The sequence below is a fragment of the Hyunsoonleella rubra genome (assembly GCF_042684665.1).
Taxonomy (GTDB): domain Bacteria; phylum Bacteroidota; class Bacteroidia; order Flavobacteriales; family Flavobacteriaceae; genus Jejuia; species Jejuia rubra.
In genome coordinates, this window is sequence record NZ_JBHULY010000006.1 from 113,735 (window position 1) to 171,405 (window position 57,671).

Annotated in this window: 43 protein-coding genes, 1 other RNA gene and 1 pseudogene (1 of these 45 cut by a window edge); 27 read left to right on the top strand and 18 right to left on the bottom strand. The window is 39.3% G+C overall.

The genetic code is table 11. From position 1 onward, the window contains the following. The 8 genes and pseudogenes from trpA to ACFSR8_RS04875 all read right to left on the bottom strand — a co-directional run. On the bottom strand, window positions 1-386 hold the 5' portion of the coding sequence (gene trpA / locus ACFSR8_RS04840; RefSeq protein ID WP_380289607.1) for a tryptophan synthase subunit alpha. Its footprint begins 379 nt before the window's first position; the window shows 386 of its 765 coding nt (coding positions 1-386); its start codon is at window positions 384-386; its stop codon lies off the left edge, out of view. Between the two features lie 219 nt (window positions 387-605). After that, window positions 606-1,787, bottom strand: coding sequence for a tryptophan synthase subunit beta (trpB, locus tag ACFSR8_RS04845; protein ID WP_380289719.1), 1,182 nt, complete (start codon window positions 1,785-1,787; stop codon window positions 606-608). Between the two features lie 33 nt (window positions 1,788-1,820). Next, window positions 1,821-2,495: pseudogene (locus ACFSR8_RS04850) on the bottom strand (phosphoribosylanthranilate isomerase); the annotation flags it as partial. Window positions 2,496-2,542: 47 nt separating this feature from the next. Beyond that, entirely contained in the window at window positions 2,543-3,322 is a 780-nt protein-coding gene (trpC, locus tag ACFSR8_RS04855; RefSeq protein WP_380289609.1) for an indole-3-glycerol phosphate synthase TrpC, read from the bottom strand. Window positions 3,323-3,639: 317 nt separating this feature from the next. Further along, complete coding sequence (gene trpD, locus ACFSR8_RS04860; protein ID WP_380289611.1) at window positions 3,640-4,632, bottom strand: anthranilate phosphoribosyltransferase; 993 nt, start codon at window positions 4,630-4,632, stop codon at window positions 3,640-3,642. Between the two features lie 122 nt (window positions 4,633-4,754). Continuing rightward, window positions 4,755-5,321 (bottom strand): anthranilate synthase component II, encoded by a 567-nt coding sequence (locus tag ACFSR8_RS04865; protein WP_380289613.1) that lies wholly within the window; start codon window positions 5,319-5,321, stop codon window positions 4,755-4,757. Window positions 5,322-5,323: 2 nt separating this feature from the next. Then, window positions 5,324-6,730: an anthranilate synthase component I family protein gene (locus ACFSR8_RS04870; protein ID WP_380289615.1), complete on the bottom strand. Its 1,407-nt coding sequence runs from the start codon at window positions 6,728-6,730 to the stop codon at window positions 5,324-5,326. Window positions 6,731-7,051: 321 nt separating this feature from the next. Further along, the gene (locus ACFSR8_RS04875; protein ID WP_380289617.1) at window positions 7,052-7,513 is read right to left on the bottom strand and encodes a MarR family winged helix-turn-helix transcriptional regulator; all 462 of its coding nucleotides are present in this window, start codon (window positions 7,511-7,513) and stop codon (window positions 7,052-7,054) included. Between the two features lie 123 nt (window positions 7,514-7,636). Here ACFSR8_RS04875 and ACFSR8_RS04880 point away from each other — a divergent pair, with 123 nt between their 5' ends. The 5 genes from ACFSR8_RS04880 to ACFSR8_RS04900 all read left to right on the top strand — a co-directional run bounded on the left by ACFSR8_RS04880 (window position 7,637) and on the right by ACFSR8_RS04900 (window position 10,119). Continuing rightward, window positions 7,637-8,161 (top strand): TlpA family protein disulfide reductase, encoded by a 525-nt coding sequence (locus ACFSR8_RS04880; protein WP_380289619.1) that lies wholly within the window; start codon window positions 7,637-7,639, stop codon window positions 8,159-8,161. Window positions 8,162-8,172: 11 nt separating this feature from the next. After that, complete coding sequence (locus ACFSR8_RS04885) at window positions 8,173-8,790, top strand: thioredoxin family protein (RefSeq protein ID WP_380289621.1); 618 nt, start codon at window positions 8,173-8,175, stop codon at window positions 8,788-8,790. Window positions 8,791-8,888: 98 nt separating this feature from the next. Continuing rightward, window positions 8,889-9,209, top strand: coding sequence for a rhodanese-like domain-containing protein (locus ACFSR8_RS04890; protein ID WP_380289623.1), 321 nt, complete (start codon window positions 8,889-8,891; stop codon window positions 9,207-9,209). 3 nt (window positions 9,210-9,212) lie between these two features. Continuing rightward, complete coding sequence (locus tag ACFSR8_RS04895) at window positions 9,213-9,608, top strand: rhodanese-like domain-containing protein (protein WP_380289625.1); 396 nt, start codon at window positions 9,213-9,215, stop codon at window positions 9,606-9,608. A 184-nt stretch (window positions 9,609-9,792) separates the two neighbouring features. After that, a complete protein-coding gene (locus ACFSR8_RS04900) occupies window positions 9,793-10,119 on the top strand; it encodes a hypothetical protein (RefSeq protein WP_380289627.1) in 327 nt (108 codons plus the stop codon). An 85-nt stretch (window positions 10,120-10,204) separates the two neighbouring features. Here ACFSR8_RS04900 and ACFSR8_RS04905 read toward each other — a convergent pair whose 3' ends face one another. Then, a complete protein-coding gene (locus tag ACFSR8_RS04905) occupies window positions 10,205-11,254 on the bottom strand; it encodes a LacI family DNA-binding transcriptional regulator (RefSeq protein WP_380289629.1) in 1,050 nt (349 codons plus the stop codon). A 289-nt stretch (window positions 11,255-11,543) separates the two neighbouring features. On the opposite strand from ACFSR8_RS04905, the gene ACFSR8_RS04910 reads away from it, so the two are divergent. The 20 genes from ACFSR8_RS04910 (at window position 11,544) to ACFSR8_RS05005 (ending at window position 46,306) form a co-directional block, all read left to right on the top strand. Then, window positions 11,544-12,590: a PfkB family carbohydrate kinase gene (locus ACFSR8_RS04910; protein WP_380289631.1), complete on the top strand. Its 1,047-nt coding sequence runs from the start codon at window positions 11,544-11,546 to the stop codon at window positions 12,588-12,590. Window positions 12,591-12,677: 87 nt separating this feature from the next. Beyond that, entirely contained in the window at window positions 12,678-13,346 is a 669-nt protein-coding gene (locus ACFSR8_RS04915; RefSeq protein ID WP_380289633.1) for a bifunctional 4-hydroxy-2-oxoglutarate aldolase/2-dehydro-3-deoxy-phosphogluconate aldolase, read from the top strand. A 300-nt stretch (window positions 13,347-13,646) separates the two neighbouring features. Next, a complete protein-coding gene (locus ACFSR8_RS04920; protein ID WP_380289635.1) occupies window positions 13,647-15,911 on the top strand; it encodes a hypothetical protein in 2,265 nt (754 codons plus the stop codon). A gap of 201 nt (window positions 15,912-16,112) precedes the next feature. Next, the gene (locus ACFSR8_RS04925; protein ID WP_380289637.1) at window positions 16,113-18,929 is read left to right on the top strand and encodes a triple tyrosine motif-containing protein; all 2,817 of its coding nucleotides are present in this window, start codon (window positions 16,113-16,115) and stop codon (window positions 18,927-18,929) included. 235 nt (window positions 18,930-19,164) lie between these two features. Further along, complete coding sequence (locus tag ACFSR8_RS04930) at window positions 19,165-22,323, top strand: SusC/RagA family TonB-linked outer membrane protein (protein WP_380289639.1); 3,159 nt, start codon at window positions 19,165-19,167, stop codon at window positions 22,321-22,323. A gap of 13 nt (window positions 22,324-22,336) precedes the next feature. Beyond that, window positions 22,337-23,890: a RagB/SusD family nutrient uptake outer membrane protein gene (locus ACFSR8_RS04935; protein WP_380289641.1), complete on the top strand. Its 1,554-nt coding sequence runs from the start codon at window positions 22,337-22,339 to the stop codon at window positions 23,888-23,890. A gap of 15 nt (window positions 23,891-23,905) precedes the next feature. Then, entirely contained in the window at window positions 23,906-25,828 is a 1,923-nt protein-coding gene (locus ACFSR8_RS04940) for a hypothetical protein (protein WP_380289643.1), read from the top strand. Between the two features lie 106 nt (window positions 25,829-25,934). Then, complete coding sequence (locus ACFSR8_RS04945) at window positions 25,935-29,129, top strand: glycoside hydrolase family 2 TIM barrel-domain containing protein (protein ID WP_380289645.1); 3,195 nt, start codon at window positions 25,935-25,937, stop codon at window positions 29,127-29,129. Window positions 29,130-29,142: 13 nt separating this feature from the next. Next, window positions 29,143-30,579 (top strand): carbohydrate-binding protein, encoded by a 1,437-nt coding sequence (locus tag ACFSR8_RS04950; RefSeq protein WP_380289647.1) that lies wholly within the window; start codon window positions 29,143-29,145, stop codon window positions 30,577-30,579. Between the two features lie 13 nt (window positions 30,580-30,592). Further along, a complete protein-coding gene (locus ACFSR8_RS04955; RefSeq protein WP_380289649.1) occupies window positions 30,593-31,456 on the top strand; it encodes a glycoside hydrolase family 16 protein in 864 nt (287 codons plus the stop codon). Window positions 31,457-31,523: 67 nt separating this feature from the next. After that, on the top strand, window positions 31,524-34,970 hold the full coding sequence (locus ACFSR8_RS04960) for a hypothetical protein (RefSeq protein ID WP_380289651.1): 3,447 nt from the start codon (window positions 31,524-31,526) through the stop codon (window positions 34,968-34,970). Between the two features lie 54 nt (window positions 34,971-35,024). Then, entirely contained in the window at window positions 35,025-36,239 is a 1,215-nt protein-coding gene (locus tag ACFSR8_RS04965; RefSeq protein ID WP_380289653.1) for a glycosyl hydrolase family 17, read from the top strand. Window positions 36,240-36,246: 7 nt separating this feature from the next. After that, window positions 36,247-37,527, top strand: a complete 1,281-nt coding sequence (locus tag ACFSR8_RS04970) for a glycosyl hydrolase family 17 protein (protein ID WP_380289721.1) — start codon at window positions 36,247-36,249, stop codon at window positions 37,525-37,527. Between the two features lie 11 nt (window positions 37,528-37,538). After that, window positions 37,539-39,047: a glycoside hydrolase family 30 protein gene (locus tag ACFSR8_RS04975; protein WP_380289723.1), complete on the top strand. Its 1,509-nt coding sequence runs from the start codon at window positions 37,539-37,541 to the stop codon at window positions 39,045-39,047. A 10-nt stretch (window positions 39,048-39,057) separates the two neighbouring features. After that, complete coding sequence (locus ACFSR8_RS04980; protein WP_380289655.1) at window positions 39,058-40,491, top strand: MFS transporter; 1,434 nt, start codon at window positions 39,058-39,060, stop codon at window positions 40,489-40,491. 34 nt (window positions 40,492-40,525) lie between these two features. Further along, window positions 40,526-41,158 (top strand): hypothetical protein, encoded by a 633-nt coding sequence (locus tag ACFSR8_RS04985; RefSeq protein ID WP_380289657.1) that lies wholly within the window; start codon window positions 40,526-40,528, stop codon window positions 41,156-41,158. A 22-nt stretch (window positions 41,159-41,180) separates the two neighbouring features. Then, entirely contained in the window at window positions 41,181-42,092 is a 912-nt protein-coding gene (locus ACFSR8_RS04990; protein ID WP_380289659.1) for a glycoside hydrolase family 17 protein, read from the top strand. A gap of 105 nt (window positions 42,093-42,197) precedes the next feature. Next, complete coding sequence (locus ACFSR8_RS04995; RefSeq protein WP_380289661.1) at window positions 42,198-43,643, top strand: MFS transporter; 1,446 nt, start codon at window positions 42,198-42,200, stop codon at window positions 43,641-43,643. 5 nt (window positions 43,644-43,648) lie between these two features. Further along, the gene (locus tag ACFSR8_RS05000) at window positions 43,649-44,578 is read left to right on the top strand and encodes a glycoside hydrolase family 17 protein (RefSeq protein WP_380289663.1); all 930 of its coding nucleotides are present in this window, start codon (window positions 43,649-43,651) and stop codon (window positions 44,576-44,578) included. Between the two features lie 300 nt (window positions 44,579-44,878). Further along, the gene (locus tag ACFSR8_RS05005) at window positions 44,879-46,306 is read left to right on the top strand and encodes a T9SS type A sorting domain-containing protein (protein ID WP_380289666.1); all 1,428 of its coding nucleotides are present in this window, start codon (window positions 44,879-44,881) and stop codon (window positions 46,304-46,306) included. A gap of 112 nt (window positions 46,307-46,418) precedes the next feature. On the opposite strand, the gene ACFSR8_RS05010 is transcribed toward ACFSR8_RS05005, so the two are convergent. From ACFSR8_RS05010 to ssrA, 3 genes are all read right to left on the bottom strand, one after another. Then, the gene (locus ACFSR8_RS05010; protein WP_380289668.1) at window positions 46,419-49,661 is read right to left on the bottom strand and encodes a WD40/YVTN/BNR-like repeat-containing protein; all 3,243 of its coding nucleotides are present in this window, start codon (window positions 49,659-49,661) and stop codon (window positions 46,419-46,421) included. Between the two features lie 77 nt (window positions 49,662-49,738). Further along, entirely contained in the window at window positions 49,739-49,984 is a 246-nt protein-coding gene (locus ACFSR8_RS05015) for a GIY-YIG nuclease family protein (protein WP_380289669.1), read from the bottom strand. Window positions 49,985-50,151: 167 nt separating this feature from the next. Beyond that, window positions 50,152-50,548: a transfer-messenger RNA gene (gene ssrA / locus ACFSR8_RS05020) on the bottom strand. Window positions 50,549-50,967: 419 nt separating this feature from the next. On the opposite strand from ssrA, the gene ACFSR8_RS05025 reads away from it, so the two are divergent. Both ACFSR8_RS05025 and ACFSR8_RS05030 read left to right on the top strand, forming a co-directional pair. Then, the gene (locus ACFSR8_RS05025; protein WP_380289671.1) at window positions 50,968-52,176 is read left to right on the top strand and encodes an NAD(P)-dependent oxidoreductase; all 1,209 of its coding nucleotides are present in this window, start codon (window positions 50,968-50,970) and stop codon (window positions 52,174-52,176) included. Between the two features lie 49 nt (window positions 52,177-52,225). Further along, on the top strand, window positions 52,226-53,005 hold the full coding sequence (locus tag ACFSR8_RS05030; RefSeq protein ID WP_380289673.1) for an SDR family NAD(P)-dependent oxidoreductase: 780 nt from the start codon (window positions 52,226-52,228) through the stop codon (window positions 53,003-53,005). On the opposite strand, the gene ACFSR8_RS05035 is transcribed toward ACFSR8_RS05030, so the two are convergent. From ACFSR8_RS05035 to ACFSR8_RS05060, 6 genes are all read right to left on the bottom strand, one after another. Continuing rightward, the gene (locus tag ACFSR8_RS05035) at window positions 53,002-53,676 is read right to left on the bottom strand and encodes a DUF1361 domain-containing protein (protein ID WP_380289675.1); all 675 of its coding nucleotides are present in this window, start codon (window positions 53,674-53,676) and stop codon (window positions 53,002-53,004) included. The two genes, ACFSR8_RS05030 and ACFSR8_RS05035, sit on opposite strands and share 4 nt — an antisense overlap. Next, window positions 53,669-54,040 (bottom strand): ribosomal maturation YjgA family protein, encoded by a 372-nt coding sequence (locus ACFSR8_RS05040; protein WP_380289677.1) that lies wholly within the window; start codon window positions 54,038-54,040, stop codon window positions 53,669-53,671. The genes ACFSR8_RS05035 and ACFSR8_RS05040 overlap by 8 nt, the downstream gene beginning before the upstream one ends. 11 nt (window positions 54,041-54,051) lie before the next feature. Continuing rightward, entirely contained in the window at window positions 54,052-54,738 is a 687-nt protein-coding gene (locus ACFSR8_RS05045; protein ID WP_380289679.1) for a hypothetical protein, read from the bottom strand. 155 nt (window positions 54,739-54,893) lie between these two features. Next, complete coding sequence (creD, locus tag ACFSR8_RS05050) at window positions 54,894-56,276, bottom strand: cell envelope integrity protein CreD (protein WP_380289681.1); 1,383 nt, start codon at window positions 56,274-56,276, stop codon at window positions 54,894-54,896. 51 nt (window positions 56,277-56,327) lie between these two features. Further along, a complete protein-coding gene (locus ACFSR8_RS05055) occupies window positions 56,328-56,624 on the bottom strand; it encodes a winged helix-turn-helix domain-containing protein (protein ID WP_380289683.1) in 297 nt (98 codons plus the stop codon). Window positions 56,625-56,993: 369 nt separating this feature from the next. Then, window positions 56,994-57,605 carry a hypothetical protein gene (locus tag ACFSR8_RS05060; RefSeq protein ID WP_380289685.1) on the bottom strand — a complete coding sequence of 204 codons (612 nt, stop codon included), beginning with the start codon at window positions 57,603-57,605 and terminating at the stop codon, window positions 56,994-56,996. Between the last annotated feature and the right edge of the window lie 66 nt (window positions 57,606-57,671).

Sequence of the window (57,671 nt, forward strand, 5' to 3'; positions counted from 1 at the left end):
TCTACTGGTAAATCGGGAATAATCAATCCATCAATACCTAATTCTTGACATTTTTTACAAAAGGCTTCAACGCCATATTGAAACATGGGGTTAAAATAGCCCATTATAATCAATGGGATAGCTACAGTTTTCCTAATGTCCTTTAACTGGTCAAACAGCACCTCTGAAGTCATTCCGTTTTTCAATGCTAAAGTAGAACTGTCCTGAATAGTAGGCCCGTCAGCCAATGGGTCACTAAAAGGTAGCCCGATTTCAATCATATCCACCCCGTTCTTTTCTAAATCCTGAATAATACCAACGGTGTCGTTGAGGTTGGGGTATCCTGCTGTAAAGTATATGGACAGTAACTTTTTGTCTTCTTTAAGTTTATTTGCAATTCTATTCATAATTCTTTTTTTTGGCGTTACCCCTCGCTCATACCTACAAGGTTAAAAAAAACCTTGCAGGATCGCTCACGGTCGGGCTATCCGCTATATCTTTTTTGCTTTTAGTGGCAAAAAAGGATGCCGCTTCTATCCCTAACGCGCCACTGTTATGTGCTTACTCTTGCGTTTTTTGCAGACCTCGCAGGTTGTCAAAACCTGTGAGGTCTCATTTTCAAACATCTATATTTTAAAATAATCAATATAATTCTGCAAATCTTTGTCGCCTCGACCCGATAAACTTACCACCACCACGTCGTCCGGTTTAAAACTACGTTGTTCAAAAATGGCCAACGCATGCGAACTTTCAATTGCAGGAATGATGCCTTCCAATTTACAAAGCTCTAAACCGGCCTTCATTGCTTCATCATCCGTGATAGACATAAACTCAGCACGACCAGTTTTACTTAAATGGGCATGCATTGGGCCTACGCCAGGATAATCCAGTCCCGCTGAAATGGAATAAGGCTCAGTAATTTGTCCGTCCTTGGTTTGCATTAGTAAGGTTTTGCAACCATGGATAATGCCTTCTTTACCAAGCACAGAAGTGGCGGCGCTTTCACCGGAATCTACGCCTAATCCAGCCGCCTCAACGGCAATGATGCCCACATCTGGCTCATGTAAATAATGGTAATACGTGCCAGCGGCGTTACTGCCTCCTCCGATACAAGCCACCAAATAATCTGGGTTTTCTCTTCCTTCCTGCTCCCGTAATTGCCATTTGATTTCTTCAGAAACCACTGCCTGAAATCGGGTTACCATATCTGGATATGGGTGTGGCCCAATGGCCGAACCGATGATATAATGAGTGTTTACAGGGTTGTTAATCCAGTCTCTAATCGCTTCATTTGTGGCATCTTTTAGCGTGCGACTGCCAGAAAGCGCAGGAACAACTTTAGCACCAAGCATTTTCATCCTGGCTACGTTTGGGGCTTGCCGTGCGATATCAATTTCACCCATATAAACGATACATTCCAATCCCATCAGTGCGCAAACCGTTGCGGTGGCAACGCCGTGTTGTCCAGCACCAGTCTCTGCAATTATCCGGGTTTTGCCTAAACGTTTCGCCATTAAAATCTGACCAATGGTATTGTTAATCTTGTGCGCGCCAGTATGGTTCAAGTCTTCCCTTTTTAAATAAATTTTTGTGTTATATTTTTCCGAAAGACGCTCAGCAAAATACAGGGGAGAAGGTCGCCCAACATAATCTTTTAAAAGTTTGTCAAACTCCTTTTGAAATTCTGGTTCGGCCATTACTTTAAGGTAGTTTTGGCGTAATTCTGCCACATTCGGATAAAGCATTTCTGGAATGAATGCTCCTCCAAATTCGCCGTAGTAGCCTTTTTCATCTACATTATAATTCATTGTTTGTCTGTTCTTCAATTTATTAACGAACTCTCTTAAATTTGAAACACTTTTAAGTCCAGGTTCGGTTTCAAATTTACTGTTTACGTCGATGGCGTAACAGTGTTTTGACGCCTCACTGGCTTTAAATTCTTTAATATCTTCCATTTGATCCAATCCAATACCGCCACTTAAAAAGAAGGGTTTTGTCGATGGATAATCGTTTAAAACGCTCCAATCGAACTGGTACCCGTTGCCTCCAGGAAGTTTGCCTTTGGTGTCGAATAGGAAATAATCGCAGACATTTTCATAATCCTCTAAAATATCAAAATTGAATGTATCTTTTATCGAAAATACTTTTATGATTTCTACAGGTTTTGAAAGCATTTTTGTAGACCGCAAAATACTGCAATAATAAGGTGATTCTTCCCCGTGCAATTGCACAGCGTCCAATTTGAATTCATTTACTTTTTCAACAACTTTAGTAAGTTCCTCATTCACAAAAACCCCAACTTTTTGTATGTCTTTTGAAATCTCAGGAATTTTTGTGTCAAAGTGACGAGGCGAATCTTCATAAAAAATAAAACCCATATAATCGGGTTGCAATCCTGCAACCTGTTGGATGTTATCTTCGTATTTCATTCCACAGACTTTCAGTGCAAGCCCCTCCCTAACCCTCCCCGTGGGGGAGGGAACTTGTTGTGCTGTATTTTGTTTTTCGTTATTCATAACTATTCTTTTTCAGTTTGAGTTAGCATTCTCCTCCTTTGGAGGAGTTAGAGGAGGCTTATAAAATTCTTTGCGCTTTCTCCCGGATTATCTGTTTTCATAAAGTTTTCGCCAATTAAAAATCCTTGGTAGCCGTATGGACGTAATTCTTTAATGGCTTCAATATTGCTTATGCCACTTTCAGAGACTTTTACAAATTCATCTGGTATTATGGAACTTAAACTTTTACTGGTTTCCAAACTCACAGCAAAGGTTTTCAAGTTACGATTGTTAACGCCTAACATGTCCAAACTTGGCATTACAGATTTGTGCAGTTCTTCTTCATTGTGAACTTCTAAAAGTACATCTAAATTCAAGCGCTTTGCAAATTCTGAAAACAGCTTGATTTCATCTCTTGAAAGTATGGCCGCAATAAGTAAAATGACATCTGCACCATGCGCTTTAGCTTCAAGAATTTGATATTCGTCAATGATGAATTCTTTTCTCAATAATGGTAAATTGCAACTGCCCCGAGCAGTAAGTAAGTCGTCTAACGAACCACCAAAATATTTGCCATCGGTTAACACGGACATACCACAAACACCTGCATTTTCATAGCCTTTAGCCACATCTTGAACGTTCAATCCGTTATTTATGACTGATTTTGACGGCGATCGTCTTTTGTACTCGGCAATGATTCCAGATTTGCTATTTTTTAGATTGTTTGCTAATGAAATGGTTGGTCTGTTAAATAAAACGGACTTTTCTAATTGAGATGTTGGAATTAGGCTTTTCCTAAGGGTAACCTCTTTTCTTTTATCTAGCGTTATTTTATCTAATATATTCATGTTTTTCTTTTATGTTCATTTTGCCTTGATGCAAAAACCCTTCGACTGCGCTCAGGATAAACCAAGCCAAAAAATCAAATCAATTTGAGGAAATTGCTAAAGCACCATTCGCTTTCGAAACTCCATGCCTGAAGCTACGCTTCGCACTTCCGTTAAACTGCGTTTGTATCTTCAATTAAAAATATATTTTCAATTTCGATAATACTCATTATTTCTGCAGATTGATGATTCCGATTGCATCGGAACTTGGGACTTGACTTTCTGCTATTTTATTTTTTACTTTCAAATTAATCTTAAATCTTCATAACTCATAACTTCTATCGACTAAGTTCTATCAACTTATCTAAACTTGCTTTTGCCTTTCCTGAGGCTAATGACTCTTTCGCCATTTCAAAACCTTCCTGATGCGAAATCTGTTTTGCAGTTGCAATCGCTAATCCGGCGTTGGCGCAAACCACATTATTTTGTGATTCGGTACCTTTACCTGAAATGATGTCAACGAAAATTTTTGATGCATCTTCAATGGTGTCGCCACCGTAAATAGCCTCTTGTTTTACCTTAGGAAGTCCTATATCTTCATGTGAAAACAGTTTTTCAGAATGATTGGAGACTATTTTTGCTTTACCAGTTAACGAGATTTCATCATAGCCATCCAATGCGTAAACAATGCTATAATTCATATCTGTATTCTGATAGATGAAACTATAGAGACGCAACAATTCCAAACTGAAAACGCCCAAGGATTGATGCATCGGGAATGATGGATTTACCATTGGCCCCAACATGTTGAAAAAGGTTTTTACACCAAGTTCTCTTCTGATTGGAGCGACATTTTTCATGGCGGGATGAAATAAAGGCGCGTGCAAAATACAAATGCCCGCTTTATCTAAACAACGTTTTAAAAAGGACTCATCGTTAGAAAATTTCACACCCAAGTTCTCCATGACATTTGATGAGCCAGAAGTTGATGATACGCCATAATTTCCATGCTTTGAAACATTAACCCCGGCTCCTGCAGTTACAAAAGAGGATAGGGTGGATATATTAAAGGTGTTTTTTCCGTCACCGCCCGTGCCCACAATATCTATGGCGTTATAGTCTTTTAAATCTATTGCAACGCAAAGTTCTAACAAGGCATTTCTGAAGCCAGTTAATTCTTCAATGGTAATGCTTCTCATCATATATACTGAAAGAAAGCATGCAATTTGGCTGGGGTTGTACATATCGTTGGATATGTTGACGATAACCTGTTTTGCCTCTTCGGTGGATATGGTTTCGTGGTTGATGAGTCTGTTTAAAATGTCTTTCATAAGCCTCTCCCTAACCCTCTCTACTTCGACTGCGCTCAGCACAGGCTCCGAGAGGGAATTGTTACTGTTATCTTTTTTATATGTTTGAGTAAGCACTGCTTACTGCCACTGCAAACTGCTTACTAATTATTTACCCAATTCTCTAAGATTTTCTTTCCATCTGGTGTTAAAACCGATTCTGGATGGTATTGTACACCTCTAACATCGTATTCCTTGTGCCTTAAAGACATCACTTGACCGTTGGCATCAAAGGATGTGGCCTCCAGACTATCTGGTAATTTGGAACTAACTACCCATGAATGATAGCGGCCAACTTCAATATCCTTCTTCAAACCCTTGAAAATATATTCGTCGTCAACACTAATGGTAACGTTTGTGGCAACGCCATGATAGACTTCATCCAAATTTACCAGCGATCCTCCAAAAACTTCACCAATAGCCTGTTGCCCCAAGCAAACTCCAAAAATACTTTTGGTAGAGGCATATTTCTCAATAATTGCTTTTAATAAGCCAGCCTCGTCAGGGATCCCTGGGCCTGGTGATAACACTATTTTATCAAAAGGTTCAACATCTTCTAAAGTCAGTTTATCGTTTCTAACAACAGTCACGTCACAATTTAAATCTTCTAAATAGTGTACCAAGTTGTACGTAAAACTGTCGTAATTGTCTATGACTAATACTTTATTCATAATTAAATGTCTTCTGCTAATTCAATCGCTTTGGTTAAAGCACCTAACTTATTATATACTTCCTGCAATTCGTCTTCCTTGTTCGATTTTGAAACCAAACCAGCGCCGGCTTGCCAATACAATTTGTAATCTTTACTTAAAAAGGTACGGATCATAATGGCATGATTAAAATTACCTTCAAAGTCCATAAATCCTATGGCACCACCGTAAAATGCACGACTTGTTTTTTCATAATCCTCAATCAGTTGCATAGCTCTGTGTTTTGGAGCACCACTTAAGGTTCCTGCAGGAAAGGTGTCGGCCACAACCTGCATGGTTGAGGTGTTGCCATGCTTCTGCCCAGTTACTTTGCTCACCAAATGAATCACATGTGAAAAGAACTGAACTTCTCGATAGGTTTCCACTTTCACTTGATTGCCATGACGGCTTAAATCGTTTCGGGCCAAATCAACGAGCATCACGTGTTCGGCATTTTCCTTATCGTCATTTTTAAGCTTTTCGGCTAAAATTTCGTCTTTTTCATAATCGCCTGTTCTTTTGTAAGTACCAGCGATAGGATGGATTTCTGCCAGTCCTTCAGTAACAATCAACTGTGCTTCCGGTGAACTTCCAAAGATTTTAAAATCACCATAATCAAAATAGAATAAGTAAGGGGATGGGTTAATGCTCCGCAATGCGCGGTAAATATTAAAATCGTCACCAGTAAATTCTTGTGAAAATCGTCTGGATAAAACCAATTGGAAAACATCCCCGCGCTGGCAGTGCTTTTTAGCAATTTCAACGTGTTCCTTAAACTCTTCATCAGTTAAGTTGGACTGTATATCCCCTTTTGAATTAAAACCAAAAGAGGCAAAATTCTGAACGTTAATCAGTTGATCTATTTCGTCGATATTATTTTCAACCCCCTCAAAACAATGCGCGAAAATATAAGCCTCACTTTTAAAATGATTAATGGCTATAATATTTTGATATACCGCGTAGTAAATATCGGGAATTACAACTGAATCGTCCTTTTTCCCTATTTCAATATCCTCAAAATAACGCACCGCATCGTATGCCGAATATCCAAAAATACCATTGTTGATGAATTTGAAGTTTTCTGCGGAAGATACATCAAAACGCTTGGTGAAATTGTAGATTTCCTCAACAACATCAACATTGTTATCGATATCTATAGATCGAGAACTTCCATCGGGAAAAATCTCTGAAATCACCTCGTTTTCAACCTTTATTGACGCAATAGGGTTGAAGCAGATATATGAAAAGTTTTTATGATTCCTGTGGTAATCCCCACTTTCCAATAGGATGCTGTTAGGGTATTTGTCGCGAATCTTATAATAGACCGTAACGGGAGTAATTGTATCGGTTAGGATACGCTTATGATGTGTATAAAGACTAAATTTTTCCATGTGTCGTTTTTAGATTCCGAATGGTGCCGGAATTCAAAGAAAAAGGCTTGTCGTGAATTGACAAGCCTTTTTTGATATTTTAAGTTTAAATATACTAGGGTGTTACTTCACGAATGTTAGTTTCGAGAGCACCACCACCAAGTGTTATTTAATGTTTTATTCATTATTAATTGAATTGAGCGTCAAATATAAAGATGAAAATATAATTACGCAATGGTTTGCTGAATTTTTTAGATAGGACTAAGGTCCAAAACTGTTTAAAACAAAAAACTACCATACAAGTATGGTAGTTTCAGTCGATTATTGGACGTTGAGAGAGAGTTAGTTTGCTATTAACCTAAGTTTGCCCAATAATCTGATCAATTCGGTAGCCTCTTCGTCAGACAAAGCGCTTACCATTTGTACTTCTTTGCTATCAATCAATGTGTCAATATCGTTCAAGAAGCTCAATCCCTCAGCTGTGATGCTGATATCAATCTTTCTTCTATTGGCTTTGTTGGTTTTTTTATCAACTAAGCCTTTTTTTATGAGTTTGTCTACCAATCTCGTGGTATTACTCATCTTATTAATCATTCTGTCCTGCACAACATTTAGCTCTGCGGGCTTCCCTTTTTGCCCTCTTAGAATCCGCAATACATTAAACTGTTGTATTGAAATATCAAAAGGTTTTAGGATTTTGTTCAACTCGCCATTAACTATCCCATAGGTATATAAAAGGTTGACAATTACACTTTTCGGTAGCGGAATGTCAGCTTTAAGTTTCAGGATGTCCTCTATCCGCATACTTAACTGTTGTATAGACAAATGTATATAAAATTTACTATTTATTATCATTTTGTTAAAAAAAATGTTAAACCGTAATAACTTTGGGTTGCAATGCTTAATTTTAGAAGATTAAATGCGTCTATGAGATTCAAATTTTTACTTTTAATTGTGTGTATTGCGTTGTCCTGTAAGGGCAAAAAGGACGCAGAGATTGTTGAAAATGTTAAAGTTTCTAAAGAAATTGAAGTGCAAGCGGATGTGGATTTGGAAGTTTATGATTTTGAAGGTTTCCAGAAGTTTTTAAACCGATCGGACGACAAAACTTATGTAATTAATTTCTGGGCCACATGGTGTGCTCCTTGTATTAAAGAATTGCCCTATTTTGAAAAGTTAAACGCCGATTACCAAAATGTTGAGGTGGTTTTGGTGAGCTTGGATTTTCCGCATGTGTATGAGAAAAAATTAAAGCCTTTCATCGTAAAGAAGGGGTTAAAAAGTAAAGTGATTGCTCTTAATGATCCAAACGAAAATGAATGGATTAATAAGATTGACGAATCATGGTCTGGTTCCATTCCCGCCACGATTATTTATAAAAAGGATAATCGGAAATTTTTTGAGAGGTCATTTACTTTTGAAGAACTTGAAAACGAAGTAAAACAATTTTAAAACATATGATTATGAAAAGATTAATTAAAGGAATTGCCGTTACGGCTTTAGTGTTTGCTATAAGTGCATTTGCAATATCGAAGGAGGAACACAGTGGTTACAAAATTGGCGACGTTGTGGATGAAATATCCTTAATGAGCACGGATAAAAAACTGGTCTCCTTTGCGGATTTTGAGGATGCAAAAGGGTTTATCGTGACCTTTACCTGCAACACCTGCCCATTTGCCATCGCTTATGAAGATCGTATTATTGCCTTGGATAAGAAGTATGCCCCAAAAGGCTACCCTGTTATTGCAATAAACCCGAATAACCCAAATACTAAACCAGGGGATAGCTTTGAGGCTATGCAACAAAGGGCAAAAGAAAAAGGCTTTACTTTTCCTTATTTGGTGGACGAAGGGCAAAAGGTGTACCCGAAATTTGGGGCCACAAAGACGCCACATAATTATGTACTCCAAAAAACAGAAGGAGGTTTAATTGTTGAATACATTGGAGCAATTGACGATAGTTCCAGAAACCCAGAGGCTGTTAAAGAAACCTATGTTGAGGATGCAGTTGACGCTTTGTTGGATGGCAAAGAAGTAAAGGTAAAGGAAACCAAAGCTATTGGGTGTTCCATCAAGGTATAATTGTTAATAAATTTTGAAATCCGGAGGTGCAATACTTCGGATTTTTTTACGTCTATATATAGAAGAAATATTAATTTTGCGGAAATTAAATTAAAGTCATGGAAGATTTAACACAAGATGAATGGGCTGAGCAATTATCCAACGATGATAATGCAGTGGTTTTGGATGTAAGAACGGATGAAGAGATTGCAGACGGTATCATTCCCAATGCCATCCACATTGATATTTATAAAGGACAGGAATTTATAAATGAATTGGAAGATTTAGATAAAGACAAAAACTATTATGTGTATTGCCGATCAGGTAATAGGAGTGGGCAAGCTTGCCGAATTATGGATGAGCTGGGTTTTGAGCACGCCTTTAATCTTGAAGGTGGTATATTGGAATGGGAAGGTGAGTTGGTTCAGATGGAGTCTTAATCCATGATGAAACAACTTTCCTTTTTAGGGATTTTGATGTTGGTTTCAATAATCTCTGGATGTCAGGTCAATTCTGGAAATTCAGAGGTTTTGAAACCTTCAGTTTTTAAGGACTCTATCTCCAAAGAAAATATTCAACTTATTGACGTCCGAAAGCCGAAAGAGTTTAAAGAGTTTCATATTCCAGGAGCTATAAACATTAATTATTTTTCTGATTACTTTTTAGATAGCTTAAAGGTTCTAAATCCTGAGGGCTCGGTTTTTATTTATTGCCGTTCAGGTAAGCGAAGTTCCAAAAGTGTAAAACAATTTGAAAAAGCCGGTTTTGATAAAATTTATCAATTAGAAGGTGGGCTTGTGGAGTGGAAAAGCAATGCCTTTCCGACGGTTTCCGAATAACCGCTTTTTTTGCAGTTGATACGGGGGCTAATCAAGTTTAAAAACGTTCATCACTATTTTTAGGTACTTCACCTTTTTTATTTTTTAGAAGTTGCAAGTTTTTCCTATTTTTATTGAGAATTTGACAAAATCAATAAGATTTAGAAAATCAAAATAGAATTCAACCTCAAATTTTAAGTTAATTATGGAGAATGGTTTGCTCATTTTAGGATTAATCCTGTTGCTTTTTGTTGCCATGTATGGATATGCATACGGCACAGTTGCCTGGGAAAAAATGCAATTTAAGAAGCAAGAAGAAGAGATAAAAAGATTGGAAGCTATTCGGCAGGAAGAGCGTGCTCAAAAACAAAAGGAGAGGGACGAAAAGCTTGAAAGGCTAAGAAAAAGGAGCGAAGAAATACGCATGGAACTCAATCGTCTGGAAAAAGTAAATCTTCAAAGAGCTACTGCGGATCAAAAGAAAGTTGAAAAAATGAAGAAGCGTATCGAGGAAAAGCAAAAGGCTAGTTAATCGATATAAACGTAATATGCAAAAGCACTTTCGGGAGTGCTTTTTTTTATGGCTTGTTTTGGAGCAAAGTCAGCTTTGGAGCAGACTAACGGGATGTATTTGCTAGTTTTAAGTTTCTGTTTGAAGACGCCCTTACGATAAGTTCGGGTTTCAGAATCATTTTATTCAAGCTAACTTCTTCCTGCGGAAGATTAACTCTTTTCAAAAATGTTTCTGCGGCCAATCTACCTATTTCTTCAGAATGTTGTTCAACTGAGGAGATGCTTGGTGTTACGATTTCGGAAAAAGGTTCGTTGGTAAACCCCACCAAAGCTATATCCTCAGGTATTTTAATGTTTTGCGACTGCATCACTCCAAGAGCTCCTAATGCGGCATAATCACCTGCAACATAAACCCCGTCGGGCCGTTTAGGAAGCTCTAGTAGCTTTTTCATAATTTCCCTGCCGTCGGACTTTCTCAAATTACATTCATAAATCAGATCAGATTCAAATGGCAGATTATATTTCTCAAGAGCGTCCATATACCCGCGTATTCGGTTTTTGTAAATTCTGGTATGGCTAAAACCTCCTATATGAGCAATACGCTTGCAACCTTGTTCTACTAAATGGTCAATCACCATATGACTACTCAAGTAGTCGTCAATTCCAACATAGTCCACGTTTAAATCATTTTCACCACGGTCAAAAAGTATCAAGGGTATCCCCTTTTGTTTTATCTTATTGTAATAATCCAGCTTTACCGTTTCATTGGCCATTGAGGCTATTATGCCATCAACCTGCGTAAATAAAAGTGCCTCTATGCTCTTGCACTCCTTTTCGTAGGATTCATTGGATTGGGCAATGATCACGTTGTAGCCTCGATCATTTAAGACCTCTTCTATTTTTTCGATAACCGAAGAAAAAAAGTTGCTACTAGCGCGTGGAATGATAACCCCAACCAAATTACTTTTGCCCTTGCGCAGTGCACTGGCCAGATGGTTGGGCTGGTAGTTCAGATTTTCGGCTACCTGAAGTACGGCGTCCTTGGTTTGTTGGCTTATCCGTGGATGATTGTTCAATGCTTTGGATACCGCAGAAGGGGTAATCCCCAAAACGTTTGCAATATCTTTTATCGTGGATTTTTTTTTATTTGCCAAATTTTATATACTTTTGTTCCAACGTTTGAACAAAGATATAATTTTTTATCAAGTTCAATAATAAACCAACTAAAAACATCTTCAATAAATACTTTTGATCTCTATCTATAAAAACGTTTGACGTTTTGGATTACGAAAGTAAATTGCGCATTGTTTTATTGGTTTTAAAAATTGTTCAAACGTTGTAACACATTGAAAAGGTATTTAAGCTGAACTGGTGTCGAATGATTTTCGAGCCACTTTAGAAGATGAATTAATAACAATAATTAAATTTTAATTGAATTAAGTAATGGCAAGAGTAGTAACATTTGGGGAAATCATGTTGAGATTAGCTCCACAAGGATTTTTAAGATTCTCACAAGCAAATAACTTCGACGCAATTTATGGCGGTGGCGAATCCAACGTAGCCGTTTCATTGGCCAACTATGGAGTTGACGTTGATTTTGTAACTCGTTTACCAAAAAATGACATTGGCGAGTGCGCGATGATGGAAATGCGAAAAAGAGGCGTTGGCGTTGATAAGATTGTTTGGGGAGGCGACCGATTAGGAATTTATTTCCTAGAGACCGGGGCGGTTTCAAGAGGCTCCAAAGTAGTTTATGACAGGGCTCACTCCGCAATGAGCGAGATTGAATCAGGGATGGTAGACTGGGACGAGGTATTTGATGGAGCAGAATGGTTCCATTGGACAGGAATTACACCAGCAATTTCTCAAGGATCGGCAGACGTTTGCTTGGAAGCAGTAAAAGCTGCAAGTGCAAAAGGACTAACCATTTCAACTGATTTGAACTATCGTCAAAAATTATGGAAATATTGCGATAACGCACATAGGGAGGTTGTTATGACAGAATTGACATCTTACTGTGATATTATTTTGGGAAATGAGGAGGATGCAGAGAAGCATTTCAACATTAAACCTGAAGGGTTGGACATTACAACTCAAGGAGAGCACGTCAAAGGCGATGCCTTTTTATCAGTATGTGACCAGATGATGAAGAAATTCCCAAGGGCTAAAAAGGTAATTACCACTTTAAGAGGATCCATCTCTGCTTCGCACAATACCTGGGCAGGTGTACTTTATGATGGAAAAACCTTGTTCCAAACCCGCCAGTACCAAATTACCGATATCGTAGATCGCGTTGGTGGTGGAGATTCCTTTATGGGTGGATTGATCTATGGATTGTTAAAATATCCTGAGGATGACCAAAATGCATTGGATTTTGCTGTAGCCGCATCTTGTTTAAAGCATACCATTAAAGGCGATGCCAACTTGGTTACCGTTTCTGAAGTAGAAAAATTAATGGGAGGGGATGCCTCTGGTAGAGTAGCAAGGTAAAAAAGTGTTTAATCGTTGAATTGTTGAATCGTTTCTACGGTTTGACAGTTCAACAACTACACAAATTAACAGTTAAACATTTACAAAATGGCACAATTTTCAAGAATAGAAGTAGCAACGGCAATGAAGGAAACGGGGATGATTCCCTTGTTTTTCCATAGTGACATTGAACTAAGCAAAAAGGTTTTAAAGGCCTGTTATGATGGAGGCGCACGTCTGATGGAGTTTACCGCTCGTGGCGATTTTGCCCATGAAGTTTTTGCCGAATTGACCAAATATGCAATAAAAGAATTGCCAGGTATGATTATGGGCGTTGGGTCTGTTACCGATGCGGGCCAGGCTTCCCTTTATATGTCTATTGGCGCAAACTTTATTGTGACGCCGGTACTGCGCGAGGATATCGCTATCGTTTGCAATAGAAGAAAAGTACTTTGGTCGCCCGGCTGTGGTACTTTAACCGAAATTACCAGAGCCGAGGAACTGGGTTGCGAAATCGTAAAATTATTCCCTGGTGATATTTATGGCCCTCAATTCGTTAAAGGTATTAAAGGCCCACAACAGTGGACGTCCATTATGCCAACGGGCGGTGTTTCGCCAACGGAAGAAAACCTAAAGGCGTGGTTTGATGCAGGGGTAACCTGTGTGGGTATGGGGTCTAAATTGATTTCAAAAGATATTATCGCCAATAGGGATTATGCCAAGTTGGAAAAGCATGTAAGGAATGCGCTTAATATTGTTAAAGCCGTAAGAAAGTAAAAAGCAAGTCCTTTTTTTAATATAGGGTATTAGTATTAAATCTCTTGAAATCAACATTTCAAGAGATTTTTTTATGGCGTTGGTAGATTCATCACGCCTTTGGTCTTAAATTTGTGAAGATTTTAATTTGAAAATGTATATTAGTGACTTTATTGTAAGAGTCTCTAAAGGAAACGGTTAAAAAATCAAGGCATTACAATAAAAATTTGGCGTATTTTACATAAAATATTTACCATAAGTAATGGAAATATAGATTAAAAGATAAACGCAAAACCCTAAATCACCTTAAATTACAGCCGTATGAAAAACGTGTTATTATTTATTCTTCTGCTGGTTTCACAAAGTAACTTTTCTCAGGAAATAGCCATCAAAACAAGGTTTATCGAGGGCGGAAGCCTGTATAAAGATGCCGAAGGAATGTCACAAGTTAGCGCCCAGTTCAAGACAAATGAAAAATGTTTAGTTACTGGTTACATCGGGAGAAATATTTATGAGGTTCTTTATAAAGAGGTGGCTGGTTTTGTTAGTGACGAGTTTCTTTTGATTAATGACGATATGATGGATTTGTTCTATGATTATGAGGAATGGCAAATGCAAAAATTGATTGAGGCAGAAGAGGCCCGCCAAAAGAAAATCCAAGATATTGTTGAGGAAAAGAAAAAAAGAATTCGGGATTCCATTGCTAAGGTTGAAGAGGAACGGCGACAGCGGGAGCTGGCTATACAGAGGGCTAAGGAACTTAAGGAAAAACAACGACGCGACTCAATAGCCAAAATAGAAGAGGCAAAACGGTTGAAAGAGTTGGAGCGTAAACGATTGGAAGTCTTGAAAGAGCAACGACGTTTGGACTCCATTGCCGAGGTGCAGGAAGAATTGCGACGTATTGAACGCGAAAAGGAATTGGCACGGCAACGTGCAGCAGAGCTGAAAGAAAAGCGAAGGTTGGATTCCATTGCAAAGGCCAAAGAGGAAGAAAAGCGTCAAATTGAGTTGCAAAAAGAACTAGAAAGAAAACGACAAGTTGCGTTGATGGAAAAGCGTCGATTAGATTCTATTGCCAAGGTTGAGGCTGAACGGAGACGACAAATCGAATTACAAAAGGAGTTGGAAAGAAAGCGTATGGAAGCTTTGAGAGAAAAACGTCGTTTGGATTCTATCGCCAAGGTTCAAGAAGATTTAAGACGAATCGAAAGAGAAAAGGAGCTGGCTAGGCAAAATGCGGAAGAGCTAAAAGAGAAACGAAGATTGGATTCCATTGCCAAGGCCAAGGAAGAAGAGAAGCGTCAAATTGAATTGCAAAAAGAATTGGCAAGGAAACGTGAAGCGGCCTTAAGGGAAAAGCAAAGATTGGATTCCATTGCCAAAGTTGAGGAGGAGTTGAGGCAGATTGAAATTCAAAAGGAGTTAGCGCGAAAAAAAGTTGAAGAAATACGTAAAAAGCGAGTTGCAGATTCTTTAGCCAAAGTTGAAGCCGAAAAACGCGGGCAGATCGAACTCCAAAAAGAGTTGGAACGCAAGCGTCAGGAAGCTCTAAAAGAGAAACTTAAATTGGATTCCATAGTGAAAGTTAAAGAAGAGTCCAAGAGAATTGAACGAGAAAAACAAGAGGCCAGAAAAAGGACAGCGGAGTTAAAAGAGCGAAAACGATTAGAAGCTATTGCAAGGGCTAAAGAAGAGGAAGAGAAGCAAATGGCCTTACAACGTGAGTTGGAACAAAAGCGCCAACTGGCCTTAAAAGAAAAATTACGTAACGATTCGATTTTAAAGGTTAGGGAAATTGAAAAGAAACAGCTGGAGAGGGAAAAAGAACTTCTTGCACAAAAAATGGCGGACTCCATCGCCAAAGTAAGGGAGGAAGAACGAAAAATACTGGAACGCGAAAAAGAATTGGCCAGACAAAAGGCCATCGCAGAGGTGAAACAAAGAATGACCGATTCAATAGCTGAGGTTAGGGTAGCTGAAAGAAAACGTTTGGAATTGGAAAAAGAACGTATCAGAAAACAGACTGAAGCTATGGTGCAGCAAAGAGTCCGAGATTCAATTGCAAAGGTTCAAGAGGAACAAAGAAAACTCTCGGTTGTCAATTCAGAAGAAGGCAGAAAGAAGGAAGAAGAACGAATTAAATCACTTGAGCGTTTGAAATTCAGAGATAGTTGTCATTACCAAATAAACGAGTATGATTCGTTTTATAACATGGAAACCAAAAGAACTGAACCATATAATTTAACAGATAGGTTAACTGTGGAATTGTATAAGCAGGGCAGAAAATTGAATGTGTTTTTTACCATGCCTGATGATTTAGGGTGCGTAAGCTACTTGTCAAATAATAGGTCTTTTGTAAAGGTAACTCTAGAGAATAACCAAACAGTTATGTTTTATCACTCCTGGGATTTGGAGTGTGGACAGTTTTTGTTTAAAGGTAATTTGACTTCATCCCAAATCACTGTGTTAAAAAAATCTCCCATAAAGTCACTTTATCTTAAGGCAACAAAAGCATCCAAAACTATTGAGACTATCGATTACAAGGAATTTTTTATTGATAAGTTGAAGTGCATCGAGAATTAAATTGTGAATTATAGTCGTTGGGCTTAATAGCGAATTTTTTAATTATAAGTTTTAAGAAATAACTCCTAAGAAGGTTTTATTACACCTTGTTTTGTTGATTTAAAACCATACAATTTAGAATTTATAGCCATACAAATACAATACATGTAGCTGTTTAAGCCTTATTTTTATTAACTTAGCAACACAACATTATGTTTTATTTTGAAAGTTGCCTGTTACTTTTTAGTAGTACTCTGTCTTCTTGGCTTTAGTTTAACTTCTATTTCCCAGGAAAGACCACCAATCAATGTTTTTACTCCAGAATCGTATGGCGCGGGCTCACAAAATTGGGGTATAGCCCAATCGAAAGACCGTTCTATATATGTAGCCAATAATATGGGACTTTTGGAATATAATGGTTCAAAATGGACATTATATGAATCTCCAAACCAAACTATTCTGAGGTCAGTAAAGGTTGTAGATAGTCTTATTTATACAGGAAGTTATCATGATTTTGGATTCTGGAAAAGGGATGATTACGGAGTGCTCAATTATACCTCTCTAGCGAATCAACTAGGAATTAAGTTTCAAGAGGATGAGGAATTTTGGAATATTGAATCCTTGGATAATTGGATATTGTTTCAGTCTTTTGAACACATTTACATCTATAACAAACAATCTAAATCCCACAGTGCGATAAGGTCCAAAACAGAGATTTCTAAACTTTTTAAAGTAGGTGATAACTTTTATTTTCAAAACCGCCTAAACGGTCTTTACAGAATAGAAAACGGTACCGATGTATTAGTTTCCAATGATACTATTGTTACACAAAACCTTCTTGTAGAAGTGTTCGCTTATAGTGGGGGTTTAATTCTGCTCACCCAGAATAATGGGTTCTATATTCTCGACGACGGGGGGCTTAGCCCTTGGCGCCCAAAAGTTAATGAAGGACTTCAAGATGTTAGTGTTTTCAGTTGTACCCAGCTTCGGGATGGGAGTTTTGTATTAGGGACAATTTCACACGGCATTATTCATATTGATGAAAATGGAGAGGAAAAATATAGAATTGCTCACTCCAATGGCTTAAGTAATAATACCGTTCTTTCACTTTTTGAAGATATGGACAACAATTTATGGTTGGGCCTTGATAATGGTGTTAACTGCATTAATATGAAGTCGCCTTATCGTATTTTTTTGGACAAAACTGGGATAATCGGTAGTGTTTACACTTCACTAGTATATCAAGACATGCTGTATCTAGGTACCAATCAGGGCTTGTTTTGTAGGCCCTTTAAGGGCGGTTCGGACTTTAAATTTATCGAAGGTACGCAGGGCCAAGTTTGGTATCTAGGAATTATAAATAATACCCTTTTTTGTGGCCACAATTCGGGAACATTCTCTATCGAGGGAAAAAAGGCCACAGAAGTAGCAAACGTGCAGGGAACTTGGCTCATAAAACCTGTTGAAGGTAGTCAAGATTTGTTGCTTCAGGGCAATTATAATGGGCTCTACGTACTTCAGAACGACAATGGCAGGTGGCAGTTTCGAAATAAAATAGCAGGTTTTAATATTTCCAGTAGATATTTTGAATTTTTAAGTGACAAAGATGTTTTTGTAAGCCATGAATACAAAGGTGTTTACAAACTAAGACTGGATAAGGACCTGACCAAAGTGCTTTCAGTTGATAAAAAAGAAATTGTTGAAAATAAGCTGTACTCGAGCTTAATTAAGTATGATGATAATATACTTTACTCAAGTATGGATGGTGTTTTCAAATATAATAGCAATACGAAACAATTTGAACAGGATAGCGTTTTAAGCGGACTGATTAGTAGGGGAGGTTTTACCTCGGCAAAATTGGTGCCGGATGAAAAGTCCAAAAAGCTTTGGGGATTTTCAGAGGACGGTATAAACTATATCACATCCTCAAAGTTAAGTGGCGAAAAGAAAATAAATAAGGTTCCGTTTCCCGTTAATATAAGAAAAGACGTTAAAGGCTACGAAAATATTACACTTGTCCATGATGAACAATATCTTTTAGGATCAAAGACGGGTTATACTATTTTGGATTTAAATGAGCTGGTGGAAAACCAGCATGAAATCAAAATCAATCAAGTTGCTCTAAATAGGGTCAAAGATATGGACTCTACGAGTCTGGTAAGCCTAAAGGGGCCACCTTTATTTGATAGCGCAGAAAATAATTTGCAGTTTTCATATAGTATTTCAGAGTTTTTGAAAAATGAACAGCCCATGTATAGATATAAACTTGAGGGTATGTATGATACTTGGAGCAATTGGACGAATATGGGTTCAGCCTCTTTTGAAAACCTTCCCTATGGCGACTATACATTTCTTGTTGAAGGAAAAGTCGGAAATAATCCTACTTCAAACTCGGCAGCCTATGCCTTTAGGATAGATAGACCTTGGTTTCTATCTTATACGGCTTTTGTTCTATACGGCATCGTATTCCTGTTGTTTTCGTTGTTTATGCATAATATTTATAAAGGCTACTACAGAAAGCAAAGGGAGCGTTTGATGCAAAAAACTACAAGGGAACTTGAGCTGAAAGAACTTGAAAATAAGCAACAATTGATGCGTTTTAGAAATGAAAGGCTAAGAGAGGATATTGAAAGCAAAAATAGGGAGCTTGGCATCGCTACGATGAATCTTATTAAAAAGAATGAGTTTTTAAGTAGTATCAAACAGGAATTGGAAGGTGCGGATAGTAGCAGAGGCGTTAAACAAGTTGTAAAAATTATTGATAGAAACCTTAATAACAATGATGATTGGAACGTGTTCCAAGAGGCATTTAACAATGCGGACAAGGATTTCCTGAAGAAGGTAAAAAGCCTGCACCCTGTGCTCACTTCAAATGATCTTAGGTTGTGCGCTTATTTACGATTGAATTTATCTTCAAAAGAAATTGCACCATTATTGAATATATCCCCAAGAAGTGTAGAGGTAAAACGTTACCGATTGCGCAAAAAGATGGAATTGCCCCACGAATCTAGCCTTACCGACTATATACTTGAAATTTAGGGACTACAACACGTACTGCTCTCACCTATACAACACCACAACATTTGGTAAAATTCAAGAAATCGAACTTTATCTGAGAACGTTAAATTCTCAATAAAAATAAGGGTTTATTAAGGTTTTGGTAAAAACTGTGCATTTTTTTTACGATGTATATTTTTTGTTGTGGGCGAAAATGCGAATTTCTTAATTCGATACTCTAATTTTATCAAAACTAAAACTCAAAAACTGACTAAATATGAGACAAAAGTTAATTAACGTGCTGACGATACTTTTTGTATTGCACATTGGTGCACAAAATGCAGACGTTAGTGGAACCGTACTGGATAATACAGGTTTTCCGATTCCTGGTGTTAACGTTATTGTAAAAAACACCACAAAAGGAACTGTAACCGATTTTGACGGTAACTTCACCATCTCAGATGTCGAGACGGGTGCTATTTTAAACTTTAGTTATGTTGGTTACATAACTAAAGAAGTAACTGTAGCAGGAAGTCAAAAATTAGAGATTCAACTCGAAGAGGATATCGCTACCCTCGACGAGGTTGTAGTTGTAGGTTACGGTACCCAGAAAAAGAAAGAGGTGACAGGAGCCGTTTCGGTGGTGGATTCCGAAGCCATTGAAAAACTGAATCCGCAGCGTGTGGAGCAAGCCTTGCAAGGGCAAATCGCTGGTGTGAATGTTACTTCGACATCAGGTTCGCCAGGTGCGGGAGCAAACATTAGAATTCGTGGTGTTACTACAAACGGGGATAACCGTCCGTTAATATTGGTGGATGGAAACGTCATTGAAGACTTATCCGTGATTAACCCTAGTGACATTAAAAGCGTAAACGTTCTAAAGGATGCTACAGCAGGTATATACGGTGTAAGAGGGGCCAATGGGGTTGTTTTGATTACCACGAAAACCGGTAGAAAAAACTCCGAGATGAAATTTCAATTTGATGCATATACTGGATTCCAAACAACGAGCTCCAGGATAGATCTATTGGATCCATTCAATTTTGCCATTTATGTTAACGATGCTTTAGATGAAACGGAATATTTTGTCTACCCGCAAAAAGGTACGGATTGGCAAGATGAAGTTTTCAAGACCGCAGCTATTTCAAACATAAACTTTAGCGGTAGTGGTGGTACCGAAAAAGCGGCATATACTTTTGGTGTGTCCTACCTCAACCAAGATGGTATTGTAGGTGCAAGTAAAAATAATTTTGAGAGGGTAACAGCCCGTTTAGGACTTCAGTATGATATTTTAGAAAACCTGAAATTATCTACTACGGCTCTATATACTAAATCTACTAAGAATAATCTTCCAGAGGGTAGCATCGGATCTGTGTTGTACAGTGCCGTTAATATCAATCCTGATTTGGCCGTTTATGATGATAATGGGGATTTTTCGCAGCCAACCCGAATATCTCAAATTGAAATCATCAATCCCTTAGCTCAGTTGGCTAACAACCATAACATAACAAGGGTAGATCGATACAGTGGTACTCTGGGGTTAGATTATACCTTTTTAGAGCATTTTACAGCAAGTTCAAAAATGCAGATCAATTACTCTAATGTATTGGACGATGTTTTTAGGCCCGTATTTGACTATGGCCCAGGAAGGTCTGCCAATATAAACGAGGTATCATCAAGTATAGACCCCGATACCGGAGAAACAATTTATGGAGGCGGTAATGAAATAGTAGACCATAGTGCAATTTTTACTGACTATACTTGGGACAACTATATTAATTACAACAACACATTTGGAGAAGATCATGATGTTACCGTGTTGTTGGGTATGTCCATTTTCAGAACTCGCGGCCATTTTTATGGGGAGCAAGGTTTTGTATTAAAAAATGGAAGTAACTCGGTATCCGATGCCTTTCAAGATGGATGGATCGGTGAACGGCTTGACCCTGTTCAAGGTAGAATAGTCAATCGATTTACCCCCGCCCAACTTGATTTAGGTCAAGAACAATTCGATTCCAGATTATCCTCCACATTTGCTCGGGTCCAATATAGCTTTAAGGGTAAATATTTATTGTCTGGTGTTATTCGTAGAGATGTGTCATCAAGGTTTTCTTCAATGAACGGTAATAATGTAGGTTATTTTCCATCTGGTTCTTTTGGTTGGAACATTTCGGATGAAGATTTTTTTAACAAAGATGGCTTGATTAATTCCTTAAAATTTAGGGCAAGTTATGGTATTATAGGAAATGACAGAATTGCTGACTTTGCTTTTTTAACGCGATTAAATGGTGAAGCTACTGTAGATTCCGGGAATACGATTACTGAAGCTGATTTACTTAATGGAGTAGGAGCGGGAACAATTGGTAATCCTGATCTTAAATGGGAAGAGCAAGAAACGGCCAATATTGGTTTAGATGCAAGGATGTTTAATAATACAATCAGTATCACTGCAGATGTGTTTAGGAAGCAGACCAAAGACCTATTGATTCAACCTCAAGCGTCAGGGGTATTAGGTGTTGGTGCTCCTGGAGCAGCTTCTCCCTTTATCAATGCCGGAACGGTAGAAAACAGAGGTATTGAGTTTATGATAGCGTACAGCAATGATTTCTCTGAAGACTTTTCTTTTAATACCAGTTTTAATATGACCTACTTAGAGAACGAAGTTGTATCATTAAATGGTAGAGAGGCGCCTGTAGGAGGGGAGTTTGGCGTTGGGATTAGCCAAAACGATATTTCCCGTATGGTGGTTGGTGAGCCGTTAGGGTATTTTCATGGATACAAAACCGACGGCCTCTATCAAACGCAAGCAGAAATTGATGCGCTGGATGCATCATCTCCAACTGGCACATACAGCACTGTTGGGGAAGTGGCTCCAGGAGATTTAAGATTTGTAGATACCAATGGAGACGGTCAAATTACTGATGCCGATAGGATGAATATTGGTGATGCAATCCCAGATTTTATATTTGGTTTCAATATTGGCTTCAAATATAAAAGCTTCGATTTTAGCGCCAATGCATTTGCATCCGTAGGAAACGATATGATCCGTGATTACGAGCGTAAAGATGTGTTTGCCAATAGAGGGGCATATATACTTAATCGATGGCAAGGTACCAACACAAGCAATGATGTACCCCGGGCTGTTGCAGGGGCAAATGTCAATACTGATTTATTCTCTGATTTTGTAGTAGAAGACGCATCTTTCTTGCGTATTCAGAATATTCAAATAGGATATACCCTTGACCATCCCGGTTTTAAAAAATCAGGTATAGACAAGATGAGAATTTATATTGCCGGTAATAACATATATACACTAACCGATTATCAAGGTTACGACCCATCTGCAACAAGTGGAGACCCTATTGGAGGAGGAATTGACAAGGGTTTCTATCCTGTGGCTGCCAACTATTTATTAGGTGTTAATTTAAATTTCTAAAGCAATGAAAAAGATGAAAAACATAAAAAATATTATACTTGTCGGACTCCTTTTTATGGTGGCCTGTGATGAATGGACAGAAGTAGACCCAATAGGACCTGTTGCAGAAAACTTTTTTAATTCTGAAGAGGAGTATGAAGATGCTTTACTAGGAGCTTACGATCTTTTACAAGGCGTGTTTTGGGGCAACCTAATTGCGGTTTCGGCCTCAGATGATTTTGGGTCAGGCGGAGATGCATTTAACTACGATCAACCGGTTGTTCAAAATGTAAATTATTTGATTCATACTCCTGCAGACCAAGAACAAATCCGTAGCCATTGGCAATTGATGTATGCAGGTATAAACCGGGCCAATTATTTTTTAGAAAACAAAAATGCTTTGGATTTTTCGGGTAAAGACGAAATGGTAGCACAAGCGTATTTTTTACGAGCATTTTATACGTTTGAATTGGTAAAGTTTTTTGGGAACATTCCTTTAAAGGTGGAGGAACGAAATGGCGTAAACAGAATTGCAGATTCTCAGGTCCTGGCTGGTGATGAACTTTCTATGGTAAGGGTGTCTAGCATTGGTTTTGCCTATGATTTAATTCAGGAAGACCTAAAGGAAGCCATACCTAATTTGCCTGCTACTCAGGATCAGTCGTTCAAAGCCACCAAAGGTGCGGCGCAAGCCTTGTTAGGTAAAGCCTATTTATACGATAATGATTTTGAAAATGCTGCTGCTATTTTAAATGACCTGATAGCTAGTAACCAGTACAGCTTAATTACTGGTGAGGATTACGTTAACATGTTTACGACTGAAGGAGAGAATGGATCAGAATCTGTATTCGAAATCCAATATACAAATGTAGAGGGTGCTGGATGGGATTGTATCCATTGTAGTGAGGGAAGCTATTTCGTGCAGTTCAATGGGCCAAGATCACCTTTTGATGATCCTGTTTACGCATCGGGATGGGGCTTCTTATTGCCAACACCGATGTTATACGATTTATATGATGAAAATGAGGCAAGACGAGACGTTACCATTTTCGATTTACGAGAATTAAGGGATTCTGGAGGCAATTATTCTGCACCTAGAGAAGATACAGGGTTCTATAACCATAAGTATATGCCTAGAAAAGCTGATAAGGCTGGCAACGCCAGTACACCCGAATTGGTGCACAAAAACAACTACCGGGCTATCCGCTATGCCGATGTACTGTTAATGGCTGCAGAGGCAGAAGCCCAAATTAGTGGCTCAAATGCTGAAACTTATCTCAATATGGTGAGAGCAAGGGCCTATGGAAATAATAGCATGGACTATACGTCTGCTGAGGGACCGCTTTTGGAGGCTATTTATTTAGAAAGAAGAAAAGAGCTAGCGGGAGAAGGCCACAGGTTTTTCGATTTGGTAAGAACTGGAAGAGCAAAGGCGGCTTTTGACGCCTACAACGATAATAAACCTGAAGATTTTGAAGCCATCAACTTTGTTTTAGGAAAACATGAGGTGTTTCCAATACCAGAAATTGAACTAAAGTTGGCTTTGGCCGAAGAGCAGTGGGGCCAAAATCCGGGATATTCTAACTAAAGACTAAACTAAATAATGAAAACAATAAAAATTAAAGAGATGAATGTTTTAAAAAAAGGATTTTACATCGCATCAGTACTTTTCCTTAGTATCGCGGCGATATCATGTGAAGAAGATGATCAATTGAATATCATCGCTGGACTGGATTTCAATATTGCTACATTGAACCCCGAGGGTAACAGAGTAGGTGTAATTGCTACCACCGTGCCACCGGATGGTCGCATTGTATATACTGTAAATTTTGGCGACCCAAGTGGAGTGGATGTAGCGGATGGTAGTGCAGACCGTACTAAGGATTTAATCCAAAAGACCAGTGGTCCAATGGTTATATATGAGTATCCAGAACTTGAAGAATCAGTACTCTATAATATTACCGTTACTGCTTCGCTTCCTGGGCGTGAAGATGTTTCAATTACAAAAGAGCATGCGGTTATTTATAAACCTGTTGACACAGGAGGAGGCTCAAGTGGAGGAGGTTCTCCAATTGCTGGTACATGGCGATTGGCTCCGGAGGCCGCAGCTTTGGGTGTTGGCCCGGCTCTTAATGATGTGTCATGGTGGTCAAATGCCGAGGAGGATGTTACGACTAGAGATTGCCTGTTTGATGATACCTATGTATTTAATCCTGATGGTACGTTTCAAAACATGCTGGGTGCAGAAACATGGATAGAACCATGGCAAGGTGCAGCTGCCGAAGAATGTGGGGCTCCAGTATTCCCACATGATGGTACTGCTAGCGCAACTTATGCTTATGATGCTGGGGCCGGTACTATCACATTAAACGGTAGGGGTGCTTTCCTAGGATTATCAAAAGTTACGAACGGAGGAGAATTGGCTAGCCCAGGTGATGCACCAGAATCCGTTACCTATATGGTCACACTTTCTGATGATGGTAATACTATGGAACTTGATATTAATTTTGGTCCTGGATTCTGGTCGTTTAGGCTTATCAAAGATGTACCACCAGCTATTACTGGTACTTGGAGATTGGCTCCAGAAGCCGCTGCTCTTGGTGTTGGTCCTGTGAAAGATGATGTGTCTTGGTGGTCAAATGCTTCTGAAGATGTTACTACAAGAGCATGTTTGTTTGACGATCAATATGTATTTAATTCTGATGGTACCTTCCAAAATATTTTAGGAGATCAAACTTGGTTGGAACCATGGCAAGGAGCTTCTGCTGAGGAATGCGGCACACCTGTGTTCCCTCATGACGGTACGGCTTCGGCAACTTATGACTATGATGAAGGAGCGGGTACTTTAACTATAGATGGACGAGGTGCTTTCATGGGCTTGGCAAAAGTTACTAACGCTGGAGAACTTGCATCTCCAGGAGATACTCCGGATTCCGTTACTTACGAAATTACGTTATCTGATGATGGAAATACAATGGAGCTTGATATTAATTTTGGTCCTGGGTATTGGTCTTTCAAATTGGTTAAGGATGTGCCTCCCGCAAATCCTTTGGTAGGAACTTGGAAGTTAGCACCAGAAGCCGCAGCATTAGGTGTTGGCCCGGCTCTTAATGACGTGTCTTGGTGGTCAAATGCTTCAGAAGATGTTACAACTAGAGCATGCTTGTTTGATGATGAGTATGTGTTTAATAATGACGGAACCTTCCAGAATATTTTGGGAGATCAAACTTGGTTGGAGCCATGGCAAGGTGCGTCAGCTGAAGAATGTGGTACTCCAGTATTCCCTCACGATGGGACGGCCTCGGCGACTTATGACTATGATGAAGGCGCAGGGACATTGACTATCGATGGCAGAGGAGCTTTCCTTGGTTTAGCTAAAGTAACCAACTCAGGTGAGCTTGCTTCATCAGGTGATGCGCCAGATTCAGTTACCTATGAAATCACGCTTTCTGATGGAGGCAATACGATGGAACTCGACATTAATTTCGGTCCGGGGTATTGGTCCTTCAAATTGGTAAAGCAGTAAGCTGAATATTGATAAATAAATTTAGATACAAGGCGGTATCTATAGTGATATCGCTTTGGTTTCTAGATTAGCATAATCAACTCACATCAACATAACTAAATCAAATATGAAAAACAATTTATTAAGATTAGTGTTTCTTCTGCTTACTTCTTCGCTGTTTGCGCAGGCCAACAAAGTCGAGATAGTAAAGAATGACCAAGGAACCAAATTAGTCGTAGATGGCAAAGACTTCATGATGAATGGGATTAATTGGGACTACGTACCGATTGGTACCGATGTTACCAATGCCAATTTCTGGGAGTTATCTGACGACGTTATTAAGGCAGGATTGGATACCGAAATGGGACTACTTAAAAACATGAATGTTAACGTTGTAAGACAATACGTTGGTGTTCCTGCAAAGTGGGTCACATATATTTACGAAAAGTACGGTATTTACACCCTTTTGAACCACTCTTTTGGCCGCTATGGACTGACCTTAGATGGTGTTTGGACACCAGTTACAATTTATACCGATGAGAAAACCCAAGAACAGTTGGTGTCTGATATGATGAAACTGGTTGAAGACTACAAGGATGTTCCGGGGATTTTGATGTATATGATGGGTAATGAGAATAACTATGGACTGTTTTGGGCAGGAAATGAAACTGAGGATTTTCCTGAAGGCGAAGAACAAAAAAGGGCTGTTGGAGAAAAAAGGGGAAGACCCATGTACAGGCTCATGAACGACGTGGCCAAAAAGATGAAGGAAATGGACCCTCATCACCCAGTTGCAATATGTAATGGAGATGTATTGTTCATTGATATTATTGCTGAAGAATGTAAGGATGTGGATGTGTACGGGGCTAACACCTATCGTGGAGAGTCTTTTGGAGATTTCTTCCAAGTGGTAAAGGACAAACTGGATAAACCAGTAATGTTTACCGAGTTTGGTGCGGATGCTTACAATGCACTTGCGGATAAGGAAGACCAATACTGGCAAGCCCATTATAACCTATTGAACTGGAAAGAAATTTATGAAAATGCTGCCGGAATGGGCAAAGTTGGAAACTCCATCGGTGGATTTACATTTCAATTCAGTGATGGATGGTGGAAGTTAGGCTTTGATGATAGAGAAGGTGCCGATACCCATGAAACAGGTGCTTCTTGGAGCAATGGGGGGTATTACCACGATACCAAAGATGGTTCAAATAATATGAACGAAGAGTGGTTTGGTATTTGTGCCAAGGGTCCTACAGATGCGCGCGGTTTATACGATTTGTATCCTAGAGCTTCATATTACACCTTAAAAGAGGCCCATGCCTTAGACCCATATGGCGAAGGTATGAATTTAGAATTCCTGCAAAACTATTTTAAGAATATCAATATCATGGATGCGGTTTTAAAGGCCCGTGGTGATAAGGCGGCCCTAAATACAAGCGACATGGATAGGCTCAGTATCAGTAGGTTATCTGCAAAATTTACAACCTTCAGCACTGGGGGTACTTTGATTACCACACCAGAAACTGCAGATCCTGATGATGCACTAACCTTTCCCAATGAATTAGGATTCGATCACATGCAGTCCTACTTTGTTGGTATTCAAGGAAAGCCCGCTTCAAATATGACCGTTAATGTTGATGTCAATGTTTTAGGTAATGTTGCTAGTAATCCGATAAACGAAATTTTTTATGAGAACGTTGGGCGGCCTGTTGCAGTAACCAATGTTCAGGGAGAACAAGTCACCTTAACCGATAATAACCGTGTTCGTGTGTATCAGGCCGAATTTGATTGGAAGGCAAAAGACTTTGATTTAAGGGGTTTTTACAGAACAGGGCACTATCATTGGGCCTATGAAGGCGATTTCTTCAACCTGTATCCCGAAGCGAATTATGGTCCTAATTTAGACATCTATAATGGTGAAATCTTGGGATTTGAAGTGGACGCCAAAGGTGAATTGGAAGGGCTAAAGGCAGCTTTCGGTCCACAATTATGGTGGGGTGCCAACCCAACCATGTTGTTAAAATACTCCACGCATATTGCTAAATGGGATGTAACCGGTATTTACCACAGGGATATTAATACGGATCTTGAGTTTGACGACAATGGAAGACGTGTGTTAAATCAAAACCAAGTGCGGTCAGGTATTATTCCTGCATGGCCAACGGAAAGAGCTACCATAGCTATGGAAAGGGAATTTGGAAAACTAGGGCTAACCCTTGGAGCCATTTGGGGTGGTAGACCACTAAACGGCAGTTCCTTCCAAGTGTATGAAGATGGCGCTGATGTAGTTTTGGTTGATAAAATTAACAGTAATGATAATTGGGGTACCAAAGGTAAAATTACTTATCAAAATGGGCCATTTAACTGGTATGCTCAGGGATCTTACATGGGCTTGGTTGCCAATGGGGGAGTAGATCAAACCAGAACATTTACGGGATGGAGGCTTAAAGATTCTGGTAGCGGCAATATGACCAATTTCCTAACTGGGTTGACATTTTCCGTAGGAGATTTACAGATAGCTCCAAACTTTATGTGGCAAAAACCATTGGTTGATCCTATGCCTAATGGAGGTCCTGCTCCAGGAAGATTAAGAAACGTGATTGATGATCCTTTTGCGGTAAGAAATGGAAACAGGGAAACTTCTGCAGGTGAAATTTTGCTGACTTACGACCCCACCCCTGGTACATGGATGTATGCTTGGGATAACGATAGAGCGGAAGACGCCAAACTAGCCTTAAGTGCAGGTTTTGTTTACAGACACTTGCCCACTACTATGGATGGTCATATTGGTTTTTTGGCTGATCGTACATTCTTCGCTTTTGGAGAGACAGCACCCGCTGTGGATTTGTGGGAGGCACATGCAAAGGTGATGTCAAAAATGGGTAATGATTTTGGACTTATTGGTAATTTCTATTATGGAAACGGACAGGGCAATGGTGATTCGGACAGGACCATCACACGCTTCGGAGCTGATCTAAGAGTGCTAATGGATAAAATAAAAATCATGTCACATTTTAAAGTGAACGACTGGGGACCATTTGACTACCATCGTGATTTTAACTTGACATATCCGTTGCAATTAATGTTGGATGTTTCGACAACTTTAGGAAAGCCGGATTGGTTCATTTTACCCAGTACTCAAATTGGAATTAGAGGCATGTGGCGTTCATTGGATGCGAATTCACCAAGGTATTCGCCTCTGGCTACCGACCCAAATTCGACAAATCCCAATTCACCACCAATTCTTAGTCCTGTTGGATTCCCTGATGGCTCAGAATGGGAGATTAGAACATATATACATATTAACATAGGAAGATAACAAAGCTTTAATTATGAAAAAATTAAATATAAAATACCACATTGTTTTTCCTGTTTTAGGATTAATATGTGTAGTCATAGCAAGCTGTGAAAGAGGCTTTTCAGATGATATCGATTTTGCTACTTTTCCCAGCACCGCGGAAATATATATCGATGACCCTGTTGGATTAACAGACGAGTTTTTTGAGTCTTTTGACCCGGCTACAGGTGCCAATCCAGAAGGTTTTGGAGTAGACGCTAATGAGGCGTATCAAGGTAATTCCTCAATAAGAATTGATGTTCCAGCACCCGATGATCCAGACGGGGCCTATATTGGAGGTATTTTTAGGGATCGAGGTGAAGGCAGGAATTTGACTGGTTTTGACGCTTTAACCTTCTGGGCCAAGGGTTCAACCACCAGTTCAATAGAGCAGGTAGGTTTTGGAAATGATTTTGGAGAGAATAAATATGCCGTTGTTTTAGAAGATGTAGCCTTATCCACAACATGGAAGAAATATTATATACCAATTCCAGACCCTTCTAAATTAGTTCAGGAAAGAGGAATGTTTATTTTCAGTGCCAATGCAAATGATAATAATGGCGTAGGCTTTACCATTTGGATCGATGAGTTGCAATTTGAGAATTTAGGGACGATAGCTCAGGCAAGACCTGCAATACTTGGTGGCCAAGACCAAACAGCGCAGGCTAATGTGGATAGTTCAGTTCCAATTATCGGGTTAACTCAAACTTTTAATGTAACCAATGGCCGAGACGTTACCGTAAAAGTAACTCCTGCTTATTTCGATTTTGAAACCTCAAACCCGTTTGTAGCTTCTGTAGATGATAGAGGTCTAGTTACAATTGTTGGTGAAGGTAATATCGATCCAAATACGGGACAACCTGATAATAAAGCTACAATTACAGCAAAGTTGGGTGAAGTTCAAGCGGCAGGATCTTTAACAGTAGAAGCCGTAAACCTTAATGTGCTTTCAATTTTTAGTGATGTATTTGCCAATGTTCCTGTCGATAATTACAACGGTTTTTACATCGACGGCTTTCAAACCACGCTTGGCGGAGCTGTTGAAGAAAATGGAACAAATATCATTGACTACACAATGATGAATTTCGTAGCGATTGAGTTCTATGGAAGAGGAGGAAGTGGTGTAGTACCTCTGGATGCAACAGAGATGACACATATGCATATTGATGTAAGGGTAAATGAAACGGTTGAGGCTTCTGATTTCTTTAGAATCGAACTTTTCAACAATTTCACTTTGGGTAATAGCGTATCAGGCGCATATACTATTCCTGGAACAGATTTATTAAGTAACGAGTGGGTGCAGTTTGATATTCCCTTATCCAATTTTGTTGGTCTGAGTGCCCAAGATGCCCTTGGAGCTATAATATTTGTGTCCGATGCTACCATTGCCAATGTGTCCTTAGATAACATTTATTTCTATGCTGAAAATTAATAAACAGAAAAACATGAATTTTATAAACAAAATAAAAACAAAACCGGTTCATTTATTATGTCTCTTATTAACGGCACTAACGCTAGGAGGAATTGCTTTTAGTTGTGATCCGGCTGGAGACCAAGTAGTAACTAATTTTGAAACCCTAACGATGAGCGATGAGTTTGATGTTGATGGTGCGCCAAATCCAGCCGTATGGGGATACGATATTGGCATTGGGGATAACGGTTGGGGGAATAACGAATTGCAGTATTATACAGATAGACCTGAAAATGTTAGAGTGGAAGATGGTATGCTCAAAATTACAGCAATTCAAGAAAGCTTTGAAGGCTCTGGCTACACATCTGCTAGGCTCATAACAAAAGGGCTATTTGAACAACAGTATGGCAGATTTGAAGCTAGAATGAAACTGCCATTTGGAAAAGGTATGTGGCCAGCATTTTGGTTACTGGGAGCAAACATCGATGATATTGGATGGCCGTTTTGTGGGGAGATTGATGTTATGGAAAATGGGGGGTCTAATCCCACAACCGTCAGTGCTGCGGTACATGGCCCGGGATATAGCGGAGGAGAGCCAATTAAAAAGGAATATGGGTTCATGAAATCTCGTGTTGATACCGAATTTCATATTTATGGAATTGAGTGGGGTCCGGGCTACATTAATTTTTATGTAGATGATGCATTGTATCTCCAGATCACTCCAGATAGCTTGGAAGAAGAGGACGTCGATAGGTCTCAGTGGGTATTTGACAATGGACCATTTTTCATGATCCTCAACTTGGCTGTCGGCGGTAATTTTGATGGAAATCCAGATGCTGATACTGTCTTTCCTCAGACCATGTACATCGACTATGTAAGAGTTTACGCGGCAGATTAAATAACTTTTTATTAAAGGGTTGGTTTTGATTTGTATAAACCAACCCTTTAAAAGCTACAACCAAACTATGATTGCTACAGAATCACAAAATGTTTCAAAAGAAACTAAAGGTATAACTGGCGAATTGGTCACTTTTAATAACGAAACGTATTTCAAAATTTCGAACAGTGATCAGATGCGCCCGTTTTTTATGAGTATTGTAAGCGACTCCAACCACTGGATGTTTATTTCAAGTAATGGGGGTTTAACGGCTGGTCGCAAAAATGCCGACTATTCGTTGTTTCCTTATTATACTGACGATAAGATTACTGAAATGGCCGAAATAACAGGGAGCAAAGCCATTTTTAGAGTTCATAAAAACGGAAAAACCCATTTGTGGGAACCCTTTTCCATTCGTCAGATGGGGATTTATAATACCCAAACCAATCTGTATAAAAACCGATATGGGAATAAAATAATCTTTGAGGAAAACAATCTGGATTTAGGTTTGACTTTCAGATATGAATGGAATTCCAGTAACCAATTCGGCTTTGTAAAAAAGTCCACTTTGATTAATAATACTGGTGATGCTGTTGAAATTTCGGTTTTAGATGGTCTTCAAAATATTTTGCCGGCAAGCGTTACGGCAGATTTACAAAATATCAGAAGTAACCTTGTCGATGCCTATAAGAAAAGTGAACTGCAAGCCGAAGTAGGCTTAGGCGTTTATGCACTAAGTTCCGTAATCGTGGATAAGGCAGAACCGAGTGAAGCTTTAAAGGCGAATATCGTATGGTCCACCGGACTGGATAATCCAACGTATTTGATTTCGTCGTTGCAGTTGGATGCATTCAGAAGAGGAAATCCTGTGGTTCAGGAAGTCGATATGAAAGCCGAAAAGGGTGCTTATTTTGTGGCTTCTCAAGTTGCTTTAGGACCTAATTCGGAAGAAAGTTGGAGGTTTGTGGCCAATGTCAACCAATCCATTTCGGACATAGTTGAAATTTCAGAATTCATTAAAAATGAATCTGATTTGGAAACTACGCTCCAGAAAGATATTGATTTGGGTACTTCAAACCTGATAGATTTGACCGGAGCTTCTGATGGCTTGCAATTAACGGAAGATCCTCTAACCAACATGAGGCATTTTTCAAACACGCTTTTCAATATCATGCGTGGCGGTATTTTTGACGATGGCTATACAATTGAAAAAACAGATTTCTTAAAATACATAGCGCATGCGAACAAGGATGTTTTCAAAGAAAAGAAAGCTAGTTTAAATGTCTTGGGTGAAACCTTCACTTTGGAAGCTATTCAGAATCTTGCCGAGCAGGATGAAAACAAGGATTTCCAACGGCTGTGTTTTGAATATTTGCCCTTAAAATTCAGTAGGAGGCACGGTGATCCGAGTCGCCCATGGAACAAGTTTTCCATCAATACACGAAGCGAAGTTGACGGTTCAAAAATTTTGGATTACGAAGGCAATTGGCGCGATATTTTCCAAAATTGGGAAGCTTTGGCGCATTCCTATCCGGAGTATATAGAGGGGATGATTCACAAGTTCTTGAATGCTACTACTTTTGAGGGCTACAACCCCTACAGAGTAACCAAAGGTGGATTTGATTGGGAGGTTATCGAGGAGCACGATCCATGGTCTTACATTGGCTATTGGGGAGATCATCAAATTATCTATTTGTTGAAATTCCTGGAATTCATTGAGAACCATTATCCTAGCAGATTGGAAAAACGTTTCAATCAGGACATTTTTGTTTATGCCAATGTGCCCTACATCATCAAAAGTTACGAGGACACTTTGAAGAATCCCAAGGATACGATTGATTTTGATCATAAGTTGGATCAAACGATTCACAAAAGAAGAGATGTGTTGGGTGCTGATGGCGCATTGCTATTGGATAAGAATTCAAAAATTTACAGGGTCAATTTTATTGAAAAACTATTGGCCACGGTATTGTCTAAAATATCAAACTTCATCCCTGAAGGTGGTATTTGGTTAAACACACAGCGCCCAGAATGGAACGATGCCAATAATGCCTTGGTGGGTAATGGTGTGTCAATGGTAACGCTTTACTATATCTATCGCTTTCTGAATTTCTTTGAGGGTGTGGTTAAAAAAGCCAGTATTTCGGAGGTTGAGGTTTCGGAAGAACTCATTGAATTTTTTAATAGCGTTTTAAATACGCTATTGGATAATGCCTCTATCTTATCTGGAGATATTTCGGATAAAGACCGAAAAACAGTTTTGGACGGTTTAGGGTCGGCCGGAAGCATTTATAGGGAAACTATTTATGCTGAAGGGTTTTCAAATGAAAAATCGGCACTTAGTCTTGAAGCTATTTTAGGTTTTATTGAAGTCACCAAATCCTATTTGGAACATAGTATCGATGCCAATAAGCGTGATGACGATATGTATCACGCCTATAATTTGATGACAGTTGAAAATGAGAATGAAGTCTCGATTTCTTACCTGTCGGAAATGCTAGAGGGGCAAGTGGCTGCCCTAAGTGCGGGCTATCTTTCACCCGCCCAAGGTCTGGGCTTATTAGATGGGTTGAAAAATAGTGCGTTGTTTAGGGAGGATCAATACAGTTATATTTTGTATCCAAACAAAGAATTGCCTCGATTTGATAAAAAGAACAACATCCCTGCCAGTAAGGTGGAACAGTCAGCTTTGCTCAGAAAATTAATTACTGACGGCAACAGGCAGATTGTGGAAAAGGATGTGAATGGCGGTTTCCATTTCAACGGAAACTTCAACAATGCCAATAGTCTAAAAGACGCTCTGGGCAATTTAGATGATGAATATGCGCTTTTGGTCAACAAAGACGAAGCCTATTTGCTTCAGGTTTTTGAGGATATTTTCGATCATAAATCCTTTACGGGACGCTCAGGAACCTTCTTCGGATATGAAGGTTTGGGTTCTATTTATTGGCACATGGTTTCAAAATTATTGCTTGCGGTACAAGAAAATTGTGTTTCGGCTATCAATGAAAATGCAGATGATGTGGTAATCGGCAAACTTTTGGATCATTATTACGAAATAAATGCAGGTATCGGCGTACATAAATCACCAGAATTGTATGGTGCTTTCCCAACCGATCCTTATTCCCATACCCCGGCAACAAAAGGGGCTCAACAGCCTGGAATGACTGGACAGGTGAAGGAGGATATTCTTAGCCGATTTGGCGAATTGGGCGTATTTGTGGAAGAGGGTCAAATCGTTTTCAAACCGAATCTGTTGCAGAAAAAGGAATTTTTGAATGCACCAAAAGTATTCCATTACACGGATGTAAATAAACAGGAGCAAAGCATTGAGATTAAAGAGGATACTTTATGTTTCACCTATTGCCAAGTGCCTATCATTTATCAGTTGTCTGAAGCAGAGGGCATACGAATCGTGTTTAATGACGGACGAGAAATTGACGCTGATAGCCTGAGGTTAAATGCAGATGTATCCCAATCGCTTTTTGAACGAAAGGGCGAAGTGAAGGAAATTATAGTTTCCGTAAACAAATAGAAATCAAAATATGATAAAATAACAAGAAGCCATTGACTTCTAATAGTATTACCAATGCAAAAACCCAATAACAAGACCAAGACGGAAAAGCAGATTACTGCTGCCGACATTTTAGGAAACCCTAAGTATTTGGCCATTTCGTATGGTGGCTATCGCAAGAATACGCGTGAAATTCAGCCCACTATTCCCGAGTTAAAGGAGGATATGAAAATCCTTGCGGCAATGGGTATTAAATTGTTGCGCACCTACAATGTGCAATTTGAGGAAGTCCCCAATCTGTTAAAAGCAATTAGAGAGCTGAAAACGGAAGACTCGTCTTTCGAAATGTATTTGATGTTAGGGGCCTGGATAGATTGTAAAAACGCTTGGACTGATCTAGTTCCAAACCATGAGGTAGAAAGCGAGCACAACACAGGCGAAATTGACCGAGCGGTTGCCTTAGCGCAACAGTATCCAGATATCGTAAAGATTATTGCCGTGGGTAATGAAGCTATGGTGCATTGGGCAACGAGTTATTTTGTGCGTCCTAAAGTGATACTCAAATGGGTCAATCACCTACAAAACTTGAAGAAAAAAGGTGAGTTGCCTGAGGAACTGTGGATTACCAGTTCTGATGATTTTTCATCTTGGGGAGGCGGGGACCCAGTCTATCATACTGAGGATTTGAACGATCTTATCAGAGCAGTAGATTATATTTCGATGCACACCTACCCTATGCATAATTCGCATTATAATCCCCAGTTTTGGATAGTGCCAGATGAAGAAACCCAGCTATCGGACATGGATAAAATCGAATCGGCCATGCAACGGGCATTGTTGTTTTCGCAAAAACAATATGATGGTGTGGCTAATTATATGAGGCATTTGGGGATTAACAAACCGGTTCATATTGGAGAAACAGGGTGGGCTACATTGTCGAATGAACATTATGGGGCGGATGGTTCAAAAGCGGCCGATGAATATAAATCTGGAAGGTATTTTCAATTGATGCGGGAATGGACAAATTATGAACGGATTTCCTGTTTTTATTTTGAAGCTTTTGATGAACCTTGGAAGGATGCGAATAATCCGTTGGGTTCTGAAAACCATTTCGGATTAATAACCCTCAAAGGCGAAGCAAAATATGCCGTATGGGATTTGGTGGATAAAGGTGTTTTTAAAGGATTGACCAGAGATGGAAATACCATAACAAAAACCTACAATGGTAACGAAAAAGAGCTGTTAAAGGAGGTGCATGTGCCTCCTAAGAGAGAAGAAATAACTATATAATTTGATGATGAAAAAACTTTTGCTCATACTTTCAATCTGTTTAATGTACTCCTGTAATAATACAAAAACCAAGGATGTTAATCTACAAACACAAACAACAACACCTTTGGCGGAGGATATTTTTGGCAACCCTGAGTATTTAGCAATGTCATACGGAGGATACCGGTATGAAGATCATGGTAAAGAACCAACAATAGAACAACTTAAGGAAGATCTTAAACTATTAGCTTCCCTTAAGGTTAAGCTGCTTCGTACTTACAAAGTGCATAAACCGCAGGCCATTAATCTGTTACAGGCCATTAATGAGTTAAAAGCAGAAGATCCAAGTTTTGAAATGTATGTTATGCTTGGTGCTTGGATCGATTGTAAAAATGCATGGACAGATGGAGAGCCAGTGCATAATGAGGAGAGTGCGGCCAATGAAGCACAGATCATCGTGACGGCACATTTAGCAAACAAATATCCAGATATCGTGAAGGCCATAGCGGTAGGAAACGAAGCCATGGTAAAATGGGCGACCACGTACTATGTTGAGCCGTGGGTCATCCTAAAGTGGGTAAACTATCTTCAGGATTTAAAACAAAAGGGCAAGTTGTCCAAGGATTTATGGATAACCAGCTCAGATAATTTCGCCTCTTGGGGTGGTGGTGGAGAAGAATACCATGTTGAAGACTTAAATAATTTAATCAAAGCCGTTGATTTCCTTTCAGTGCATACCTATCCAATGCACGACACCCACTATCAACCAGAGTTTTGGTTGGATCAGGAAGGTTTGGAAGGAAAAACCGATATGGAAAAAATTGAAATTTCCATGCTCAGGGCAAAACAGTATGCTATCAACCAATATGAAAACGTAAAAAAATATATGGAAAGCCTGGGCGTAAATAAACCAATTCATATCGGGGAAACCGGATGGGCAAGTTTTTCGGATGGGCATTACGGTACCAATGGTTCAAAAGCTTGCGATGAATACAAAGAAGCATTGTATTACCAGTACATGCGGGATTGGACGAACGAAGCCAAGATGTCTTGCTTTTATTTTGAAGGGTTTGATGAGCCTTGGAAAGGAGGGCCTAACAGTGGGAATTCAGAGAAGCATTTTGGATTGTTCAAAGTTGATGGAAAAGCAAAATACGTGCTTTGGGATGAAGTGGACAAAGGGACTTTTGAAGGCTTGACCCGAAATGGAAATCCAATAACAAAAACCTATAATGGAGATAAAGAAGCATTCATGAAGGATGTGGAAGTACCACCTACTTCAGAGGAATGGCACGCCAATAAAGAATAGAATTCAAAATGATGAAAGCGTTAAAGTATTCCATATTATTTATAGCGACCTTAATACTGATGAGTTGTAAAAATGAAAACAAGATATTGACCATAGAAGTTTTCGAAACTTCGGCAAAAGGCAATGCACTTTCAAAAATCACCGAGTTTCAAAAAACAGATAGTTTGGTGACGCTAAAGCTAAATCCAGAAAAAACTTTTCAAACTATTACTGGGTTTGGCGGCGCATTTACAGAAGCCTCGGCATATTTATTAAATAAGTTGAGCAAGGAAAATCGCAAAAAAATCATTGATGCATATTTCAGTAAAGAGGGTGCCCATTATTCTTTGACAAGGACTCACATGAATTCCTGTGATTTTTCAGTGAGCAACTATTCTTATGCCCCATTGGAAGGTGATAAAAACCTAGAGCATTTTACAATTGAAGAGGACAAAGACGATTTGATCCCTTTCATAAAAGAGGCCATGGCCGCTTCAACCGATGGGTTTAAGATTTTTGGTTCACCATGGACTGCCCCGCCTTGGATGAAGGATAACAACAATTGGGTTGGGGGTACATTATTGCCTGAATATTACGAGACTTGGGCTTTGTTCTTTTCAAAATATGTAGATGCTTATAAGGCCGAAGGTATTGATATTTGGGGTTTCACGGTTGAGAACGAACCGCTTGGAAATGGAAATAACTGGGAAAGTATGCATTACACTCCTGACGAAATGACCCATTTTGTTCAGAATTATTTAGGGCCAAAATTAGAGGCGGACGGCAAAGGGGATTTAAAGATTTTAGGTTACGATCAAAACAGGGAACATCTAAAAGAGTGGATAGATTCTCAGTATAAAAATGAAGAAACCTCGAAGTATTTTGATGGTACGGCCATCCACTGGTATGCAAGCACTTTCCACTATTTTCCTGAGGAATTGCAATACGCCCACAACAAGGCTCCGGACAAACTTTTAATTCAATCCGAAGCTTGTGTAGATGCCGAAATACCCGTTTGGAAAGATGATGCCTGGTACTGGAAAAAGGAAGCCACGGATTGGGGCTGGGATTGGGCACCGGAGGAAGATAAGCACAAGCACCCAAAATATGCCCCCGTTAATCGCTATGCTCGTGATATCATCGGATGTCTAAATAATTGGGTCGATGGCTGGGTAGATTGGAATATGGTTTTGGATACAAAGGGAGGGCCAAACTGGTTTAAAAACTGGTGTATTGCTCCGGTTATTGTCGCTCCCGATAAAGATGAGGTGTATTTCACCCCATTGTACTACACCATGACTCATTTTAGTAAGTATATCAGGCCAGAAGCCAAAATAATTGGATTGGAAAACTCCGATGACAAATTAATGGCAACTGCGGCTCAAAACCCTGACGGCTCAATAGTAGTCGTTCTTTTCAATGAATTTAAAACCCCAAAAACCATAAACCTATCGCTACATGACAAACATGTGGAATTTTCGATTGATGCACAAGCTATTCAAACGATTATAATTCCCAAGCAAGAACTAATTACTAACTAAATACAAAATTATGTCTAACGTAAAAACAGCAGCAGGCGATAGAGTGCCATTGGGCCAAAAAGCAGCCTTCGGAGCCGGCCATCTGGTTTTGAACCTGTATCCTGGAGCTCTCGGTTTCTTTATGTTCTTCCTTTTGACGGCCTTTGGAATGGATCCATTTTTAGCAGGTCTTTTAGGAGGGTTGCCAAGATTTTTTGATGCGATTACCGATCCTATTATGGGATTCATTTCGGATAATACCAGTTCAAAATGGGGAAGGCGCAGACCTTATATCTTCGTTGGGGGTATTATCAGTGCCATCACCTTTGTGCTGCTTTGGCAACTGGATGAGAACAACTCCTCCAACTACAATTTTTGGTATTTCCTCATTATGTCCATGGTGTTCCTTATAGGCAATACCATGTTTGCCACGCCTTTGGTTGGTTTAGGGTATGAGATGACCTCAGATTACAACGAGCGTACACGACTAATGGCATTTTCCCAAACAGTGGGATTAATAGCCTGGGTAATTGTGCCCTGGTTTTGGGTCATCATTGCTGACCCTGATATTTTCGAGGATCAAGCCGAAGGTGTGCGGACCATGGCCATTTATGTGGGAATTGCCTGTTTGGTACTTGGAATGTTACCAGCTATCTTTTGTAGAGGTATGGATTCAGGCAATATGGGGGACAGGAAACCGCTGACATTAAAAACCATTTTTTCCAACGTAAAAGATTTGTTCAAAAGTATTGGAGAAGCGGTTAAGAACAAACCTTTCATGAAATTATGTGGCGCAACATTTTTAGTTTTTAATGGGTATCAAATTGTAGCATCTTTCAGTTTCTTCATTTTTGTGTTTTATATTTTTAATGGAAGTTATGAAGCTACAGCCACATGGCCGGCGTGGTTCAGTTCCGTTGGGGCATTGGTTTCGGCATTTTTGGTGATTCCGATAGTTTCAAAAATGGCTACCAAATGGGGCAAAAAGAAAGCATTTATCATTTCAACGGCGCTTTCAATTGTGGGTTATGCCTTAAAATGGTGGTCTTTTACACCAGATAATGTGTGGTTGTCCTTTATACCAATTCCATTGATGTCCTTTGGTTTAGGAAGCTTGTTCACCTTGATGATGAGTATGACTGCTGATGTATGTGATTTGGATGAATTGGTTAATGGCATGCCTAGGAAAGAAGGCACCTTCGGAGCTTTGTACTGGTGGGTTGTAAAACTTGGGCAAGGCTTGGCATTGGTTTTGGGAGGCCTTGTTTTGAGCATGATAGGATTTGATGGCAATGCGGCCACACAAACCGCAGATACACTGACCAAACTGAGAATTGCGGATATAGTGATTCCCGTGGTAACCGCTGGATTGGCTATTTGGGTGATGTGGAAATATAGCCTAACGGAAGAAAGAGCTAAAGAGATTAAATCTGAATTGGAAGAGAGAAGAGGCGTACTTAAATAGTAATATGGAAATTAAATAAACAAACTAAAATAAAATGTCAACAAAAGTATTAATCATAATAGGAGTTGCTCTGCTGGTCATTGCACTTCTTAGCGGCATAAAAACTAACTCCGGCAAAAGGCTGTTGAGTATAAAGCTTGGAGTGATTTTAGGTGCGATAGGAATTTTATTGATGATATATGCAAGTTATTCGTCAAACTTGGTGAACTATAATAGACAGATAGAACAGGTTTCCATTGGAAATAAGCTTAGCATTGAAGGCCCGGTAAAATCGACACAAGTGATTTCACCAATAGATAAAGACTCAGTGGATTGCAGAATTTTAACAATGGGCGTGTATCCTGAGGCTAACAAAAATGATATTTGGGTATTGATCAGGCCAACGGACGATCGCTATTATCCGCAGTCTGATCATACCAATACTTCCTATAAAAGAGACGGCGAATGGCAAGTAGTCACGCGTTTTGGAGGAGATTTGGGGGAGGCTTACGATCTAATTGTTTATGAAGCTGATGCACAAGCCTCGCAATTCTTTAGTGCCACGATCGAAAAATGGAAAAAGAACGAGGACTACCCGGGATTGCAACTGGCAGAATTGCCTGCTGGTGCAAAGGAAGTGGATCGAATCAAAATCTATACAAGGAAAAATTGTAGAGGTGTATTTTAAAATAAAATAAAAAAATTGGAAAATGTCGTACAGAGAAGCATCATATTACAAATCGAATTATAGTCAAATCGCTACTCCAGGGATCAACCTTGCGGATTATTCGTTGGAAGAATTAAAGGCCCTATGGCGCAAAACCATTGAAGACGGATTTCATGGTATTTGTTTTAGTATGTACCGTGATGGGCAGTCACCAGGTGATGATATAAGTATGCAACAGGTAGAGGAGCGTATTAATATTTTAAAACCTTATGTTGGTGCCATCCGATCGTTTTCATGTATTGAAGGCAATGAATTTGTGCCGATGGTTGCCAAAAAGCATGGCCTCAAAACTCTGGTAGGTGCATGGCTGGGAGATGATAAGGAAGATAATGAAAAAGAAATAGAAGGTTTGATATCCCTGGCTAAATCAGGCAACGTGGATGTGGCAGCTGTGGGTAATGAAGTGTTGTATCGAAACGATTTGACTTTGGAAGAATTGGTTGGCTATATCAATCGAGTTAAGGAAGCCCTTGCTGGGTTGGATATTCCAGTTGGTTATGTGGATGCCTATTACGAGTTTTCTAGGCATCCCATATTAGTGGAAAGCACCGATGTGGTTTTGGCCAATTTATATCCCTATTGGGAAGGTTGCCCAATTGAATATGCTTTGGGTCATATGCAGGCCATGTTTGGTTCTGTGGTTGATGCCGCTCAAGGTAAGCCTATCATTATTACCGAAACCGGATGGCCAAGTGAGGGTGGTGGACTAGATGGAGCTATAGCTGGAGGGGAAGCGACCATGAAGTATTTCATCGATACCATAAGATGGACCAAGGAGAACGACATCCCCATATTTTATTTTTCATCTTTTGACGAGTCATGGAAAACTGGAAATGAAGGTGATGTTGGAGCCTATTGGGGGCTTTGGGATAAGCAAGAAAACTTAAAATATTAGTAGTAGATATGGGTCAATCCCAATGGTGTCAATTTTAAAATATTAGTGAACAGGTGGCGCAAACTTCAAAGTATCCGAAGCTTTTAAATGCGCGAGAACAAAATTATGTCAGAAGTTAAGAAAGCATCAAAAAATACAGTTCCATTTGGACAAAAGGTAGCCTTTGGCATTGGTATGTTGGCCAATCAGATGTTTCCTGCTATTCTTGGTATTTTTATGGTGGTCTTGATTCAAGATTTAGGCTTTACAGGTTGGATGTGGTCCCTTATTTATTTTTTTCCGAGAATATTTGATGCGATTACAGATCCGATAATGGGTTACATTTCAGATAATACAAAATCCAAATGGGGCCGAAGACGCCAATATGTTTTGATTGGTGGCTTAATGATGGGCATTGCCTATATTTTTATGTGGCAGCTCTTTAGGGAGAATTCGTTGAGTTTTAATTTTTGGTATTTCTTCCTTTGGTCCATTGTTTTTTATTTGGGACTTACATTTTTTAGCGTTCCTTATGTCGCCATGGGCTACGAGATGAGTGATGATTTTCACGAGCGTACTAGCATTATGGCCGTGGCCCAATGGATCGGGCAGTGGGCTTGGGTAATTGCTCCTTTGTTTTGGATAATTATGTACGATCCGGAGTGGTTTCCGTCGGCTGATGTTGCGGTAAGACAATTGGCTATTTGGGTTGCTATCCCATGTGCTATTTGCGCTATAGTTCCAGCAATATTTATTAAGAGTAAATCAACATTAAATGAGGATTACAAGCCTTTGAACTTTGCAAACGTCGGCAATAGCCTGATTAATATATTCCATAGTTTCATTGAGGCCTTTAAAATTAGGGCGTTTAGAAAATTATGCGCTGCCACATTTTTGATTTTTAATGCATTTAATACTGTTGCAGCCCTCACTTTTTTCGTTATTGTGTATAAGCTATTTAATGGAGATGCCGCCGCCAGTGGTATTTGGGTATCCTTGTTTGGTTGCATAGGGGCTTTGGGTACTACATTTATTGTTATTCCTACTGTAACTTGGATGTCCAAAATCATGGGCAAAAAAAGAGCATTTATGCTGTCTCAGGGTATTTCAGTGATAGGCTATATTTTACTTTGGTTTCTATTTGTTCCGGGCAAACCGTGGATGTATATTATTGCCCTACCGTTTTTTTCCTTTGGAATAGGAAGTTTGTTCACTATAATGATGTCCATGACGGCCGATGTCATCGATATTGATGAGTTAAACTCTGGATTGAGGAGAGAAGGGATATTTGGCGCGATTTATTGGTGGATGGTAAAAGTAGGCTTTGCCATTGCGGGTGCGCTCAGTGGGGTGATTATTACCTATGTTGGATTCAATCCTGAGCTAGCAACAACAGATCAACAATCTGCAGTGGACGGGCTCCATGCCTTCTTTTGCTTTTTCCCTATGGCAGGTACTTTAATAGCCATGTTCATTATGAGGAATTATGATGTAACGGAAGAACGAGCCAATGATATAAGGGCAGCACTTGACAAAAGAAGTGATAAATTAGAATTACAAATTAATGGTTAGTCGCTATGTCTTTTAGAAAAAATAAAATCATGTCACTCTCTGGACTAGACTTGGATAACAAAACACCAAAGGGGCTTCAGAATTTGTTCAAGCGTGTTTTAAAAAATGGCATGCATGGGCTTTGTTTTAGTGCATATAAAGAAGGTCAGGCACCTGGCGCGCAGCTTTCGGAAAAGCAAATCAGGAAGCGTATGAAAGTTATCCAACCATATACTAAATGGATACGCTCATTTTCTTGTACTGACGGAAACGAGATAATACCCAGAATAGCAAAGGAGTATGGTATCAAAACTTTAGTAGGGGCATGGTTGGGCGATGACGCCGTAATTAATCAAAAAGAAGTCACTAATCTTAAGAAACTGGCCAATGCAGGCTATGTGGATATTGCTGCTGTTGGTAATGAAGTGATGTACAGAGGGGATTTGACCGAAGAGGAATTGCTGGCTTTTATATATGATGTTAAAGAGGAGGTTACTGAGGTGCCCGTGGGGTATGTAGATGCATATTACGAATTCAGCCACAGACCAAAAATAACGGAAGCCTGCGATGTTATTTTGGCTAATTGCTACCCGTATTGGGAAGGATGTAGCATTGAATATTCCCTGATATACATGAAAGATATGTACCATCAAGCAATGAAGGCTGGTAATGGGAAAAAAGTGATTATCACTGAAACAGGTTGGCCGAGCGAGGGAGAAGGGCTCAATGGTGCATTTCCATCTGTTCCCAATGCTACAAAATATTTTATAAATGCCCAGCACTGGTCGGCTGAAGATGATATTGAAATGTTCTATTTCTCTTCCTTTGATGAATCTTGGAAAGTGGGAGCTGAAGGAGATGTTGGCGCCTATTGGGGTATTTGGGACAAGAATGAAAAGCAGAAGTTTTTCAACCAATCTTCTTTAATGAAGAACCGCAAGCGGCCATTCTTTTAGGCCATTACAGAGCTACTCTAGGGAATGTGCATATACAAGCTTGTGGAAATCTGAAATCCACCACAACATTACCACAACAATTGGGTATTTAACTAGTAATCAAACGGTTAAATTTCATTTCTATTTTTCGTGGAAACAACGGTATTTACTGGATGTATTTGAGAAATGGGCTGTAAAAACAATTTTTTTTTGGCAGTGTATATATTTTGTAGGGGCTTCAAATAGTGTTTGTTCATTGTTCATACATAACTTTGAGAAACAACGAACTAAGAATTCAATTAATTATTTTAAAAACTTTTTATGATGAAAAAAATTACTTTTTTAATGGTGCTGTTAATAGCATCTTTCAGTTATTCTCAGGACTTGCTTTTGGGGTTTGAAGATGCCGAAAGTGGAGGGCTCGATGGTGGGCCTTTTGGTAACGCAAATGCATTGCAAGTCAATGTTGTTACAGATGCCGGTACAAATGGAACAAAGGTGGCAGAGTTTATTGCAAACTCGATGGGTGAAATTTGGCAAGGCATCAATTTGAATTTAACTACTGACGTTGATTTAACCAGTACTCAAACCATGACCATCGATGTCAAGTCGGCAACGGCAATTACCTTTTTGGTAAAAGTTAATGATGGCACGGGCCCTGAGGCCGCAGCTTCGGTTACCCACAACGGTGATAATACTTGGCAAACGCTTTCCTTTTCCTTTAACACATCTCTTGATGGAAAAGCGGCCATGGCAAATGGGGTTTACAATGGTTTTGTGATTCACGCCTATTGGGCTCCCGGAGCGACAACATTCGGTGAGGTAACAGCTGATGAAAGAACCTTTTATGTAGATAATATAATGGGTCCAGAAAATACGGATACTTGTTCCAATGGGATGATGGATGGAGACGAAACAGGAGTAGACTGTGGAGGCTCTTGCCCAAATGCTTGTATTACGCCACCAGCTATTTCGGCGCCAGTTCCTCCTGCTAGGGCACCAGGCGATGTGTTTTCAATATACAGTGACGCATATACCGATTTTACCGTGGATAATTTTGACCAAGGCTGGTGCGGTGGTGCGCATGCTTCAGAAGTTATGATTGCTGGCAATCCTACATTGAAAAAGAATACGGGTATTGTGTGCCAGGGGATTGATTTTTCTTCGAATAAGCAAGATCTATCTGGTTTTACACACATACACTTTGATTTTTGGGTAGCTGATACTGACCTGACAGGTGATGTATTCAATGTAAAGTTGGTAGACTTTGGCGGAGGTGGAGCTGAAGCTTCAGCATTAGAAGTTAATATTAATGGCGGTACCACTCCTGCGCTTGTGGCAGGGTCTTGGGTATCTGTTGATGTAGATATTACGTCTTTAACGCCGCCAGTAGCTGGAAGCCTCACAAGAAGCGATATTGCCCAAATAGGAATTACAACAGCCAATGTGGACAATCTGTGGTTTGACAACATTTATTTGCACAAAAATACCACTTTAAGTAACGACGAATTCACCCAAGCATCGTTTAAAGTGTTCCCAAATCCATCTGAGGATAGCTGGACGGTGAGTACTCAGAACGAGCAGATAGAATCTATTAGCGTATACGACGTATTAGGAAAGCAAGTGCTAAGAACTTTGCCTAGTACTAGTGAAGCTAGGTTGGACGGATCAGCATTAAAATCTGGTATATATTTCGCAAGAATACAAACCGCCAGAGGATTGAGTAGTATCCGATTGGTAAAAAAATAGAGTGACCCAAGTTTAATAGTTGTTTAGTTTAGAAATGAAAACCTGCAAACAGTTTAGTTTGCAGGTTTTCTTATTTTTAGAGCTCTCAGGTAAAACGGATATCCGTAATTATTTAATCCAAAATTATTGGCACACCCGATTGGTACAGTTTAGATTCAAGCTCGGGAACGTCTATTTTGGCAAATTTAGTAAGTCGCTTTTCAATTCTCCTGAAAAGGGCTTTAGCCATTTCTAAACTTTCCATTTGCATTTTTGTTGGCCCGTACGATGTGTTTAGGCCGCGTTCGGCAGTGGTCAATCTTGCTGAAATAAGTTGAACTTGTTTCTCCCTTATTTCGGCTTTTGAGCTATTGCCATAAAGGACTTCGTTTAAAGCATACATCTCTTTTTTAAGGTTGCTTATTTGTGCTTCAACTTCACCTGGTGTTTTCTGCAGATATAAGGTAGCTTTCTCCAAGGCTTTTAATTTCTTTGAGGCCTTTTGAAAGTCGGAAGTTGCAGATATATATTTGGCTTTAAATGCTTTCAACGCTCTAGAATAGGATTCAATTTCATTGGAAATAGGATTGTTTATAACCCCATTTCGGATACTTTCCACTTCAAAAGATTGAGGTTCTGACAAAGCTTTAATTTCTCCATTAATATTTGAAAATATGGAAACGCTGTATCTTCCCTCTTTAGCCAATGCGTTGTAATAGTAATCTAGAGGATTTTTATTTAATTTATCAATATTTAAGGTTGGTTTTGAAGGGATTTTTAAATCCCAAGCAATACGATTAAAACCTTTTTTGTAGGGTGCTTTTAATCGGGTAACAAAGTTCTCTTGATCATCCTTCACTACTAAAATAATGGAAGCGCCCGCCTCGTTTTTTTCGTTTTCTAGTTGTTGCCAGCCTGGGAAGGGAATATCTTTATTATCTTTTTTTAATGCTTTTTCGGTTTTTGTTCTTTTCGACTTTAAGCTTTCAAAATCATAGGGAAGGTAATAGGTGAATACTGCGCCAAATTCTGGGTTTTTAGCTGTAAAAAATGATGCACCCTGACTGGACGTGCCTAAATTAATAGGTTTGTACTGTAACGCTTTTCGGGGTTTGAATAGCATTGGGCTTTTTAAGGCGTTTGGATCAATGTTCCTCAAAGGGCTATAGTCATCCAAAACATAAAACCCTCGACCAAAGGATGCCGCTACAAGGTCATTTTCCCGTTTTTGAATGGCCAAATCCCTAATGGCTATAGTAGGCAGGCCTTCCGAAAATTTAGTCCATTTTTCACCCTGATTAAAGCTGACATAAATACCGTATTCCGTTCCTAAAAACATCAAGTTCGGGTCAACATGATCCTGGACGATACGCCAAACCAAGGTGTTATCTGGAAGACCATTGACAATTGGTTTCCAAGATTTTCCCCCATTGGTGCTTTTCAGCAAATATGGTTTGTAATCCCCAAATTTATGATTATCCAATGCCACGTATACAGTATTAATATTGTGAAGATCCGCCTTAATATCATTTACAAAAGCTGAAGCAGGTACGTTTGGTAAATCATCCACTAAAACTTTTGTCCAAGTTTCACCGCCATTTTGGGTATACTGAATAATGCCATCATCAGTGCCTGCATAAAGCACATTCTCATCCAATGGAGATTCTGAAAGCGAAGTAATCGTATTGTAAGTGGACATGGCGTACACATCCCATGCGGCATCCCAACTCTGTTGTTTGCCCATAATGGGAAGTTCAAATCGCTCTTGATTTTTGGTTAAATCCTTTGAAATCGGTGTCCAGCTATCACCGCGATTGTCCGACCTCCAAACACGTTGCGAACCAAAATAAATACGTTTTGGATGGTGTTGACTCACTAAAATGGGGGAGTCCCAATTGTTGCGTTCATAAGGTTCGTCAATACCTTCTTGAGGTTTGATATAGACCGATTCTCGATTACTGATATCAACCCTTCTCAAATTGCCCTGCTGGGATTGTGCATAAACAATATTGGGATTGCCAGGCTCGGTAGCCGGTTGATGGCCGTCACCACCTAAAAGCACATACCAATCGGAATTTGCAATCCCGTTTGCCCTGAAGGTTCTTGACGGCCCGCCTTGGGAATTATTATCCTGTGTACCGCCGTAAATATTATAAAACGGCTCAGCATCATCAACCGCCAATTTGTAAAATTGAGTTATTGGTAGATTGTTGACAAATTTCCAAGTTTCAGAGCCATCAAATGATTCATAAAGGCCGCCATCACTTCCGATGAGCATATAATTTGGATCGTCTGGTTTGAAGACTAAAGCATGGTCATCCCCGTGTTTATTGTCCTTTTTCATGACCTTAAAGGTTTTTCCACCATCTTCCGAAACCAGTGTACTATTGTTCATTAAATATATTTTATCAAAAACATGGGGAGAAGGGATAAGCTCCTGATAGTAGTGAGGCCCCGTTCCGGAAGGTACCGTATCGGACATTTTGGTCCAACTCATTCCTCCATTTTCAGAACGAAAAACGCCGCCGGTTCTCCGGTGCAGTTCAATTGTAGCATAAACCACATCGGGGTTTATCGGAGAGATAGCCAGTCCAATTTTACCCATATCTATTTTCGGGAGTCCAGTTTTGAGTTTGTCCCAAGTCTCGCCTCCATCCGTGCTTTTGTAAATTCCAGAGCCTGGGCCACCACCCATGTAGGATGCCACATTTCTATGGCGTTGCCAAGTTGCAGCATAAAGCGTTTTTTCGTCCCTTGGATCTATAACTATGTCGGTAGCCCCTGTCCATTCATTGTCGCTTAAAACCAGCTTCCAAGTGTCGCCCCCATCATTGGTTTTGTAAAGCCCACGTTCTCCACCCGAACTCCACAATGGTCCCTGTGCGGCCACCCAGATTTCATTTGAATTTTTTGGATTCACAATTATTTTAGAAATGTGTTCCGACTTTTTTAAGCCTTTATTTTGCCATGTCTGGCCCCCATCATAACTTGCATAAATACCGTGCCCGATACCTACATGCCTGCCCCCAACATTCTCTCCTGTTCCTACCCAAACAGTATTAGGATTATTAGGGTCGAGTGTAATGCAACCTGTGGAATAAAACGCTTCTTTGTCAGTTAGTGGTGTCCAGGTAGAGCCAGCATTTTCAGTTTTCCAAACACCACCCGAACCAACGGCTACATACCATATATTCTGATTCCTTGGATGAATGGCAATGTCCGCAATGCGCCCTGACATAAAAGCTGGACCGATACTTCTGAATTTCAGACCTGAAAAGGTAGAGTCTTTTTTAGTCTCTGCTTTTATTTGGGAATTGATACTAAAATTACAGCATAAAAATGCAATTATGGGAAGAATAAATTTTGGGTGCATCATTACAGTTTTTCAACAAAATTAAGAATTGGACTACCAGATATGCTAATTTTTAGCAAAAAGATAACATAATTATAGGTCTATATCAAATGTTTGTTTCTGAATGCAATGCCTGAACCTGTTTTGAGATAACGCTCAAAGTCGTATGCTTTTTGCTTATCGTTAAATTCTATAATATTAATCAACTTGACAGGTAATCTGCTTTTAGTGTAATGCACTTGCTTATTGTTGTGTGCTTTTAATCTGTTTGCAACATTTGCGGTGTATCCTGTATAAAAAGTATTGTCAGAACATTTTAAAATATAAATAGCGTAGGATAATCTCATAAGAATTCTCTAAATCTAGAAATGATAAATTTAAGCACTTCATTTCAGTAAACCACTAGCGTTTTTGGACAAGTCCACCGAAGCTCTCAGATTTATGTTAATCAATACATGACTTCATATCTCCTTTAAATAAAAAGCTCTCCTTCGCATAAAGCTTCGGAGAGCGTAGGTGGAGTCGCCGAGAATCGAACTCGGGTCCAAACAAGTAACCAAAGAGCTTTCTACACGTTTAGTCTTTACTTGGGTTTTCGATTAGGAGCTGGTCAAAGACAACCTACTCATAACTTAGCTTCTAAATCTTGAAAGGGCATCAAAGCGCTACCCGATCTTGGTCAATTTTTACGATGCCTCAAAAAGGAACGCCACTAACCAAGGCTTTCCGGAGACATTTAGCTTTCCCGCCTAGCGGGACGTGGCTTGAACTTACTATAATTCAGTTATTAAGCAGCTAAAGCGTAGTTATTCTCGCCGTTTAAAATTTGGTCTAGCCTTTAACGTGTTTCAAAACCATTACACGACGTGCTTACCGTTCAATTAATCTCGCTGTCAAAACCAGTCGACCCCTTAATGAGATAGCAAATTTTTTAATTTGCATTATCGAATTAATCCCGTCCCGATAACTATCTGGATTGCTTCGGGATCTCATCTTTCAAACAGTAATTTTTATTTGGGCGTTACCCACTTTTGCTTTTAATGGCAAAAGTGCGTCGGGCTATCCGCTATATCTTTTTAAAACGTCATTGCGAGGACGAAGGACGTGGCAATCTCCTAAATTTTTGGCTTTACCAAACATCTATCCATCCAAGGTTTTAAAAAGGATGCCGCTTCTATCCCTAACGCGGACGGCAAATTTACCAAAATCTTTGCTAATCATGCCAAATCCATTTAATTTAGAGCAAAAATTATTCCAAAGGTTTGGTTGGCAGTCTCAGTCAGGGTAAACAGTTAAACAAATCAACGATTAAACAAATAAACGAGTCCACATGAAATTCGCCGTCATAAAAGAACGAAAAAATCCGCCCGACCGCAGGGTGGTATTTTCGCCATCAAAATTAGAAGAAGCCAAAAAAAAGTTTCCAGAAGCTGAGTTTAAGGTAGAGTCTTCAGATATTAGGGTATTTCCCGATGAGGCATATGCATCAAAAGGTTTTGAGGTTGCCGAAGACGTTTCAGGTTGTGATGTCATGATAGGTGTAAAAGAAGTGCCGATTGAAGCACTCATCCCCAACAAAAAATACTTTTTCTTTTCGCATACCATCAAAAAACAACCATACAACAGAACCTTGTTGCAAGCTATTTTAGAGAAAAATATAGAACTCTACGACCATGAAACCATCGTAAACGAACAGGGCTTTCGTCTCATTGGTTTTGGTCGTTATGCAGGTATTGTCGGCGCTTATAATGGTTTTAGAGCGTGGGGCTTACGATTTGATTCTTGGGAATTACCAAAGGCTGGTCCATTGCCCAATCAGTTAGCTTTAATTGATGAACTGAATAAAATTGATTTGCCGAACATAAAAATATTACTGACGGGTAGCGGTAAAGTATCTAATGGCGTACAAGAAATGTTGGACGCCATGAATATCAAATCTGTTTCTATGTCGGACTATTTAAATCAAGATTTTGATGAACCAGTGTACTGCAAAATCGATGTGTTGGATTATAACAAGCGTTTGGATGGAACTGAGGTTACCGATGTATTCGATTTTTTTAACCATCCCGAAAAATACGAATCCAATTTTATGCGTTTCGCCAAAGTAACCGACTATTATATTGCAGGTCATTTTTATGGCGACGGCGCACCGTATTTATATACCCGTGAGGATGTAAAATCCCCAGAATTCAATATTAAGGTAGTTGCTGATATCAGTTGTGATGTAGATGGGCCGGTGGCAACTACACTTCGTGCTTCAACAATTGCCGACCCTATTTACGGTTACGACCCCCAAACCGAAACAGAGGTGGATTACAAAAATGAAAATGCTATCACCGTAATGGCCGTGGACAATTTGCCATGCGAACTGCCGCAAGATGCCAGCGAGGGCTTTGGCGAAATGTTTTTGGAACATGTGATTCCTGCATTTTTCAATAATGATGAAAATGGCGTTTTGGAAAGAGCAAAAATTACCGAAAACGGAAAATTGACCGAGCGTTTTTCGCACTTACAAAATTATGTTGTTGGTATCGAATGAATTAAAATCAAATTAATACATTTGTAGGCAAAGTAATATTAAAAAGAGGATGAAAACGGCATTGGTAACGGGGGCAGCTTCTGGCCTAGGGTATGAGTTGGCACTCCTTTTGGCCAAAGACGGTTATAAATTAATATTGGTGGACATAGACACCAAGAGCCTTCTGAGCACAAAAAATGCTATTGAGCAGTTGTATGATATTGAAATATGCACTTTGCAGAAGGATTTAAGCCTCCCGAATATTGCCCAAAGTATAATGGATGATATTGATAATGAATCTATTGATGTGCTTATCAATAATGCAGGTTTTGGGTTGTTCGGCTCCTTTGCAGAGACGGATTGGGAACGTGAATCTGCTATGTTGCATCTACATATTTTAACCACAACACATCTAACCAAACTGGTTCTAGGCGGAATGTTGGAAAGAGGCTCTGGAAAAATCCTGAATATGTCGTCCTTGGCCGCCTTTCAGCCTGGACCATTAATGTCCATTTATTACGCTTCCAAAGGGTATATGCTCTCTTTTTCGGAAGCTATTGCCAATGAACTCAAAGGAACGGGGGTTACCGTTACGGCACTTTGTCCGGGCCCTACAAAAACATCGTTCCAAAAAACGGTTTCCGAAAACACTTCAGAGAACAAGATAAAGTTCAACATGGCTTGTGCCAGGAAAGTGGCGCATTATGGTTATAAAGCTATGCTTAAAGGAAAAACCTATGCCATTCCTGGTAGTTTTAATAAATTTTTAGCTACCCTGCCACGTTTTGTGCCTCGAAAAACAGCAACCCATATTGTAAGCACCATCCAGAAAAAGAATAGGACCAATTAAGATGGGACTTGGTTTTGAGATTCATAAAGTGACTGAAACACCCAAAACCCCAAATTCAAAAAGGTACCGAAAATCAGTGTGAAGAACCAAGGTTCAAGATGTTCCGACGGATTTAAAATGATTTGGAATATATCACTGAAAAGTGCACTAGGGTTTTGAATAATTTCCCAAGAATTATAGCGTAAAAACCGACCGAGGTAAACGCCAAAAGCGGATAGAACTAATAATCCCGGGATGAAAATGTCAAGAGTTTTCTTTTTAAGATAGGTTTTCAATATTGTTATCATATCAATAAACGAGAGGTAAAACAAAAGCAATCCAGTAAATGCAAAAGTGGTTACCGTAAGGATGTCCAACCAAATGAGCGCTTTTGAGCTCAACCGCAGATGAATCAAATCTGTAATAATATATGGCGCATTCGGTAAAAAAAGCAGCCAAACCCCAAACCAAAACACGAACCACAATTTGTTGAGTTTGGGGATGCTCGATAAATATGTGGTAATGGCAAAGGGTATGACTGCTAAAAACAAATTCCAAACCAAAAACAAGTAAAAGAAGGAATGTGTCAGTTTCATGCGTATCATCAACAAAATGATGCTGAAGGCCATACAGGCTGTAAGTATGGCGAATATTTTAAAGCGGGCTGTTATAAGGTGTTTGATGTTATTCATTCGAAATAAGATTTATATCAATGATTAAAAAAGTGATGACACCAAGAATATAGGCCGCCACGTCCGAGACATGAAAGGTGCTTCCCAAAAGCAGAATGGCGGTTTGATTGTGTTCCATACCCAGTAGGCTAAGTATATTAAGTAGTTGGAGCAACTCGATACAAAGGGCAAAAAGGAATACGGCTATTGCCAGTTTAATGGAATCCACTTTTAGGAAACTTTTAAAAAAGCAATAGATTAAAATAACCACCAGAAAGTCACCTACCGTGTGGCGGATGAATCCGATTTTGAGGTATATGGCGATTAAGGCTTCTGAAATAAAGAGCAAAATGGCAAGGAGTAGGTATGTTTTGTTTACTTTCATTTATTTTGATTCTATCGCATCCAACCTTCAACTATATAATTGCGCTCGGTTACTTTGAACTCTGCGTTATTGTATGGTTTATACCAAAGTTCGATTCTACTTCCATATTTGTCTCCCCAGCTTCCTTCATATATGGTGAATTCCCCAGAATGTATTTTTTCATCTAAATCAATAAGTTTAATTTTTGATTTTTCTTTGATTCGTCTTTCCGATAGTCTATCGTTTGAGGTTATTTCAAATGCTTTTATATAGAAATAACCTAGTTGTCGGGGAGTGAAGTTCGTGTAGTAGCAATAGATCCCGGGTTGAGAACAGGATTCAATTAATAAGCTTGAATTTTCGAAATCTTCAGTTGACGGTTCATGATTCAAAGGTTTGTGAATTTCAATGCCTTTTGGAATCTTTTTGTGCACCCCGTAAAAATCCGGCGGCGAGTACGTGAAAACTAATAAGAAATATTTGAAAATGAAGTAAGTGAATACAATTTGTACAATTGCAAAATACCATCGTCTTTTGAATATCTGGATAATACTGGCAACAATTGTTCCTATTACATTTACAAGTAAAATAATGATGAACAAATTTATTATCCAATCACGTTGTAATGAACAGCCCAAAATGAATATTCCGAATATTCCGAAATATACCAGTAATGGGATCCACCAAATTTTGAAGTAATTTTTAATTTTTTCTTTCATAAGTATCTTGTGCGTTAGCGATTGCAGTGGTTAGCTTTTGGCGAGGCGCGCATCGAGCCAAAACTATGAGCGGAAAGCGCGGCCCCCGCTTTTGGGCGGGGGAAACCTGCCTGCCGGCAGGCAGGCGCCCTCGAAACAAACACCAACCAACAACATTATCCATTGTTCCAATCTATTTTTCGGGAAACGAACATCACGATAGCAAGTATCAGGAACAGGCCAATACTGCCTACCAATAGTGCGTAGTTTTCAAGTTGTATGATGACATAGATAAAGGCGTACAGCGCGCTGAGCGACGCCCCGATAAATAGCGGAAACTTAAATGTTTTTAATATTGATTTTGAATACAGGGTAATGAGAACGATGACCGAAATACCTGCAATTAAATAGGCTTTTAAGAAATTACTATGTTCTGAAATGGATACCAAAAGCGTATAAAACATAGTAAGTGCCAGCCCGATCATTAAATATTGAAAGGGGTGGATGTTGATTTTGCTGAGGGTTTGGATAAGGAAAAACACTAAAAATGTGAGGCCGATAACGAGGAAACCGTATTTGGCGGAGCGCTCACTTTTTTGATATTCGTCTACCATCACCATAAATTTTGTGCCGAATGCAAATTGGTTGAGATTGGGGATACTTTTTAAGTGCTGTTGAGAAAATGCACGGTTGATATGCAGTACTTTCCAATCGGCTTTAAAGCCCTCTTTTGTGATTTCCTTGGTTTCATCGTTAGGCAGGTAATTACCCATAAAACTGGGGTCTGCCCAATTGGAAGTCATTTGCATTGTGGTGGTTTTGCCAATAGGGATGAGCTCTATTTTTGTACTACCATTAAAGGTCATGGAAAATTTAAAATCGGTTTTTTGGGATTTAAAAATGGCTTCGCCGTCTACAAAACTGGATTCCAAAATGTCCAAATTGCTGTTGTGGTTTTGATTAAAATTGGTCTCAAAATTGTAGGCTTTATCCTTTAGGGAGATTTGGACTTCACTTTTGATGCCCTTCAAATTTGAGGTTTTGATGATAATACTGGCTTTGTCCCAAACAATGTCTTCGCTTTTGATGCCTTTTGCGGTTAAATCGACGGGAATATAATGGCCATCAAAATCCATTTGTGTAGTAAAAACAGCCGATTCAAAATTCCCCCGTTTTAAGGTTTTCGAATTGACATCAACTTTGGAATTAAGTTGCTCAGGAAAAATGTAAGCATGGTTTATGTGGGTTTGTGTTTCCTTAAAGTAGGTTTTTGTCTTTTCGTTATAGGTTTTGGTTTCCGTATAGGTTTTATAGGGTAGCTTTAGAATTGGCCCGTAAACCAAAACTTGGTTGCCCCATTTATGATTGATTTCCCTAACGACGTCCTGTTGCCTAAAGGCACGCTCGTTGATAAGGCTATTGATGTAGGACAAGGGTATGAGTAAAATAATGACCAAAAAACCAACCATAAGCATTCGAGCGGTGATGGATGTTTTTAGCCAGTGACCAAATTTGTTGGGTTGCGAGGTGTTTTTGGGGTGTGATTGTTGTGTTTCCATGTTTTTTAAATTTAAAGTACTTTGTTTTTCAAAGTGAAATGATAAAAAAATTTATTTCTGTTTATTTATGATAGCTTCAAGGGCATCTATATGTTTTTTGAATTCTGCTCTTCCCAGTTTTGTGGTAGAGTAGCGGGTGTTCGGTTTTCGCCCAATAAATTGTTTCTCTACTTTTATATATTCGGCCTTTTCCAAAGCTTTGGTGTGGCTTGCCAAATTACCGTCTGTGGCATCTAAAAGTTCTTTTAACTTATTAAAATCGGCGTACTCGTTTACCATCAAAATGGACATGATGCCCAATCTTATCCGGTGATCAAATAGCTTGTTTATATTATTAATTATACTCATATTCCTATTCCTGTAAAGACAGGAATCTTATTTGGTCAAAACGTACTTCTTAATTAGTCTAAACGTAAAGTATAAGACTAAGCTAATATTCAAAAATATCCAGAGGTAATATGAAAAAAATGCAATTTTTTCAATTGTTGTCATACTAGACAAACTAAAATATTCCCCTTTTGATTCATCATAAAAATCCTCATAATTTAAAAGAACCAGCCCGATTGCTATCCAAACAGCTATATCAACTATCAATAATAGGATAAGCAATAAAATCCTGTGGGCAATTTTCATTTCTTATACTTGTTCTTTAAGGTTTCAAGTTCAAAGTTACTGATTCCGATAGTTATCGGGACTTTAACTGCGACTGTGAACTACCTACTGAGATCTGTCATATTTAAAATGCATCCATGTGCCATAAATAATATGCATCAATCCAAAGCCGATCACCCATAACCAAAAGCCATACCCAGGTTGCCAAGCACCGATCAGTCCCAAAATAATTTGAACATAGCCCAGATATTGAATATCCCCAATACTATATTTTGATGCATTCACCAGTGCTAATCCATAAAAAATCAACATCAATCCTCCCGACTGGCCGTACTTCCCCTGGCTTAAAATAATCAATATATAAATGCCTCCCACTACTAGTGGTACCAAAAAGTTGAGTACCAATCGACGGGATGTGGCGTCCCAAATTTTGGCGCTATGCCTTTTTGCTTTTCGCGTTGTCAAAAGAATTCCGGTACCAATACTTAAAACGGCAACCAGGACTAAAGTTAAAAGACAGGTTTCATAAACCCAACCGTCCAAAATTAGCACGCCACCACTGTATGTGGTAACCAACCAATAGGCAATACCTGCCCCGATCAAGGCATAGATTCCGGCTAGCACACCTGATAGCCCACTGAGCGAAATAAATCTAGAGGACCGATTCATCATATCTTTTATTTCGCTGATGTCTTTTAAATAATCTTTTGATTCCATTTTAAAGTACTTTGAAATACAAAGTAAATAAAATATTTTGAAACTATCCTCATAATTTTTTGTTAA

What these genes read in the sequence shown, in the direction of transcription:
- trpB (WP_380289719.1), bottom strand. Translation starts at nt 1,787, where the DNA reads ATGAATTATAATGTAGATGAAAAAGGCTACTACGGCGAATTTGGAGGA.
- trpC (WP_380289609.1), bottom strand. Translation starts at nt 3,322, where the DNA reads ATGAATATATTAGATAAAATAACGCTAGATAAAAGAAAAGAGGTTACC.
- trpD (WP_380289611.1), bottom strand. Translation starts at nt 4,632, where the DNA reads ATGAAAGACATTTTAAACAGACTCATCAACCACGAAACCATATCCACC.
- ACFSR8_RS04865 (WP_380289613.1), bottom strand. Translation starts at nt 5,321, where the DNA reads ATGAATAAAGTATTAGTCATAGACAATTACGACAGTTTTACGTACAAC.
- ACFSR8_RS04870 (WP_380289615.1), bottom strand. Translation starts at nt 6,730, where the DNA reads ATGGAAAAATTTAGTCTTTATACACATCATAAGCGTATCCTAACCGAT.
- ACFSR8_RS04875 (WP_380289617.1), bottom strand. Translation starts at nt 7,513, where the DNA reads ATGCGGATAGAGGACATCCTGAAACTTAAAGCTGACATTCCGCTACCG.
- ACFSR8_RS04880 (WP_380289619.1), top strand. Translation starts at nt 7,637, where the DNA reads ATGAGATTCAAATTTTTACTTTTAATTGTGTGTATTGCGTTGTCCTGT.
- ACFSR8_RS04885 (WP_380289621.1), top strand. Translation starts at nt 8,173, where the DNA reads ATGAAAAGATTAATTAAAGGAATTGCCGTTACGGCTTTAGTGTTTGCT.
- ACFSR8_RS04890 (WP_380289623.1), top strand. Translation starts at nt 8,889, where the DNA reads ATGGAAGATTTAACACAAGATGAATGGGCTGAGCAATTATCCAACGAT.
- ACFSR8_RS04895 (WP_380289625.1), top strand. Translation starts at nt 9,213, where the DNA reads ATGATGAAACAACTTTCCTTTTTAGGGATTTTGATGTTGGTTTCAATA.
- ACFSR8_RS04900 (WP_380289627.1), top strand. Translation starts at nt 9,793, where the DNA reads ATGGAGAATGGTTTGCTCATTTTAGGATTAATCCTGTTGCTTTTTGTT.
- ACFSR8_RS04910 (WP_380289631.1), top strand. Translation starts at nt 11,544, where the DNA reads ATGGCAAGAGTAGTAACATTTGGGGAAATCATGTTGAGATTAGCTCCA.
- ACFSR8_RS04915 (WP_380289633.1), top strand. Translation starts at nt 12,678, where the DNA reads ATGGCACAATTTTCAAGAATAGAAGTAGCAACGGCAATGAAGGAAACG.
- ACFSR8_RS04920 (WP_380289635.1), top strand. Translation starts at nt 13,647, where the DNA reads ATGAAAAACGTGTTATTATTTATTCTTCTGCTGGTTTCACAAAGTAAC.
- ACFSR8_RS04930 (WP_380289639.1), top strand. Translation starts at nt 19,165, where the DNA reads ATGAGACAAAAGTTAATTAACGTGCTGACGATACTTTTTGTATTGCAC.
- ACFSR8_RS04935 (WP_380289641.1), top strand. Translation starts at nt 22,337, where the DNA reads ATGAAAAACATAAAAAATATTATACTTGTCGGACTCCTTTTTATGGTG.
- ACFSR8_RS04940 (WP_380289643.1), top strand. Translation starts at nt 23,906, where the DNA reads ATGAAAACAATAAAAATTAAAGAGATGAATGTTTTAAAAAAAGGATTT.
- ACFSR8_RS04945 (WP_380289645.1), top strand. Translation starts at nt 25,935, where the DNA reads ATGAAAAACAATTTATTAAGATTAGTGTTTCTTCTGCTTACTTCTTCG.
- ACFSR8_RS04950 (WP_380289647.1), top strand. Translation starts at nt 29,143, where the DNA reads ATGAAAAAATTAAATATAAAATACCACATTGTTTTTCCTGTTTTAGGA.
- ACFSR8_RS04955 (WP_380289649.1), top strand. Translation starts at nt 30,593, where the DNA reads ATGAATTTTATAAACAAAATAAAAACAAAACCGGTTCATTTATTATGT.
- ACFSR8_RS04960 (WP_380289651.1), top strand. Translation starts at nt 31,524, where the DNA reads ATGATTGCTACAGAATCACAAAATGTTTCAAAAGAAACTAAAGGTATA.
- ACFSR8_RS04965 (WP_380289653.1), top strand. Translation starts at nt 35,025, where the DNA reads ATGCAAAAACCCAATAACAAGACCAAGACGGAAAAGCAGATTACTGCT.
- ACFSR8_RS04970 (WP_380289721.1), top strand. Translation starts at nt 36,247, where the DNA reads ATGAAAAAACTTTTGCTCATACTTTCAATCTGTTTAATGTACTCCTGT.
- ACFSR8_RS04975 (WP_380289723.1), top strand. Translation starts at nt 37,539, where the DNA reads ATGAAAGCGTTAAAGTATTCCATATTATTTATAGCGACCTTAATACTG.
- ACFSR8_RS04980 (WP_380289655.1), top strand. Translation starts at nt 39,058, where the DNA reads ATGTCTAACGTAAAAACAGCAGCAGGCGATAGAGTGCCATTGGGCCAA.
- ACFSR8_RS04985 (WP_380289657.1), top strand. Translation starts at nt 40,526, where the DNA reads ATGTCAACAAAAGTATTAATCATAATAGGAGTTGCTCTGCTGGTCATT.
- ACFSR8_RS04990 (WP_380289659.1), top strand. Translation starts at nt 41,181, where the DNA reads ATGTCGTACAGAGAAGCATCATATTACAAATCGAATTATAGTCAAATC.
- ACFSR8_RS04995 (WP_380289661.1), top strand. Translation starts at nt 42,198, where the DNA reads ATGTCAGAAGTTAAGAAAGCATCAAAAAATACAGTTCCATTTGGACAA.
- ACFSR8_RS05000 (WP_380289663.1), top strand. Translation starts at nt 43,649, where the DNA reads ATGTCTTTTAGAAAAAATAAAATCATGTCACTCTCTGGACTAGACTTG.
- ACFSR8_RS05005 (WP_380289666.1), top strand. Translation starts at nt 44,879, where the DNA reads ATGATGAAAAAAATTACTTTTTTAATGGTGCTGTTAATAGCATCTTTC.
- ACFSR8_RS05010 (WP_380289668.1), bottom strand. Translation starts at nt 49,661, where the DNA reads ATGATGCACCCAAAATTTATTCTTCCCATAATTGCATTTTTATGCTGT.
- ACFSR8_RS05015 (WP_380289669.1), bottom strand. Translation starts at nt 49,984, where the DNA reads ATGAGATTATCCTACGCTATTTATATTTTAAAATGTTCTGACAATACT.
- ACFSR8_RS05025 (WP_380289671.1), top strand. Translation starts at nt 50,968, where the DNA reads ATGAAATTCGCCGTCATAAAAGAACGAAAAAATCCGCCCGACCGCAGG.
- ACFSR8_RS05030 (WP_380289673.1), top strand. Translation starts at nt 52,226, where the DNA reads ATGAAAACGGCATTGGTAACGGGGGCAGCTTCTGGCCTAGGGTATGAG.
- ACFSR8_RS05035 (WP_380289675.1), bottom strand. Translation starts at nt 53,676, where the DNA reads ATGAATAACATCAAACACCTTATAACAGCCCGCTTTAAAATATTCGCC.
- ACFSR8_RS05040 (WP_380289677.1), bottom strand. Translation starts at nt 54,040, where the DNA reads ATGAAAGTAAACAAAACATACCTACTCCTTGCCATTTTGCTCTTTATT.
- ACFSR8_RS05045 (WP_380289679.1), bottom strand. Translation starts at nt 54,738, where the DNA reads ATGAAAGAAAAAATTAAAAATTACTTCAAAATTTGGTGGATCCCATTA.
- creD (WP_380289681.1), bottom strand. Translation starts at nt 56,276, where the DNA reads ATGGAAACACAACAATCACACCCCAAAAACACCTCGCAACCCAACAAA.
- ACFSR8_RS05055 (WP_380289683.1), bottom strand. Translation starts at nt 56,624, where the DNA reads ATGAGTATAATTAATAATATAAACAAGCTATTTGATCACCGGATAAGA.
- ACFSR8_RS05060 (WP_380289685.1), bottom strand. Translation starts at nt 57,605, where the DNA reads ATGGAATCAAAAGATTATTTAAAAGACATCAGCGAAATAAAAGATATG.